Source organism: Leifsonia sp. NPDC056824 (assembly GCF_042789575.1).
In the GTDB taxonomy this organism is placed as follows: Bacteria; Actinomycetota; Actinomycetes; order Actinomycetales; family Microbacteriaceae; genus Leifsonia.
Map to the genome: position 1 here is coordinate 522,014 of NZ_JBHUAV010000001.1, position 55,844 is coordinate 577,857.

Here is a 55,844-nt window from a genome sequence, read left to right on the forward strand (position 1 = left end):
GAGCGTGGTCGACACCCGGTTGTCGGGTGCGGGCCGCTGGCACGAGACGGCACCCTGGGCGCTCGTGGCGTCGGTGAACGCCGAGTCGGGTGCGCGCAGCGCCATCGGCTGCACGGACGCGGAGTGCGCGACCGGCGGCGGAGTCGGAGCGCTGAACCCGGTGGCGCCGAGTGCGGCGATACCGAGTGCGGCGGCAAGGATTGCGGATCTATTCTTCATCGAACTTCACAACCTCCTCATGAGAGTCGCGCAGAAGGCGCTGGCGCTTGTGACGCGGCGTTGCTCGTGCGCGCAATTGGCAAGAAAGTATCACCGCTGAGAATGGCCTGTCTACGCCCGACCGAGGGCCTGCCGCCGCGTCCGCGAACCTTCTTCCCCCCACCCGTCCTGCGCCACCGCTTCAGCGTCGCGTAGAACGCCTCCTCGAGATCAGGTCGCCTGTTCTGGGAAAGCGAAAACCCCCGCATCCTTGTAAACAGGGGATCGCGGGGGCTTCACACTGGCGGTACCGGTGGGATTTGAACCCACGGTGGGCTTTCACCCACACAACTTTTCGAGAGTTGCACCTTCGGCCGCTCGGACACGGTACCGCCGACGAGTTTACTGGATGCGCGCGGTCACCGCGAATCGGGCGGCGCCGGGCGCGTCCGAAGCTCAGGGAAGTGCAAGAGGACGGCAGTACGCTGCCGGGATGGGCATTGTGAAGCCGGTCATCTGGCTGGGTGGCGCCCTGGTCGTCGCCGCCGGCGCGGTGGCCGGGCGGATGTGGGTCGCGCAGCAGCAGGCATCGCTCGCCGCAGGCAAGGAGCGCATCAACCAGACGCTGCCCGTGCACTCCGCCTGGTGGCGCGACCACGCCAAAACCGAGGGCGAGATCCTCTACGTGGCCATCGGGGACAGCGCCGCCCAGGGCATCGGCGCCTCCGCGCCGCGCAACAGCTATGTCGGCGTGATCGCCAACCACATCCGTGCGGCGACCGGGCGCAGCGTCCAGGTCGTCAACCTGTCCGTGTCCGGGGCGACCGTCGCGCTGGCCGCCGCCGACCAGCTGCCCCGGCTCGCCGACCACGCCCCCGACCTCGTCACCGTGTCGATCGGCGCGAACGACATCGCCGACTTCGACGCCGCGCGGTTCCGGGAGGGCATCGGCCGGGTGTTCGACGCGCTGCCGGCGGACGCGATCGTGGCCGACCTCCCGTACTTCTATCTGCCGCACAACGAGCGCAAGGTCGCTGTCGGGAATGACATCCTCCGCGAAGCGGCCGCCGAGCGCGGGCTCACGGTCGTCCCGCTGCACGAGGCCATGCGACGGGAGGGGTGGAGCGGGGCGCTGCACCACTTCGCCGACGACTGGTTCCACCCGAACGACCACGGCTACCGGGTCTGGGCGTCCGCCTTCCTGCCCGCGGTCATCGAGCAGGCGAAAGCCAAGTTTCCGCGGCGCGCCGCGCTCTAACCGGCGTCGTGCAGCGGCCGCGGATGCGGCGTCAGAAACGACAGCACTCGCTCCCAGGCCGGCGCGATGACGAGGTGGCCGGCGCCAGGCACCATCTCCATCCGGGCGTCCGGGATGGCCTTCCGGTACCAGGCGGCGTGCGCGTGGCCCGCGATCGGGTCGGCGTCGCCGCCGATGATGAGCGTCTTCGCCCGCACCGCTCCGGGGTCGAAGCCCCACGGGCGCGCGGTGTAGCTCAGGATGTCGGCCGCCAGACCGCCGGGACCCTGACGGTAGGCGTCCTTCAGCATCCGGCCGAGCCGGTCCTCCAGGCCGCGGAGTCCGAGCACCCCGGCGTCCACCGGTCCGACGCCGAGCGCGTCGAGGGGGACGCCGCTCTCCAGGTCGGCGGCCCGCATCGCGTCGGCCTGGCCCTGCAGCATGCCTGCCAGCCGGCTCCTCGCCTCGTCGGGTGAAAGGCGCCCCAACTCGTCGGACTGCTTCTGCAGCTCGGGCGGGATCCACGGCACGTCCTCGTTCGGGGCGGGCGTCGCGACCACGGCGACCCGGTCGACGAGCTCGGGATGGCGTGCGGCGAAGGCGAGCGCCACCCGGCCGCCGGCGGACCAGCCCGCGATGCCGATCGTCGGCGGGCGGTTGACGCCGATCGGCGACTCCAGCCGCTTCATCTCCCGGATGTACTCGGCGATGTCGTCGGCGGCGCCCACGATGCTCGGCCAGGAGCCGGCCGGCCACGGGTCGCTGGAGCCATAGCCCGGGCGGTCGAGCGACACGATGTGGACGCCGCGGTTCGCCGACGCGTCCGGGTCGGGGTCGAAGACCGACGAGCCGGGGGCGGGATGGCAGAACACGATCACACGCGCGGCGACCGGGTCGCCCAGCGTGGTGACGCCGACACGTCGGCCCGAGCGGAGAGTGAACGTCAGGTTGGCCATGCGGCCCATTGTGGCCCGCGGGCCCGGCCGCGAGAACCCTCGCGTCGCTACGGGAGGAGATTCAGTTCGACACGCCGCGTGCCGGCGGTCAGCGGAGGAGTCGCGGCCCGTGTCGAGGCGGATCTCCTCCGTTAGCCGCGAGCCAGGGGCGGCCGCGGGCAGAACTCCTCCGTTGGCCGCGGGCGGGGCAGGCCAGGCAACGGGTCAGAAGGCGGCGTCGAGTTCTCGCTCGCGGGGGGTGGCGGAGGCGGTGAAGGCGACGCGCAGCGCCTCGCGGACGGTCGCGGCGCGCTCGTCGATGCGCGTCGAGAATCCGAGGCGCGTCGCCTCGGTCGCCCGCTGCTTGCCGCTGGTCACCGGGCGGATCTCGCCGGCCAGGCTGATCTCGCCGAACGCGACGAGCGTGTGCGGGATGGCCCGGTCCGTCGCCGCCGACGCCACCGCCAGTGCGATGGCCAGGTCGGCGCCCGGCTCGGCCAGCCGCACCCCGCCGACGGTGGACACGTACACATCCTTGTCGCCCAGCCGGATGCCGGCCCGCCGCTCCAGGACCGCAAGCAGCATCGCGACGCGCGAGGAGTCCACCCCGTTGGTCACGCGCCGCGGATTGGGCGCGGTGGTCGCCACGACGAGCGCCTGCACCTCCACCGGCAGCGGCCGCCGGCCCTCCATCGCCACGGTGACGCAGGTGCCGGACACCGGCGTCGACGTGCGACTGAGGAACAGGCCGCTCGGGTCGGGCACCTCCGCGATGCCGTCGCCGGCCATCTCGAAGCAGCCGACCTCGTCCGTCGGCCCGAACCGGTTCTTGAGCGCGCGGACGAACCGCAGCGCAGTCTGGCGGTCGCCCTCGAAGTGGCACACGACATCCACCAGGTGCTCGAGCAGCCGCGGACCGGCGATCGAGCCGTCCTTGGTGACGTGACCCACGATCAGGATGGGGAGCTCGCGCTCCTTGGCCACGCGGATGAGTGTGCTGGCGACCTCGCGCACCTGACTCGGGCCTCCCGCGATGCCCTCGATGGACCCGCTCGACACGGTCTGCACGGAGTCCACGATCACGAGCGACGGACGCACGGCATCGATCTGGCCGATGATCGTCGCGAGGTCGGTCTCGGAGGCGAGGAAGAGCTGGTCGTGCATGGCGCCGGTGCGCTCGGCGCGCATCCGCACCTGACTCACGGACTCCTCTGCGCTCACGTAGAGCACCGGCCGGCCCTCGCTCGCGGCGCGGGAGGCCACCTCCAGCAACAGCGTCGACTTGCCGACCCCTGGCTCACCGCTCAGCAGGATGGCGGCGCCCGGCACGATGCCGCCGCCGAGCACCCGGTCGAACTCGCCGATGCCGCTCGGCCGGCGCTCCGCGGGCTCCGTGCCGACCGATGTGATCGCGCGCGCCGCCCGGTCCGCACCGACGACGACCGGCTTCAGCGCCCGCAGCACGCCCGTGGGTGCCGACGCCTCTGCGACGGTGCCCCACTCCTGACACTCGCCGCAGCGGCCGACCCACTTCACCGTCGTCCAGCCGCACTCGGTGCAGCGATACGTCACAGCGGTCTTTGCCACGGAACCTCCTCAGTCGCGCTCCACACTACGGTCGGCCACCGTCATCCGCGGGAGGATCGCGGAACTCGTGGATGAGTCCCACCAGAGCCGCTTCTGTGGAGGACGAACACGCACTCAGTTCAGCGCGAACTGCTTCGTCGTCGCCGAGGTGATCCCCGCGACCGACACCTGCAGGTGATACGACGCGCCGGCCGCCGGCACCTGCGCGCGCTGCGCCTGGCACGTCGACGGGTCGGACCGGGTGCGGTCCCAGGTGATCGGCGTTTGCGACGAGATCGTCTTGCCCGGCTGCAGCAGCACCTGGGCGTCGACCTTCGAGCTCTGGCAGTCCGTCGACTTCCAGTAGACCTCCGAGCCGCTGGTGATCGTGAACACCTGCTGCGCGGTCCCGGCGTCGAGGACGCACGCGTTCGCTCCCGTGTTGGTGAGGGCGACGGAGAGCTGCGGGAGCTGGCCCGCGGTGTACCTGTCGGCGTCGGTCACGGCCTCCACCTTGACGTCGGCCGGCTTGCAGGCCTGGCCGCTCGCGCTGGCGCTGGAGGTCGGGATGCTCGTCGCGGCCGCGGTCGGCGCGGGAGTGATCGTCGTGACCGGCGCTGTGGCGGGCTCACCGCTCGACGAGCCGGGCCGGACCACGATCAGGACGATGACCACCACGACCGCGACGAGGCCGAGGAGGACGATGAGCCGACGGCGCCAGTACACGCTGCTCGGCTTCGGGCCGACTGGGCTCTTGAACGTCGACATGCCCGCAGAGTAGCGCCGACCCGCGACACGCCGGTGCAGGCGCGCTCAGAGACGCTTCAACATGCGCGTGTTTCCCAGGGTGTTGGGCTTCACGCGGGCGAGGTCGAGGAACTCGGCGACGCCCTCGTCGTGCGAGCGGACGAGCTCGGCGTACAGCGTGGCGTCGACGGACTCCGACCCCATGTCCACGAAGCCGTTGCGCTCGAAGAAGCCGACCTCGAAGGTGAGGCAGAACAGCCGGCTGAGTCCGAGCTCCGCGGCGTCGGCCTCCAAGCGGCCGAGCAACGCGCGGCCGACACCGCGGCCGAGCCACGAATCGGCGACCGCCAGCGTGCGCACCTCGGCGAGGTCGCTCCACATCACATGCAGCGCGCCGCAGCCGATCAGCTCGCCGTCCGGGGTCTCGGCGACGCGGAACTCCTGCACCGACTCGTAGAAGGTCACCGCCTCCTTGCCGAGCAGGATGCGTCGCTGCACGAGCGGCTCCACGAGCTCCCGGATGCCGGGCACGTCGCTGGTCCGCGCCCTCCGAACCACATACGCGCCGTCAGAACTCACGCCTCCCACCCTACCGATCCATCGCTTCCGGAGTTCTGCACGCGACACGCCGGCCGGAGGCGTACACAACTCCGGAACGGATGGCGAAAGGGCCGGTCCCGCGAGTGCGGAGGCCGGCCCTGGGTCGCGTGGCGTCAGTCGTTCGCGGCGAGGTCCGGGGTGACCGAGCCGGTGCCGATAGCGGCGGCGGTGTTGGCGCCGGCGCTGACGGACTCCAGTCGGGCGGTCGTGGTGAACACGAACTCGCCGTCAGCGAAGTCGACGTGGACGTGGTCGCCCGCGTTCAGCTCACCGTGCAGGATCTTCTCGCTGAGACGGTCCTCGATCTCGTGCTGGACCGCGCGGCGCAACGGCCGGGCTCCCAGCGTCGGGTCGAAGCCGACCTCGATCAGCCGCTCCTTGGCGGGGAGCGCCAGCTCGATCGTCATGTCGCGGTCGAGCAGCCGGTCGGAGAGGCGCTTGATGAACAGGTCCACGATCTGCAGCAGCTCCGGCTTGGACAGCTGCGGGAACACGATGATCTCGTCGACGCGGTTGAGGAACTCCGGCTTGAAGTTCTTCTTCAGCTCCTCGTAGACCTTGCCGCGCATCCGGTCGTAACCGGTGGTCGGGTCGCCCTCGATCTGGAAGCCGACGGGGCCGCCGGAGATGTCCTTCGTGCCGAGGTTCGTGGTCATGATGATCACGGTGTTCTTGAAGTCGACCACGCGACCCTGGCCATCCGTCAGACGTCCCTCCTCCAGGATCTGGAGCAGCGAGTTGAAGATGTCCGGGTGCGCCTTCTCGATCTCGTCGAACAGCACGACGCTGAACGGCTTGCGACGGACCTTCTCGGTGAGCTGGCCGCCCTCCTCGAAGCCGACGAACCCGGGAGGGGCGCCGAACAGCCGGGAAACCGTGTGCTTCTCGCCGTACTCCGACATGTCGAGCGAGATCATGGCCGACTCGTCGTCGAACAGGAACTCGGCGAGCGCCTTGGCCAGCTCCGTCTTACCGACACCGGTGGGGCCGGCGAAGATGAACGAGCCGGAGGGGCGCTTCGGGTCCTTGAGGCCGGCGCGGGTGCGGCGGATGGTCTTGGAGAGCGCCGAGATGGCCTCCTCCTGACCGATGACCCGCTGGTGCAGTGCCTTCTCCATGAACACCAGGCGAGCGGACTCCTCCTCGGTGAGCTTGAAGACCGGGATGCCGGTGGCCTGAGCCAGTACCTCGGCGATCAGGCCCTCGTCGACCTCGGCCGTCGTCTTGACGTCGCCCGAGCGCCATTGCTTCTCGAGGCGCAGCCGCTCGCCGAGGAGGTTCTTCTCCTCGTCGCGCAGGGATGCGGCCCTCTCGAAGTCCTGGTCCTCGATCGCGGCCTCCTTCTGGGAGCGGACGGCGGCGATCTTGTCGTCGAACTCGCGCAGCTCCGGCGGCGCCGACAGGATCGACAGGCGCAGACGGGCGCCGGCCTCGTCGATCAGGTCGATGGCCTTGTCCGGCAGGAAGCGGTCCTGGATGTAGCGGTCGGCGAGGTTCGCCGCTGCGACGATCGCACCGTCGGTGATGGACACCTTGTGGTGCGCCTCGTAGCGGTCGCGCAGCCCCTTGAGAATGTTGATCGTGTGGGGCAGCGACGGCTCCGCAACCTGGATGGGCTGGAAGCGGCGCTCCAGCGCGGCATCCTTCTCGAAGTGCTTGCGGTACTCGTCGAGCGTGGTCGCGCCGATGGTCTGCAGCTCGCCGCGGGCCAGCAGCGGCTTGAGGATGCTGGCGGCGTCGATCGCGCCCTCCGCGGCACCGGCGCCGACGAGCGTGTGGATCTCGTCGATGAAGGTGATGATGTCGCCGCGGGTGCGGATCTCCTTGGTGACCTTCTTCAGGCGCTCCTCGAAGTCGCCGCGGTAGCGGGAGCCGGCGATGAGCGAGCCGAGGTCGAGCGTGTAGAGCTGCTTGTCCTTCAGCGTCTCGGGCACGTCGCCGCGGACGATCGCCTGGGCGAGGCCCTCCACGACGGCGGTCTTGCCGACGCCGGGCTCGCCGATCAGCACGGGGTTGTTCTTGGAGCGGCGCGACAGGATCTGCATGACGCGCTCGATCTCTTTCTCGCGCCCGATCACGGGGTCGAGTTTGTTGTCGCGCGCGGCCTGCGTGAGGTTGCGGCCGAACTGGTCGAGGATCTGGCTACCTGCCTGCGCCGTCGCCTGATCGTTGCCGCCGACCTGCACCTGCTCCTTGCCCTGATAGCCGGAGAGGAGCTGGATGACCTGCTGGCGCACGCGGTTGAGGTCGGCGCCCAGCTTCACGAGCACCTGGGCGGCGACGCCCTCGCCCTCGCGGATGAGGCCGAGCAGGATGTGCTCGGTGCCGATGTAGTTGTGGCCGAGCTGGAGGGCCTCGCGCAGGCTCAGCTCCAGGACCTTCTTGGCACGCGGGGTGAACGGGATGTGGCCCGTCGGCTGCTGCTGACCCTGGCCGATGATGTCCTGGACCTGCTCGCGGACGGCGTCCAGCGAGATACCGAGCGATTCCAGAGCCTTGGCGGCGACACCCTCACCCTCGTGGATCAGGCCGAGCAGGATGTGCTCCGTCCCGATGTAGTTGTGGTTGAGCATCTTGGCCTCTTCCTGGGCCAAGACGACGACGCGGCGGGCGCGGTCGGTGAATCTCTCGAACATTTCTACTCCTTGGCGACACCGTTGCAGGGTCGGCGCCGATACATCGAGGGTAGCCGCGGCATCCTGTGCTGCGGAGGCATGTTCGCTGGAGGCGTGACGCCGTGTCAGCCGCGGATGGCGGCGATCGTGAGGGTGGTGTCGGGGAGCTTGACGGTGACGTCCGAACTGGTCGTCACGCCGCTCGGGGTGTCGAACACGGTGGTGTGCGGGACGATGTCGTGGGTGCAGACGCCGCCGCTCGCGGGGGCGAGCGTGGCCTCCAGCTGGTTGGACGCCACCACCTTGACCGACTGCACGGTCGGCGGGCAGGTGGAGCTGCCGTTGAGCACGATCCCGAACTGCTTGCCGTTCTCCAGCCAGGTCGCCCAGGCGGCGCCGCCCGCGCTGCTCGCCGGAGGCTGGACGCCCTGCGGCTCGCCCGCGTAGTCCTTCGCGGGTTTCACCTGCGTGCTCGTACATCCCGCCAGCAGCAGGGCCGCGGCGACGAGCACGGCGGAGGCGGCGATGGACATCCGGGGGCGCGCTGCACGATTCACGCGCTCATTCTATGGGGGCGCGATCACGCCTAGGATGCCGCCATGAGCAACCTCGAGCGCGACCCGGTGGAGGTCCTCGCGGGCGACGACGTGATCGTCGCCGACGCGGGCGTGGAGATCCTGGAGCCGCGCGAGGTCCCGCTCGGCGGCCCGCGTGCGATGACCGTGCGGCGCACCCTCCCGCAGCGGAAACGCTCCCTGATCGGCGGCTGGTGTTTCGTCGACCACTACGGCCCGGATGACGTCTCGCTGACCGGCGGGATGCAGGTCCCGCCGCATCCGCACACCGGGCTGCAGACGGTGAGCTGGCTGTTCGAGGGCGAGATCGACCACCGCGACAGCGTCGGCAGCCACGCCCTTGTGCGGCCGGGCGAGCTCAACCTGATGACGGCGGGGCGCGGGATCAGCCACTCGGAGGTGTCGACGCCGGGGACGCAGCGGCTGCACGGCGTCCAGCTCTGGGTCGCGCTGCCGAGCGCGTCGCGGGAGGTCGACCCCTTCTTCGAGCATCACGTCCCGTCGCCGGCGGCGCTCGGCGACGCGACCGTGCGGACGTTCGTCGGCGCGCTTGCCGGGAGCGGGACGGCGGCGACCGTGTTCTCGCCGCTTGTCGGCGCCGAGCTCACGGTGCCGGCGGGGACGCGCGTGACGGTTCCGCTCGACCCCGCGTTCGAGCACGGCGTGCTGGTCGACGCCGGTGAGGTGACGGTCGCCGGGACGGCCGTGCCGCTCGCGCATCTGGCGTACCTCTGCCCAGGGCGGGACTCCGTGGAGGTGGAGGCCGCCGGGCCCGCGCGCCTCCTGCTGCTCGGCGGCGAGCCGCTCGGCGAGCAGATCGTCATGTGGTGGAACTTCATCGGTCGCAGCCACGAGGACATCGTCGCGGCGCGGGCCGAGTGGCAGCGCGACGTGATCGACGGGGAAGACCCGGAGGGGCGGTTCGGGACGGTGGGCGGGTTCGAGGGCGGCGCGCTGCCGGCGCCGGCCATGCCCACGGTGCGGCTGAAGCCGCGCGGCTAACGGAGGAGATCCGCCCCGCCGCGCCGCCCATAGGCAGCCACCGGAGGAGTCCGGTCCCCGCCGGCCCCGGATGTCCTCCGTTAGCGACGGCGGGAGGCGGGGGCTAGCGGAGGAGAACGGCGTCGGATTTCGGCGGGTGTCCTCCGTTGGCCGTCATTCGGGAGGTCGGGCGGCCGGATCTCCTCCGTTAGCGACGGGCTACTGGAGGGCGGAGGTGAGTCGGGCGAGGTTGTCGAGGACGGTGGAGCGGAGGGGCTGCTTCATCCACTCGTCCAGGGTCAGCTCGCGGCTGTCGCGGCGGTAGCCGTCCTCCACTTCGCGCATCTGCTCCACGAACGAGCGTCCGCGGACCATCAGCGAGACCTCCATGTTCAGCAGGAAGGAGCGCATGTCCATGTTGCTCGACCCGATCACGGCGACGTCGTCGTCGATCGTGAAGTGCTTGGCGTGGAGGATGTACGGCGCCTTGTACATCCAGATCCGCACCCCGGCGCGCAGCAGCGCCTCGTAGTACGAGCGCTGCGCGTGGTAGACCAGCGCCTGGTCGCCGATCTCGGAGACGAACAGGTCGACGGCGATCCCCCGCTGGGTGGCGGTCGTGATGGCCGTGAGCATGGCCTCGTCCGGCACGAAGTACGGGGAGGTGATGACGATGCGCTCCTGCGCGTAGTACAGCAGGGCGAGGAAGAGCCGGAGGTTGTTCTCGCCCGCGAACCCGGGGCCGGACGGCACCACCTGGGCGTCGAGCTCCTCGGGGTCGTTCGCGTTGCGGGCGTCCTCGTCGGTGATCGGCTCCGTCTCGCGGCGGAGCAGCTCGTCGGTCTCGCTGTACCAGTCGGTGATGAAGATCGCGTTCAGACCGGCGACGATCGGGCCCTCCAGCCGGACGATGAGCTCTTTCCACTTGAGCCCGCGCTTGATGTTCGACTTCTTGTTGTAGCTGCGGTCGATGACGTTCTGCGACCCCATGAACGCCACCCGGCCGTCCACGATGAGCAGCTTGCGGTGGTTGCGGAGGTCCGGTCGCTGGTACTTGCCCTTGAACGGCTGCACCGGCAGCATCAGGTGCCACTTCGCGCCCATCGCGGTCAGGCGCTTGATCGTGGCCTTGTAGTCGGGCGTGCGCACCGACGCGATGTGGTCGAGCAGCACGCGCACGATCACGCCGCGCTCGACCGCGGCCTCCATCGCCTCGAAGAGCGGGGTGGTGGTCTTGTCGAGCGTGAGGATGTAGAACTCGACGTGCACGTACCGCTTCGCGTTGGCGATCGCGGCGGTCATCGCGGCCAGCGAGTCGTCGTAGTGCCCGTTGAGGCTGGCCTTGTTGCCACCGACCAGCGGCATCGCGCCCAGGTTGCGGTTGAGCTCGACGACCGACTCCAGCCAGGACGGCCACGGGTGGTCACGGCGCACCCGCTCCATACCTTCGGTGCTGTCGAGGATGAAGGTGTTGATCTCCTCCTGCTTCTCGCGGCGCTTCTTCGGGAGCTTGTAGCTGCCGATCAGCAGGAAGAACAGCACGCCGATGTACGGGATGAGGAAGATGGCCAGCAGCCACGCGGTGGCGGAGGTGGGCTTGCGGTTGCGCGGGACGACGATGATCGCGATGACACGGATGACGAAGTCGAGGAGCAGCGCGAGGACGACGATCGTCGTGGTCAGCAAACCCGCGTCCATTCGGCCCCCTCCGGCGTCAGGCGTCGAGGACCGGGATGAGTGCCCTCAGTGCCTACCGTAGTGGGCGTGGAGCCCCGCGAGCGAGACAGCGCGGCTCAGCTCTTCGGGGCGAGGCCGCGGCGGGCGCGCTCCTCGTTCTCCATGCGGGAGTACACCTTGCGCTCGGTACGGTCGGCACGCACGATGGCGCGCATGATCACCCAGAACAGCAGGCCGACGAGCACGGTCGGGGCCAGCGACCAGACGATTCCACCGATGATGTCTCCCATAGCGGGATAATGGTACCTCCCGCACATGTGAAACCCGACTCCCCCGGAGCAGCACCACGCCTCCCTTCCTCGTCTTCCTCACCACCTGGTCCTTCGACCCGGCGGCCGCGGTCATGCTCGTCGCAGCAGCGGCTCTCTACCTCGGCGGCGTGCTGTCGCTGCGGCGCCGCGGCCACCATTGGCCGGCGCGGCTGACGTGGATGTACCTGCTGCTCGGGCTCGGCTCCTACGCGGTCATCTCGTTCGGCTTCCTCGGTGCCGAGAGCCAGGTGCTGCGCTGGGCGTTCACGACGCGGATCGCGCTGCTGCTGTTCGTCGTCCCGGCGCTCGTCAGCCTCGGGAGGCCGATCGCGCTCGCCCGCGTGGCGCTGGGCAGCACGGGTCAGGGGCGCACCGACCGGTTCCTGCAGTCGCGACCGGTGCGGCTGTTCGGCAACGCCATCTTCGCGACGGTGTTCGCGTGTGCGGCGTTCATGATCTTCCTGACGCCGGTCGCCGCCGTCCTCCGCGACAACCCGTGGTCGGAGTGGACCATCTCCGTGCTGGTGCCGCTCGCGGGCCTGCTGATGGTGCTGCCGATCGCGGCGCACTCGGTGATGCACACCAGCTTCTTCATCACGGTCGAATTCTTGCTGGCCTTCGTCGCCCTGCTGCTCGACGCCATCCCCGGGCTGCTGCTGCGGCTCAACGACGCCGTGCTCGACCACGCGCCGGCGATCGTCGGCCCGTTGCCGCTGTGGTTCCCGAGCGCCTTGCACGACCAGCACCTGTCCGGCGACTTCCTGTGGTTCATCGCCGAGATCGCCGACGTCCCGATCCTGGTCATCCTCTTCATCCGCTGGATGCGCCTAGACCGCCGCGAGGGCAAAAAGCTCGACGAGCTGTCCGACGAAGAAATGGACGCCCTCACCCAAGCCCACCTCCACCAGCGCCGCTAGGCCCCCGCTCCATCAATTCCGGAGTTATGTACGCTTCGGCTCGGCGTGTTGCGTACACAACTCCGGAAGAGATGGCTTGGGGGCGCCTACTTGACGAGGGGGAAGAGGATGGTTTCGCGGATGCCGAGGCCGGTGAGGGCCATGAGGAGGCGGTCGATGCCCATGCCCATGCCGCCGGTGGGGGGCATGCCGAACTCGAGGGCGCGCAGGAACTCCTCGTCGAGGCGCATCGCCTCGTCGTCGCCGGCGGCCGCGAGGCGCGCCTGCTCCACGAAGCGCTCGCGCTGCACGACGGGGTCGATCAGCTCGGAGTAGCCCGTCGCCAGCTCGAAGCCGCGCGTGTAGAGGTCCCACTTCTCCACCACGCCTTCGCGCGAGCGGTGTGCGCGCACGAGCGGGCTGGTGTCGACCGGGAAGTCCATGACGAAGGTCGGCCGCACGAGCCCCGACTTGACGTGGTGCTCCCACAGCTCCTCGACGTACTTGCCGGGCAGCGGGTGCGGCACCTCGATGTCGGCCTCCGCCGCCAACTCGCGCAGCCGCGACATCGGGGTCGCCGGGGTGATCTCCTCGCCGATGGCCTCCGAGAGGCTGTCGTACATCCGGATGCGGTCCCATTGGCCGCCGAGGTCGTACGCGGTGCCGTCGGCCCAGGTGACCACATGCGAGCCGGAGACGGCGAGCGCCGCGTCCTGGATGAGCTGCTGGGTCAGGTCGGCGATCGAGTTGTAGTCGCCGTACGCCTGGTACGCCTCCAGCATCGCGAACTCGGGCGAGTGCGTGGAGTCCGCGCCCTCGTTGCGGAAGTTGCGGTTGATCTCGAACACCCGGTCGATGCCGCCGACGACCGCACGCTTCAGGTACAGCTCTGGCGCGATGCGCAGGAAGAGCTCGGTGTCGAACGCGTTGGAGTGCGTGACGAACGGGCGGGCGGAGGCGCCGCCGTGCATCACCTGGAGCATCGGCGTCTCGACCTCCACGAAGCCCTGGCCGGCGAAGGTGCCCCGGAGGCTGGCGACGGCGGCGGCGCGGTCGAGGACGTTGCGGCGGGCCTGTTCGCGGGCGATCAGGTCGAGGTAGCGGCTGCGGACCCGCGTCTCCTCGTTGAGCTCGTTGTGGAGGTTCGGCAGCGGCAGGATCGCCTTGGACGCGATCTCCCAGCCGCGGACCATGATCGACAGCTCGCCGCGGCGGCTGGAGATGACCTCGCCGGAGACGAAGACGTGGTCGCCGAGGTCGACCAGCTCCTTCCAGCGGGCCAGCGACTCCTCGCCCACCTCGGCCAGGGAGACCATGGCCTGGAGGCGCGAGCCGTCGCCGGACTGGAGCACGGCGAAGCAGAGCTTGCCGGTGTTGCGCTGGTGGACGACGCGGCCGGCGAGGCCGACGGTCTCGCCGGAGGTCTGGTCGGCCTCCAGGTGGCCCCAGGCGGCGCGCACCTCGGGGATGGTGGTCGTCACCGGGACCTGCACCGGGTAGGCGCCGCCGCCCGCGTCGCCGGCCTCGGCGATGAGGCGCTCGCGCTTGGCCAGGCGGACGGCCTTCTGCTCGCTGATCTCGTCGGCGGTGAGGTCGCCGTCGGCGTTGAGGTCGGTGGCGGGCGCTTCGGTCATCGTGTCTTTCCGTTCCGGCGGTTCATTCGGGCGTGCGGCGTGGGGAGGCTCAGCCGAGCGTGATGCGGGCGTTGTCGATCAGGCGGGTGGAGCCGACGCGGGCGGCGATCAGCAGGAGCGCGGGACCGTGGAGGTCCGCACCCGCTTCGAGGAACGTGTCCTGATCGACGATCGCGAGATAGTCCAGTTTAACGACCGGCTCGGCCTCCACGCGCGCGGTCGCGGCTTCGAGGGCGGCGGCCACTCCCCCGGACGCCGCGGACGCGCCGGCGGCGAGCGCCTGCGACAGCGTGATGGCGGCCCTCCGCTGGTCGTCGTCCAGGTACCGGTTGCGACTGGAGAGGGCGAGGCCGTCCTCTTCGCGCACGGTGTCGACCACGGCGATGGTGGCAGGGAGGTCGAGGTCGTCGACCATGCGGCCGACGAGGTGCACCTGCTGGGCGTCCTTCTGGCCGAACACGGCGACGTCGGGCTGGACGATGTTGAGCAGCTTGGCGACGACGGTCAGCATCCCGTCGAAGTGGCCTGGGCGCGAGGCTCCTTCGAACAGGCGGCCGACCTCGCCGGCGGTGACCCGCGTGGAGGACGGTCCGTCCGGGTACATCTCGGCGGCGGTCGGCGCGAAGACCAGGTCGGCGAGGCCGTCGAGCGAGGCGACGTCGGCGTCGAGGGTGCGCGGGTAGCGGTCCAGGTCCTCGTTGGGGCCGAACTGCAGCGGGTTGACGAAGATCGACACGACCACGAGACCGCCGAGGTCGCGGGCCCGGCTCACCAGACTCAGGTGGCCGCGGTGGAGGGCGCCCATCGTCGGGACCAGCACGACCCGGCCCGTGGGGGCGTCGGCGGGCCCGTCGAGCGCGGCCTCCCGCCTGGCGTGCGCCACCCGCTCGCGCAGCTCGGCGATGGTGGTGACGACGTCGGGCATGACGGTCCTCTCGGGATGGTGGCGGTGAGGTCGTTGGGGCCGGACCCGCGCGGGCGAGGCGGCCGCATCCAGGCTACTCGCCGCGGAGGTACCAGCCGCGACCGTCGTCGCCGGGGTCGCCCTCGCGCGGCGCGTCCTCCGCGCCCAGCGCCTCCAGCACGTCGCCCACGTCGAGCGCGGTCGGCGCTCCGGCGCGGGTCAGGGCGTTGTCGACGGCCGAGCGCAGCAGCGAGCTGAGGAACGATCCGGGGTTCTCCACACCGATCCCCGCGAGGATGCCGGTGGACTGCTCCACGATCGAGCGCGAGAACGCGGTCGCCGTCGCGATGGCCTCCGCATACGCGGGGCGGTCGGCCTCCGCGATCACGACCGGCTCGCCGCCCATCTCGACCACCAGGGCCTGCGCGATCGGGAGCACCGGGGTGGGCGCGGTGACGGCGAACCAGCTCTCCGCCAGCCGGGTGAGGTCGAGGCTGGTGCCCGTGAACTCGAACGCCGGGTGCACCGCGAGCGGGATGGCGCCGGCCTCCGCGGCCGGGCGCAGCACCTCGACGCCGTACGCCGGTGCGGTGTGCAGCACAAGCTGGCCCGGCTGCCAGGTGCCGGTCGCGGCGAGGCCGGAGACGAGGCCGGGCAGCTCGCGGTCGGGGACGGCGAGGATGACGAGCTCGCTGCGCTCGACGAGGGTCGGGACGTCCAGGATCGGCGCCTGGGGCAGCATCGCGTGAGCGCGCTCGCGGCTCTCGGCGGACACTGCGGAGATGCCGACTATGGCGTGTCCCGCGCCGGCGAGCGCGGCGCCGAGCACGGGTCCGACGCGTCCGGCGCCGACGATGCCGAGGCCGAGACGGCCGGAGCGGCGGGTGCTGCGGGTGCTGTCGTTCATGCGTCCTCCTCGTCGGATTCGTGCCGAATGTCGCTTTTCGTGGCGTTGGAGTCGACATTCGGCACGAATCCGGGGGTGTCCCTCCAGCGGTGGGTGCGGTCGGCGGCGGCGGCCGCCACGGCGCGCACCGCCACGCTCTCGAAGAGCTGCTCGCCGGCCGCCGCGTCCATCGCGCCGAGCCGGGGATGCACGGGCCCGGACACCGTGTGGAAGCGCGCCTCCGCCAGTCCGAGCAGCCGATCCAGCGGGCCCTGCTGCAGTTCCAGGCTCTGCAGCCGGGCCAGCGGCACCACCGCGAGACTCCGCCAGACGAAGCCGCGGCGCAGCAGCACGGCCCCGTCCACCATCCGGAAGCCGGTGCGCTGCCACGAGAACGGCCGCAGCCAGATCGCGCGGCGCGGGCTGCCGGTGAACGCGTCGCGGCCGCGGGAGGTCATGCCCTCCAGGATCGCGGCGCTGTGCTCGTCCGTGAACGCCGGGAGCACCAGCGACAGCACCTTCGCCACATCGGCCTGGTCGCCGACCGGCAGCATGGTCGTGTTCGGCTGGCCCGCCGCGCCCTTCTCGCGCGTGTGGCCGGCCGTGTCGATGCGGATCTGCCACCAGCCGAACGGCCGCCAGAGCAGCGGCTGCAGCACCTCGACGGCGTGGATGCGGCCGGGCGGCAGGGTCTCGTTGGTCGTCGTGAGCAGGCCGAAGCCCATCCGGACGCCGTCGGGCGTGCCCGCGATCGAGTATCGGAGCGACTTCGTGAACCGGTTGATGTAGAAGCTCGCCGAGCCGAGCAGGCCGGGGAGGACGATGATCAGCAGCCAGGGCGCGCCGCCGGCGGAGCCGATCACCAGGAGCACGATCACGGCGACCACGAACACCGAGAAGCCGCTCAGCACGAGCGAGCCGGCGAGGCGGACGGGCGGGATCTTCACGACCGACTCCGGCGGCGCCGCGTTCGGGTCGAGCTCCGGCGCGAGGAAGTCGTCGATGCGCCGGCTGACGAAGTCGCCGACCTGCGCGGCGCGGGAGGCCGCGACGGCGACCCCGGGAGCAGGCGCCGCGGCCTCCGCCTCCCGGACACCCGACGCGAGCCGCAGCACGTCCGACCGCAGCCCGTCGGCCAGCACCGAGCCGAGGTACGCCAGGGTCACGTTCGCGTCGTGCCCTGCCACCGAGATCTCGAGCTTCGCCGCCCCGAAGATGCGCGCAAGCAGCGGCCGCTGCACGTTGATTCCCTGGATGCGGTCGAGCCTGGCCTTGCGCTGGGTGCGGAACAGGATGCCGCTGCGCACCTCCACCGCGTCGCCGGTGATCCGGAAGCTGTGCATCCGCCACGACACGTAGAACGCGGCGAGGCAGCCGAACAGCACGACCGCGACGCCGAGCAGCGCCCAGCCCTCCCAGCCGTGGTTGACGATCGCGTCGATCGGGTCGCCGCCGACGTCGGGCGCTCCGACGAAGAAGCTCACCAGCCGTTCGCGGAGGTTGGACAGCACGAAACCCAGGACCGCGATGAACACGATGCCGCCGCGCAGCAGCGGCGTCGCGGGGTGGAGGCGGTGCCACTCGCCGTCGGTGAAGCGCTCGGCGGCGCGCTCGGCGGCGTTCAGCGGGCCGCCCGGCAGCGGTGCGCCCGGCAGCGGTGCGCCCGGCAGCGGTGCGCCCGGCAGCGATGCGCCCGGCGCCTCGCCCTGCGGCACGCCCCCGTCCCGCGGCACGCCCCCGGGCTCCGGAATGGTCACAGCCCCGCCCGGCGGCTCTCCGCCAGCTCCACCAGCCGGTCCCGCAGGTCCGCTGCCTGCGGCTCAGGGAGTCCCGGGACGACCACGTTCGTCGACGCCGCAGCGGTCACGAACTTCAGGTCGGCCAGCCCGAGCATCCGCCCGACCGGCCCGCGCGTGATGTCGATGAGCTGCATGCGCCCGTACGGCACCGACACGAAGCGCTGGAACATGATCCCGCGCCGGAAGAGCAGGTCGTCGGCGCGCAGGATGTACCCGATCGACCGGGTGCGCCGGTTCGCGATGAACAGCCCGATGAGCGTCGCGACCCCGACGACCACCAGCAGCGTCCACGCCCAGGACCACCCGGCGACCAGCCACAGGAACACCGTCCCCGCGCTGAGGACGAGCCCGCTGAGGAGAGTGCTGACGACCACCACGACGACGTACTTCGGCGAGACGCGGTTCCACTCCCCGACGGTGAGGTCAATGCGAGCGGGCACGAGCGGTCTCCGGGTCGTCGTCCTTGTCGTCGGGCGGGAGGGTGCAGAAGAACTCGGCGACCAGGCCCGCGACGAGCAGGATGACAGCCGCCGCCGTGCCGAGCGAGGTCAGCAGCACCGCGTTCGAGGCGGGCAGCACGTCCCTGGTGAGGATGTAGATCAGGATGCCGGCGCCCGCGCCGGTCAGCAGCGCGCCGGTCAGGCTGCACGCCTTGGCGAGGACGACGATCCGTGTGGCCTGGAACGGGTCGATGCGGCGCGAGCTGCGGCCGCGCACGGCCCGGCGGATCGGGATGGCGAACGCCACGACGATGATCGCGACCGCGACCAGCGTGATCGGCAGCGTCAGCGGAGGGATGAACACGGCGAGGCCGGCGCCGGCCGCCGCGAACTCCCCGAGGAAGCCGACGACCAGTCCGAGCACCCCGAGGCCGATCAGGGAGGTGGGACGCGTGCGATTCATGCGTCGCCCGCTTCGTACAGGGTCACCGGATCGGTCGCCTGGGCCGCCAGCGCGGCGACCGGCCCGTAGCCCGGCAGCACGGCGTCCGGGTCCACATCGAGCCACGGCACCAGGACGAAGGCGCGCTCGTGCGCGCGGGGGTGCGGGAGGACGATGCGCGGGTCGTCGTCGGCGACGATCCCCTGATAGTCCACGATGTCGATGTCGACGGTGCGGTCGCCCCAGCGCTCCTCGCGCACGCGGCCGAGGGCGTCCTCCACACCGTTGACCGCGGCAAGCAACGCCAGCGGGTCGAGGATCGTGTTGATCCGCGCGACGGCGTTCAGGTAGGCGGGCGCCTCCTCGTCGATGCCCTCCGGCTTGAGCGCCGGCGTCTCGTAGAGCCGGGACACCGCCTCGACGCGGAGGCCGGGGTCGTCCCCGAGCAGCCGGAGCGCCTCGCGGATGGTGGCGACGCGGTCGCCGAGGTTGCTGCCGAAGGCGAGAACGGCCGGGACGCCGACGCGCAAGCGCTCCGGTCGCCCGATGCGGTTCGGCGGCGTCATGGCCGGCCCCGCAGGATGCGGACGGCGACATCCCCGAACGGCACCTCGATCGGGGCGTCCGGCTTGTGCACGGTGACCTCCACCGAGTGCACCGGCTCGTGCGCGAGCACCACCCCGGCCACGCGCTCCGCCACCGTCTCGATGAGGTCGACCGGGTCGCGGCGGACGGCGTCGGCGATCTCGTTCGCCAGCTCGCCGTAGTGGACGGTGCGGGCGAGGTCGTCGGAGGCCGCAGACGGCGACAGGTCGAGGTGCGCCGTCACGTCCACGACGAAGTCCTGGCCGTTCGCGCGCTCGAAGTCGAACACCCCGTGGTGTGCCCGCACGCGCAGCCCGGTCAGCACGATCGCGTCCGTCGGCGTGCGCGAGACGGACACGGCAGCGGAATCAGTCATCGCGTCCAGCTTGCCACGCCTGCACCACATCCAGGGCCATCCGGGTAGACGCCACGTCGTGCACGCGCACGGCCCAGACGCCGGCCTGCGCGGCCAACGCGGAGATGACGGCGGTCGGTGCGTCGCGGTCCTCGACGGTGGCGCCCTCGCCGAGCAGCGTTCCGAGGAAACGCTTGCGCGACGCCCCGATGAGCACCGGGTAGCCGAGGGTCTCGAACTCGTGGAGGCCGGCGAGCACCTGCCAGTTGTGCTGCGCGTTCTTCGAGAAGCCGAGGCCGGGATCGAGCACGAGCTTGGCCGGGTCGATTCCGTGGTCGAGGAGGCTGGTGACGCGGGCGGACAGCTCGGAGCGCACCTCCGCCACGGTGTGGCTGTAGACGGCGCGCGAGTCGGCCGCGTCGAGCCGGCCGCGCCAGTGCATGACGACGTACTGGAGTCCGGTGTCGAGCACGGCGTCCGGCATCCCGGCGTCGGCCAACCCGCCGGAGACGTCGTTGATGATCGCGGCGCCCGCGTCGGCGGCGGCACGCGCGGTGGAGGCGTTGAGGGTGTCGACGCTCACGGTGACACCGTGCTCGGCGAGCGTGCGGATGACGGGGACGACGCGGGCCCGTTCCTCGTCCGGGTCGACGCGCAGCGCGCCGGGCCGGGTGGACTCTCCGCCGACGTCGATCAGGTCGGCGCCCTGCGCGACGAGCTCGAGCGCGTGCGCGACCGCCGCCTCCGGCTCCAGCCACAGGCCGCCGTCGCTGAACGAGTCGGGCGTCACGTTCAGCACGCCCATGACCAACGTCACGCCAACGCCTCCAGGGCACGCGATTCGGCACGAATGTCGCGTTTCGGCCGGCGAGAGTCGACATTCGGCACGAATGAGCGCGTCATGCTGCGCCTCCGCCGATGAGCGTGATGAGCTCGGCGCGGGAAGCGGGCTCGGCGAAGGCGCCGCGCGCGGCGATCGTGACGGTGGTGGCGCGGGTCTGCCGCGCGCCGCGGGTGGTCACGCACTCGTGCGCGGCGTCCAGCACCACGAGCACCCCACGGGCCGCAGCGCCCTCCTCGATCGTGTCCGCGATCTGCTCGGTGAGTCGCTCCTGGAGCTGCGGGCGCGACGAGAGCGTCTCGATCACGCGCGGGATGCGGCCGAGGCCGATCACCGCGTCGCCGGGCAGGTAGGCGACATGCGCGACCCCGAGGAACGGCAGCAGGTGGTGCTCGCACACCGAGCGGAAGGCGATGTCCCGCAGGATCACGGTCTCGGCGTGGGCGTCCTCCAGCGGCACCGGCTCACCGAGCTGCTGACGCGCGTCGACGCCCACGCCGGAGAAGAACTCGGCGTAGGCGTCGGCGACGCGAGACGGGGTGTCGGCCAGGCCCGGACGCGACGGATCCTCGCCGATGGCGGCGAGGATCTCGGCGACGGCCGCCTCGATGCGTGCGCGATCGAATCCGGTCATGCGGTGCGCGGCCTAGGCCGTCGCCGGCCGCGGCTTGATGGCGGGAGCCCGCTTCGGCTTCGACGACGGCGGCTCCGAGTCGACCCCGCCGTCCACGGCCCCGGCGTCGATGGGCGCCTTGGGGAACGGGATGGGCGGCTGGTCGGAGATCGGCCGCTTGTCGCTGGACAGCCACTGCGGGCGCTCCGGCAGCTTCTTCACGTCGGTGAAGATCTCCGCGATCTGGTTGTGGTCGAGCGTCTCGTGCTCCAGCAGTGCGGCCGCGAGGCGGTCGAGCACGGCGCGGTTGTCGTTGATGACCTCCCACGCCTCGTCGTGCGCCTTCTCGATGAGGGCGCGCACCTCGGTGTCGACGCGCTCGGCGATCCGCTCGGAGTAGTCGCGCTGGTGGCCCATGTCGCGGCCGAGGAACATCTCGCCGTTCGCCTGGCCGAGCTTGACCGAACCGATGTCGGCGCTCATGCCGTACTCGGTGACCATCTTGCGGGCGATGGAGGTCGCCTTCTCGATGTCGTTGGAGGCGCCGGTGGTCGGGTCGTGGAAGACGATCTCCTCCGCGACACGGCCGCCCATCGCGTAGGCGAGCTGGTCGAGCAGCTCGTTGCGGGTGATCGAGTACTTGTCCTCCAGCGGCATCACCATCGTGTAGCCGAGGGCGCGGCCGCGCGGGAGGATCGTGATCTTGGTCACCGGGTCGGTGTGGCGCATCGCCGCGGCGGCGAGGGCGTGGCCGCCCTCGTGGTACGCGGTGATCAGCTTCTCCTGGTCCTTCATGACCCTGGTGCGCTTCTGCGGACCGGCGATGACGCGGTCGACGGCCTCGTCCAGCGCGCGGTTGTCGATGAGCTGCGCGTTGGAGCGGGCGGTCAACAGAGCAGCCTCGTTGAGCACGTTGGCCAGGTCGGCGCCGGTGAAGCCGGGAGTCTTGCGGGCGAGCACCTCGAGGTCCACGGAGGCCGCCAGCGGCTTGCCGCGGCCGTGCACCTCCAGGATCTTCTTGCGACCGAGCATGTCCGGAGCGTCCACGCCGATCTGACGGTCGAAGCGGCCCGGGCGCAGCAGCGCGGGGTCGAGGATGTCGGGACGGTTGGTCGCCGCGATCAGGATGACGTTCGTCTTCGGGTCGAAGCCGTCCATCTCCACCAGGAGCTGGTTCAGCGTCTGCTCGCGCTCGTCGTGACCGCCGCCGAGGCCGGCGCCGCGGTGACGGCCGACCGCGTCGATCTCGTCGATGAAGATGATGGCCGGGGAGTTCTCCTTGGCCTGCTGGAAGAGGTCACGGACGCGGCTCGCGCCGACGCCGACGAACATCTCCACGAAGTCCGAGCCGGAGATGGAGTAGAAGGGGACGCCCGCCTCACCCGCGACGGCGCGGGCCAGCAGGGTCTTACCCGTTCCGGGAGGGCCGTACAGCAGCACGCCCTTGGGGATGCGGGCGCCGACCGCCTGGAACTTCGCGGGCTCCTTGAGGAAGTCCTTGATCTCCTCCAGCTCCTCGATGGCTTCGTCGGACCCGGCGACGTCGTCGAAGGTGACCTTCGGCGTCTCCTTGGTGACGAGCTTCGCCCGGGACTTGCCGAACTGCATGACCTTGTTGCCGCCGCCCTGCATGCCCGAGATCATGATCCAGAAGAGCACGCCGATGAGCAGCGCGGGGATGAGGAAGCCGAGGATGTTCACGAACCAGTTGGGCTGCGGGACGGAGTCGTCGTAGCCCTTGGGGAGGTTGGCATCGTCGATCGCCTTGACGATGTCGGCGCCGCGCGGGGTGACGTAGTAGAACTGCACCTGGTTGCCGTTGGCGCCGTCCGCCTGCTTGAGCATGAGGTCGACGCGGTTCTCGCCGTCGACGATCTTCGCGCTCGACACCTTGTCCTGCTGCAGGAGGTCGAGCCCCTGCTGCGTGGTGACGGGCTTGAAGCCCGACATGGTGATCAGGCTGGAGCCGATCCACACCGCGATGATCGCGAGCACGACATACAGGATCGGGCCGCGGAAGATCTTCTTGAGGTTCATGGTGCGACCACAGTACCGCCTGGGCGCTGTGGGTCGGCTGCGTGTTCGCTCTGGGCGCGCTTACTGCTGAAGGGCGGTCTCTGCCAGTCGCTGAGCCGGATCAGGAGGTCGGCAGGATGGCCGGCCAGTACTCCGCGATCACACCGTCCTCCACCCGCACGAAGTCGTGCCCGGCGAACGACATCGTCTCGTCGCCCATGAAACAGGTGACGACCCACCGCGCCGCCACGAACCCGTCTCCGACGAGCGGCCCCGCCTTCACGTCGAACTCGACCCGATCGAACTGGTCGACGGTCTCGGCGATGGCCCTGGCGAACCCGCGCGGCCCGACGACGTCCCCCTCCGGCCAGTGCCCGACGGCGTCGCCCGCGATGATGGGCTCGAGCGCCGCGTGCCGGTCGCTCCACGCGGCAAGCCAGCGTCGGTACAGCTCGAGAGGTTCGTAGGGCATGGGGTCATCGGACCACGCTGTGCGGGTGGGCGCAAGTCGACAGGGCCGAATCGGTCGAATCGGTCGAATGGGTCTTTTCAGGGACTAATAGGTCTTTTGGGTTACCATGGTCGCTATGACCGCACTCATGCCCATCTCCGATGCGAAGCAGCACCTCGGCGCCCTCGTGGACCGCGCGCACCTCCAGCATGAGCTCGTCTCCCTGAGCAGGCGGGGCCGGCGGGTCGCCGTGCTCGTCGACGCCGACGACTTCGACCGCATGGTCGAGCGGCTGGAGGAGCTGGACGACGCGCAGGCGGCGATCGCCGCCCGACGCGAGCTCGAGGAGACGGCGGCCGAACCGATCCCGTGGGACGACGTGAAGGCAGAGCTCGGCCTGGCATGACCTACCGGATCGACGTCGCGCCGGCGGCGGCCAGAGAACTGCGCAAGCTGGACCCACCGGCCCGTCGCCGCATCCAGGCGGTCGTCGAGCTCCTCGCCGAGGTGCCGCGACCTCCCGCCGCGAAGCCGCTCGTCGACAGCGGTGGCGCTTGGCGGGTCCGAGTGGGCGACTACCGGATCGTCTACGACATCGAGGACGACCGGCTGGTCATCCTCGTGCTGCGGGTCGCCCACCGGCGCGAGGTCTACCGCGGCTGAGGGTCGTCCTCGCGCGCCCACGCGATCGCGATCAACCGGCGGAGGACAGCGAGGTCGATGTCGTCCAGCTTGCGCACATACACGCAGCCGGCGCCCTCGGTGAACGTGCCGAGCGATGGCAGCAGGGCTGCGCCCTCCGGCAGGTCCTTGATGCCGTAGAGCGAGAGCTGCGCCTTGCGCGGGGAGAACCCGGTCTTGGGCCACTCGCCCTGGCGGCGCGGGTCGGACGGCGAGACGTAGTGGTAGCTGCCGTAGCCCACGATCGACGGACCCCACAGGACGGGCTCGGCGCCCGTCACCTGGTGGAAGATGTCCGCCAGCACCAGGCCGTCGGCCCTGCGCCGCGCGGGCGTCGCGGCCTCGAGGAACGCGCGGACGTCCGCGTCCGTCGGCTGTGTCTTGACCTCCGCCATCGCTGTATCCCCCCGACGCGGCCTAGCTGTAGACGGCCGGCGCCAGGATGCCGACGCCGCGGAGGTTGCGGTAACGCTCGGCGTAGTCGAGGCCATAGCCGACGACGAACTGGTTCGGGATGTCGAAGCCCACGTACTTCACGTCGATCTCGACGCGGGCGGCCTCCGGCTTGCGGAGCAGCGTGAAGATCTCGATCGACTCCGGGCCGCGGCTGTGCAGGTTCGCGAGCAGCCACGAGAGCGTGAGCCCGGAGTCGATGATGTCCTCGACGATCAGCACGGTCTTGCCGCTGAGGTCGGTGTCCAGGTCTTTGAGGATGCGCACGACGCCGCTCGACGCGGTGCCGCTGCCGTAGGAGCTGACCGCCATCCAGTCCATCGTGACCGGGATGCGCAGCTCGCGGGACAGGTCGGCCATCACCATGACGGCGCCCTTGAGGACGCCGACGAGCAGCACGTCCTTGTCCGCGTAGTCGGCCTCCACGACCCTGCTCAGCTCGGCGATGCGGGAGCGGATCTGCTCCTCGGTGATCAGAATCTCGGTCAGGTCGGCGTGAACGTCCGTGAGTTCCATGAGGGAGGCGCTGTCCTTAGCTGTCGGGGTGAAACGTGAGCAGGCCGTTCTGCCTGACAACTCTAACGCCTGGCAGGCTGAGCGGTCCCTGGCCGTGCCAGCCCGTGATGAGCTCCGCGACGGCGAGCGTGTGCGCCCTGCTCAGCGACACTCCGAACTCGGCGGAGACGACCAGCCGGATGATCCGCTGGCGGAGCGCGGCGGGGTCGGCGGCGAGGCCGCGGACGTCGAGCGCGACGGCGCCGTCGTCGGTCTGGCTGACCAGCTCCTGCGCCCACTCCAGGGCGAGGCCGTCGAGGGCGTCGTCGTCCTCGCGGAGCTGTTCGGCGGTGCGCGCGAGCGCCTCGGCGACGCCGGGGCCGAGCTCGTCCTCCAGCGCCGGAAGCAGCCGGGTGCGGACCCGGACGCGCGCGTAGGCGGGGTCGTCGTTGTGCGGGTCGTCCCACGGGGTCAGCCCGCTGTCGGCGCAGAAGGCGCGCGTCGTCCGGCGGCGCAGGCCGAGGAACGGGCGCAGCAGCGTCCCGGTGTCCGGGCGCATCCCCTGGAGGCTGGACGGGCCGGAGCCGCGCGCCAAGCCGAGCAGCACGGTCTCCGCCTGGTCGTCGAGCGTGTGGGCGAGCAGAACGCGGGCGGCGCCGGTGGCTGCGCGGGCGCGGTCGAAGGCGTCGTGCCGTGCGGCGCGCGCGTCGCCCTCGGGGCCGGAGGCTCCGCTCGCGACGGTCACGCGCTCCACGAGCACCGGGTCGAGCCCGAGGTCGCGGGCCTGCGCGGCGGCGCCCTCGGCGACCTCCGCGGAGCCGGGCTGGAGGCCGTGGTCGACCACGATCGCGCCGGCCAGATACCCGCGGCGCGGGGCCTCGAACGCGGTCGCCGCGGCGAGGGCGAGGGAGTCCGCTCCCCCGCTCAGGCCGACCAGCACGAGCGCTCCGGGAGCGAGTGGCGCAGGCCGGATCGGGCCGTGGTCGTCGTGCGGGTCGACGGCGGGCAGGTCGGCCGCGGCGGCCAAGGCCTCCCGTACCGCGCGGCGGGCGTCGGCGATCGGCGGCGTCAGGCGCGGCCGGCGCGGAGCCCCGCCCGGCGCTCCACCTGGCACTTCACCCGAGGACCCGTTGAGGCGCATCCAGTAACGTTAGTGCAGATTTCCAACAGCTAAGGAGCATCGGCATGGCCGCATACGACGTCGTCATCGAGATCCCGAAGGGGAGCCACAACAAGTACGAGGTGGACCACGAGACCGGTCGCGTCTACCTGGACCGCGTGCTGTTCACCAGCTTCGTGTACCCCACCGACTACGGCTTCTTCGAGAACACCCTCGGCCTCGACGGCGACCCGGTCGACGCGCTGGTGCTGCTCGAGCACCCGGTCTTCCCCGGCGTCGGCGTCAAGGTGCGCCCGGTCGGCGTGCTGAACATGTCCGACGAGGCCGGCAGCGACGCCAAGGTGATCGCCGTGCCGTTCAAGGACCCGCGCTGGCTGCACATCCAGGACGTCAACGACATCCCGGAGCAGACCCGCAAGGAGATCGAGCACTTCTTCGCCCGCTACAAGGACCTCGAGCCGGGCAAGTTCGTCAACATCGAGGGCTGGGGCGACGCCGCGGAGGCCGAGGCCATCGTCGAGGCCGGCTTCGTCAAGCTCGCCGCCGAGGGCCACTGACCCTGGCACCCGAACACAAAACCGCCGAGTGGGCAGCTCATCTGCCCGCTCGGCGGTTTTTGCGTATTTCGCGGCTGTGGTCAAGCGCTGGGCCGGGCCACCTGTCCCCACGGGGAGCCCCAGACGGACTGGATCTTCACGACGTCGCCCTCGGTGGGGGCGGCGATCATCATGCCGCCGCCGAGGTAGATGCCGACGTGATAGAAGTTGCCGGGCGAGTCGCCCCAGAAGATCAGGTCACCGGGCTGGCGCTGGCTGTACGGCACGATCTGGCCGCGGTTGGCCGCCGTGAAGAACTGGTCGTTGACCGAGTGCGAGCCGATGTAGACGCCCGCGTAGGCGTACGACTTCATCGTCAGTCCGGAGCAGTCGTAACCCGTCGGACCCTCGCCGCCGAAGATGTACGGCTTGCCGAGCTGAGCCTTCGCGTACGAGATGGCGGTGTCGACGACGTTCCCGTTCGGCGGGGCGACCGGGCCGCCCCCACCGCCTCCGCCGCCGCCGGACGACCCGCCGCCCTGTTGCTGTTGCTGCTGCTGTTGCTGCTGTTGCTGCTGGCGGATCTGCGCCTGTCGCTGCGCCTCCGCCGCCGCTGCGGCAGCAGCCGCGGCCGCCGCCTGCTCCTGCCGGATCTTCTCGCCCTGCAGGTACGCCGCCTCCACCTGCGTCGAGGTGTTCTTGAGGGTCGCGAGCTGGGCGACCAGCTCCGTGGACTTGTTCTGCTGCTCGACGAGCGCCGCCTGGGCCGCGGACTGCGCGTTCTGCGCGGCGGTCAGCGCCTGGTCGGCGGCGGCGGAGAGCTTCTCGCGCTCGGTCTTGGCCGTCTTGGCCTGCGCGTTCAGCGACTCCGCGGTGTTCTTGTCCTTGGTCGCCTGGTCGTAGACGGCCTTCGACTGCTCGGTGAGCTTGCTCATCGTGCCGAGCTGGAAGAGCAGCTTGTCGGCGTTGGAGCCGCTGCCGCCGCCCTTCAGCAGCAGCTCGGTGCTGACATCGGTGCCGCCGCCGGACTTGGCCAGGTGGGAGGCGAGGAGCCCGGCACGCATCTGCGAGGTCTTGGCCTTCGCCGCCGCGTCCGCCGACTGCTTCTCCAGGTCGGCCTGCTTCGCGGTCGCCTTCGCGAGCGCGTCCTTGGCCTGGAAGTAGGCCTCCGCCGCCTTCTCCGAGGCGATGCGGGCAGCGTCGACGCTGCTCTGGAGGCCCGTGATCAGGGTCGTGATGTTCGTGATCATCGCCTGCTGGTTGGCGACGTTGGCCTTCGCCTGCTGCACGTCGTTCCACGACGGGTAGTCGACGGCCTGCGCCGGGGCGACGATACCGATGGAGGCCGTGACGGCGCCCATCACGCCTGCGCCGATCGCGAGGCCGGTGCGGGTACGGGAGTTCTTCGAAGTGTCGCTAGCCAAGGGGTGCCTGCCTTGCTCTCATGAACGGGATTCCGTCGATCTTCTGGCCGTTCACCAGCACTTCGTAGTGCAGGTGGCAGCCGGTGGATGCGCCGGTGCTGCCGACGTGTGCGATCGGCTGGCCGGCCCCGACGCTCTGGCCGATGCCGACGAGGATGCCGCCGTTGCGGATGTGCGCGTAGCCGGTCTCGATGCCGCCGCCGTTGTCGAGGAGGACGTAGTTGCCGTGGGTGCCGTCGGGCCCCGCGTAGATGACGGTGCCGCTGTACGCCGCGTAGATGGGCGCGTTGCACGAGGCGCCGATGTCGATGCCCATGTGATACGTGCTGCCGATTCCGCCGGGCGACGGGCGCGGGCCGAAGCCGTCCGTGATCGGGCCGGCGGCCGGGACCGCCCAGCCCTGCGGTCCGACGTAGCCGCCGGGGAGGCCTCCCGAGCCGCGCGCCGCTGCTGCCGCGGCCGCTGCGGCGACACCGGCCTCGTAGCCGGAGACCGTCTTGGCCGTGGTGTCGCGGAGCGCGGCGAGCTGCGCCTGCATGACGACGATCTGCTTCTTCTGCTCGGCGAGCTTGGTCTGCGCGGCCTTCGCGGCGGCGACAGCGGCCTGGAGCGCGGCGGTCGCCGAGACGCGCAGCTTCTCGCGCTCGGCCTTCGCGACCTCCGCTTGCGCCGACAGCGCCTTGGCGGTGTTCTGGGCGACGCGGGCGTCGGTGTAGACCTTGTCGGACTGCTCGGTGAGCTTGGACATGCTCCCGAGGCTGGTCAGCAGCGTCTCAGGGTTCGTGCCGCTGGCGCCGTTGCCGCTCAGGAAGATGTTGGCCGTCAGGTTGCGTCCACCGGTGCGGTAGAGCTGCGCGGCCAGCTTGCCGGCCTGGGCGCCGGCGGCGTCGGCCTTCTGCTGGCTGGCGGCGGCCTGCGACTCCAGGTCCCTGGCCTTCATGTCGGCCGTGTCGAACGCCGCGACGGCCGCCTGCAGCTCCTCGCCGCGCTTGACCGCGGCCGCCTGGGTGTCGGAGACCTCCTGGTCGAGCTGCGCGATCAGGTTCGTGATGCGCGTCACCTGGGCCGAGGCCGCGGCCTCGTTGGCCTTGGCGTTCTGCACGTCCTGCCAGCTCGGGTACTGGTCGGCGTACGCCGGTGCGGCGATGGAGCCGACGACCGCGGTGAGCGCGATGGCGCCGACGGCGAGGAGGCGCAGCAGCGACCGGCGCGGCCTGCGCCGGTGCGTGTCGTCTCTCGTCGCGTATCTCATCGTCACCTTCAACCCGTCGGATGGAACATCGGCTGTCACACGATCAACACGGGTCTCGTCATCACCAGCAGCAACATTAGCAACATCACCATACGCCGCCCGGGTCGGGGGAGGGCGGGCGGTGCTCGATCGGGACCTCGTGCGCCTCGCACGGACGACAGGGGGCCGTCGATCGCCATCTTCGCTGGCGTCCGGCTTCTCACCGGGCATTTCACCGGGGCGTGGCGAGAACCGGCACGATCGACCCGCCCGGGCTGCAGGCCCGATTGGCATTCTGTCGGGGACTTCCGTATGCTTATGCGTCGGTGGTCATCGAAAAGCGAAAGCGATTCGGGACGATCCGGCCCCATCGTTTAGTGGCCTAGGACGCCGCCCTTTCACGGCGGTAGCACGGGTTCGAATCCCGTTGGGGTCACGATGGCATCCTTTATAATCGAATAGCAACACCATTAGGCCCTGTAGCGCAGTTGGTTAGCGTGCCGCCCTGTCACGGCGGAGGTCGCGGGTTCAAGTCCCGTCAGGGTCGCCACGGCGACAAGCCCTTCCGATTGGAAGGGCTTCCGTCTAGGTGGGCACGAGTTCGTGCCTCCCGGCTCTGTAGCTCAGTTGGTAGAGCGTTCGACTGAAAATCGAAAGGTCACCGGATCGATGCCGGTCGGAGCCACAGTGAAAACCCCCGGTCCGATAAGGATTCCGGGGGTTTTTCGTTGCCCTGGTGCGGCCACCGCCGATTTCAGGCCCCGAACCCGCGTTCCCGGTAGAGTTCGATGCTCTCCCGCAGCGCCTTGAGCACGTACGGCGGGAACTCCATGCCGCTCTGCTCTGCCCAGAGCAGCTGCGCTTCAATCCTGCCGACCTCGCGTGCGTACTTCTCGAGATCGTCGGCGAAGCCGAGCACGGTCGCCACACCGCCCATCTGTGCGCGATAGCGGTCCTGGTGGTTCGTGCCGACGAGGTGGTACGTCTTCTCCCTCAGAACCCGCGCCAGGTAGAGCTGCCATGGCTTGAGCGCGCCGCTCTGGATCAGTTCCGTCGCGCTCATCCGGTAGAACGCGAAGTGTCCCGGCTCCTGCCGCCGGATCGGGCTGATGATGGTTTCAGCGATCGCGGACTCGCCGAGCTGCAGCATCCCGTCGTGGAGGACGTTGTAGGCCAGCACCGCCTGCCGCTCGGTGCTCGCTCCGGTGAGGTAGTAGAGCAGCCGCGCGATGTCCTGGATCGTGGAGAAGTGCGCGAGGGCGCCCATGACCTTGATACCGAACGAGACCTCGAGTTCCGGCTGAGCAGCAGGCCGGCCGAGATCCTGCTGCAGGCGGTCGAGGATCAGTCCGTGCTGGATCTCCTGCGGCTGCCACACGTCGGCGTAGAACATGCGGTCGACTTCGTGCACGTCAGGCAGAAGCACGAGCAGCTCGAGCACGTTCCTGTCGACTTCGAGCTCCACCCGCGCGAGGTAGTCGATGACGTGGCCGTAGCGATCGGCGACAGCCCCCGGAGAGCGGACGTCACGGTCGACCGAGTCGAGAGCGATCGGCGGATGCTGCTCCCCGAGCCGCTGGACGTGCTCGAGAATCCTCTGCGGAGAGATGCGGTCTGCCATCACGTCCATCATGGACCGACATCGTCGCCGTGTCAGGAGGGGGCGCGCTGCCGGAGGGCCGACAACTGAGCGCGGCAGCCCGTCGCTGACGTGGCTGCCGCGCTCTGTTTATTCGGGCGATTGTGCGGTTCGGGTCCGCCCCTCGCTCGCTTCCTTCATCTGCGGTGTCAGGACCCGACCGACCTCCGCTTGTTGAAGACGTCGAACGCGACCGCCGCCAGCAGGACGAGGCCCTTGATCAGCTGCTGATAGTCGCTGTCGACGCCGAGGATGGACATGCCGTTGTTGAGCACACCGATGATGAGGCCACCGATGATCGCGCCGGGGACCGTTCCGATGCCTCCGGTGACGGCCGCGCCGCCGATGAAGACCGCGGAGATGGCGTCCAGTTCGAATCCGTTGCCTGCGCTCGGGCTGGCGAGGTTGAGGCCGGCGGTGAAGACGAGACCCGCGATGGCCGAGATCACGCCCATGTTGATGAACAGCAGGAACGTCACGCGCTTGGTCTTGACTCCGGAGAGCGCCGCGGCGGCCAGGTTGCCGCCGATGGCGTAGATGTGCCGCCCGAACACCGAGCGGTTCATCACCGCGGTGTACCCGACGACGAGCACGCCGAGGATGATGAGCACGATCGGCGTCCCGTTGTAGCTGGCGAGAAGCAGCGTCACCGTGAGCACCAGCGCGACGAGGAAGAGCAGCTTGAGGATGAACCACCACAGCGGCTCGTCCTCGAGGTCGTACTTGCGGCGCACCAGCCGCTGGCGAACGGACGTCGCGACGATGGCGATCGACGCGAGGAGCCCGAGGATGAGGGTGAGCGGCTCGTAGCCGGAGGTCCCGAACGCCGGGAGGAATCCGGAGCCGATCGAGCGGAACTCCTTCGGGAAGAACGAGATCTGCTGGTTGCCCAGCGCGATCTGGGCGGCGCCGCGGAAGACGAGCATGCCCGCGAGGGTGACGATGAAGGCGGGTATGCCGAAGTAGGCGACCCAGTATCCCTGCCACGCACCGACCAGCGCGCCCAGGACGAGGCAGAACACCACGGCGAGCGGCCACGGCAGGTGCCATTGCGAGATCATCACCCCGGCCATCGCACCGATGAACGCGACGACGCTGCCGACCGAGAGGTCGATGTGGCCGGCGATGATGATCATCACCATGCCGACGGCCAGGATCAGGATGTAGCTGTTCTGGACGATGAGGTTGGTGACGTTGATCGGCGCGAGGGTGATCCCCGCCGTCGTGATCTGGAAGAACAGCACGATCACGATCAGCGCGATGAAGAGGCCGATCTGTCGGAGCTGGCCCGTCAGGTAGCTGACGGCGTTCGTGAGCGGTTTCATTCTGTGGTCTTCTCGCGTTCCTGGGTCATGAATTGCATGAGGTATTCGGCGGTTGCCTTCTCGCGCGGGACGTCGGCGGTGATCCGTCCTTCGCTCAGGGTGTAGATGCGGTCGCAGATGCCGAGCAGCTCGGGCAGCTCGGAGGAGATGACGATGATCCCCTTCCCGGCGTCGGCGAGGCGGTCGATGATCGTGTAGATCTCGTACTTCGCTCCGACGTCGATGCCGCGGGTGGGCTCGTCCAAGATCAGCACATCCGGGTCGGCGTACATCCACTTCGAGAGCACGACCTTCTGCTGGTTGCCTCCGGAGAGCTTGCCGGTGAGCGTCGAGACGTTGGGCGTCTTGATGTTCATCGACTTCCGGTAGCCCTCCGCGACGATCCGCTCCTTGTGCTCGTTGACGAACTTGAGCCAGTCCACGAGCTTGTCGAGCGCTGCGATCGAGATGTTCCGCTGGATGTCGTCGATCAGGTTGAGCCCGAAGTGCTTGCGGTCCTCGGTCGAGTAGGCGATTCCGTGCTCGATGGCCTTGGAGACCGTGCTGGTGGAGATCGGCTCGCCGCGCTTGTAGACCTGGCCGCTGATGTCGACGCCGTAGCTGCGGCCGAAGACGCTCATCGCCAGTTCGGTCCGGCCGGCGCCCATCAGACCGGCGATGCCGACGATCTCGCCTGCGCGCACGGTGAGGTTGGCGCCGTCGACCACCTTGCGACTGCGGTCGAGCGGGTGGTGCACGGTCCAGTCCTCGATGCGCAGCAGCTCCTCGCCGATGTGCGGCACATGGTCGGGGAACCTGCTGGCGACGTCGCGCCCGACCATCCCCTTGATGATCCGGTCCTCGCTGGCGCCGTCCCCGCGCATCTCGAGGGTCTCGATGGTGCGCCCGTCGCGGATGATCGTGACGCGGTCGGCGATCGCTTTGATCTCGTTGAGCTTGTGGCTGATGATGATCGAGGTGATGCCGTGGCTCTGGAGCTGGCGGATCAGGTCGAGCAGGTGCGCAGAGTCGTCGTCGTTGAGGGCGGCGGTCGGCTCATCGAGGATGAGGATCTTCACCTCCTTGGAGAGCGCCTTCGCGATCTCCACGAGCTGCTGCTTGCCGACACCGATGTCTTTGATCTTGGTGATCGGGTTGTCGTGCAGCCCCACCCGGGCGAGCAGCTTGCCGGCTTCGAGGTTGGTTTCGTTCCAGTCGATCCAGCCGCCGTGCTGACGCTCGTTGCCGAGGTAGATGTTCTCGGCGATGGACAGGTACGGCGAGAGCGCCAGCTCCTGGTGGATGATGACGATGCCGGCGGCCTCGGAGTCGTTGATCGACTTGAACTCGACCGGGTCGCCGTTCAGGACGATCTCCCCGTCGAAGGTGCCGTGCGGGTAGACCCCGGAGAGGACCTTCATCAGGGTGGATTTGCCGGCGCCGTTCTCGCCGCAGATGGCGTGGACCGACCCCTCCTCGATCGAGATCGAGACATCCTGAAGCGCCTTGACCCCAGGGAACGTCTTCGAGATGTTGCGCATCTCGAGAATCGTGTTGGACATTGTCTCCCTTGCTTCGTCGCGGGCGGGGCGGGCACCTCGAAACGGGCACCCGCCCCACCTCGGCGACCGGATCGGACTACTGGAGGTCGGAGGCCTTGTAGTAGCCGCTGTCCACGAGCACCTTCTGGTAGTTGTCCTTGGTCACGACCACGGGCTGGAAGAGGTAGCTCGGCACGACCTTGGTCTTGTTGTCGTAGCTCTTCGTGTCGTTGACCTCCGGCGTCTTGCCGGTGAGGATGTCGTTCGCCATCTTGGCCGCCTCGTTCGCGAGCTGACGGGTGTCCTTGTAGACCGTCGAGTACTGGGTGCCGGCGATGATCTGCTTGACGCTCGCGACCTCGGCGTCCTGACCGGTGATGATCGGCAGCTTCTTGCCGCTGGAGCCGTAGCCCGCGCCCTCGAGTGCACTGAGGATGCCGTCGGACAGACCGTCGTAGGGCGAGAGGACGCCCTGCACCGCAGCGCCGCCCGAGTACGACTTCGCGATCAGGTCCTGCATGCGGGCCTTCGCGGTCGCCGGGTCCCACCGCAGGATGGCGACCTGGTTGAAGTTGGTCTGCCCGCTCTTCACGACGAGGGTGCCGTCGGAGATGTAGGGCTTGAGGGTGTCCATCGCGCCGTTGAAGAAGAACGTGGCGTTGTTGTCGTCCGGGCTGCCCGCGAACAGCTCGACGTTGAACGGGCCCTTGGCCCCGGTCTTCTTGCCGTCCGCGTCCAGGACGCCGAGGCCGGTCAGCAGCGAGTTCGCCTGGTAGACGCCGACCTTGTAGTTGTCGAACGAGACGTAGTAGTCGACGTTCTTGTCACCGGTCAGGAGGCGGTCGTAGGAGATGACCTTGATGCCGGCCTTGGCAGCGGCGTCGAGCTGGTCGGTGAGCGAGCCGCCATCGATCGACGCGACGATCAGGACCTTGGCGCCCTTGGTGATCATCGTGTTGATCTGCTGCACCTGGGTCGGGATGTCGTTGTTGGCGTACTCGAGGTCGACCTTGTAGCCGTTCTTCTCGAGGTCGGACTTGACGGCGTTGCCGTCCGCGATCCACCGCTCGGACACCTTGGTCGGCATGGCGACGCCGACGAGCGCGCCCTTGTTGTCGGTGGTGCCTGCGGCGGATCCGGTGCCCGGGCGACCGCCCGAGCAGGCTGCGAGCGTGATGGCGACACCGAGGACGATCGCCCCGAGCGCGATTCTCTTCAACTTCACTGTGATTCCCTTCGAGGGTGAGGCGGTCTGCACGCGGAGTGCGTGCGGGTACCAGGGAGCTGGGAGCGGTCTTCACGGTCGAGCGATCGAGGGAGCGCGGGCGGTGGTGCCGAGGTGCTGCTTCGCATCTCGCTGTCCTCCTTCTGCGACGTCCTCGTCGTCCGCTAGGCTGCATTCCGATATATGTGACCGGTCCCAGAACGGGTATGACGTTATGCCTCAACCAGCCTTCTCGTCAAGCAACGCGCCGAAAGTTGTTGCGCGCGTGCACGGGAAGCCGGCGATCCGAGGTCGGGGCCCGCGTCCGCATCCACCCGCCGACGACCCGGCCCTAGTATCAGCAGACCGGCACGATTCACCTCTGCGTCGTGCCCGGAGTCGTAGTGCCAGGACACCGGAGCGAGCATGACGGACAAGGTCGACAGCGAGACGGGCAGGCCCCTCTCCATCCGCGATGTCGCACGCATCGCCGGGGTCTCCCGCCAGACGGTGTCGCGCGTGCTGAACGGCGAACGCTATATCAAGCCGTCGACCGAGGAGCATGTCCGCAAGGTCATCGAAGAACTCGCCTGGCGGCCGAACAGCGCCGCCCGCGCGCTCGCCACCTCCCGCTTCAAGGCCATCGGCCTCCTGGTCTCCGCCCGTTCGCACTACGGCCCGTTCAGTGCGGCGGCCGCGGTGGATGAGGCGGCCCGCGCACGCGGTTACGCGATCGTCTCAGCGACACTGGCACACGAGGACGAGGCGAGCCTGACGGAGGCGCTCGATGCCTTCCTCGCGCAAGGCGTCGACGGGGTCGTCGTGATCGCGCCCCAGCAGCGCGCGCACGAAGCTCTTCGCAAGGTATCCATCCGGGTGCCGTTCATCAGCTTGCAGTGGCCCGACACCCCCGGTGACAGAGCCGTCGCATTCGATCAACGCGAGGGCGCGCGCCTTGCGACCCGCCACCTGATCGAGCTGGGCCACACGCGCATCGTGCACGTCGCCGGGCCGCAGGACTGGAACGAGGCGGAGGAGCGCATGCGCGGCTATCTCGACGAGATGTCGGCGAGGGATCTTCCGACCACTCCCCCCGTCCTGGGCGATTGGACGGCGGACACGGGTTACGACCTCGGCATGAAGCTGCTCCGCTCACGAGAGTTCACTGCGGTCTTCGCGTCCAACGACCAGATGGCGCTGGGCCTCATGCATGCCGCAGCGGAGCTGGCCTTGTCCGTGCCCGACGACCTGAGCATCGTCGGGTTCGACGACATCCCCGAGGCGAAGCATTTCGCCCCGCCCCTCACCACCGTGCGTCAGGACTTCGCGCAGCTCGGCGCGCGAGCGATAGAACGTCTGATCGCGGCCATCGAAGGAAGCACGCTGATCCCGGTCGACGACTTCGGCGCTCCCGAGCTGATCGTCCGCAAGAGTACGGTTGCGCCCGCGTGACGCGTTGTGCGGGGCGCCGTCAGCGGTCGTCAGCGCGACGTGTCCGCCACCGGCGCGCTCCGAGAAGCAGCAGCCCAGCGGCGCTCAGCACGAGCGCGACGATCAGCGGACCCAGGACGTCGCTGCCGGTGGCGGCGATCGCCGACGGACTCGAACCCGGCGGAGCCGGGGACGGCGGCGGACCCGCGACGATGTCGACCTGTGCAGCGGCCGTGTTGTTCGCCGTCACGGTGTCGGGCTCGCTGGGCGTCGCGCTGAACGTGAACGGGAGGACATCGCCCGGGGACCCGGTCGCGGTCCCGGTGATCTGATAGACCACCTGCTCGCCCGGTGCCAGCGTGCCGACGGCGAACGTCAGGCCGCCCATGCCGTCGGGCGGTTTCGGGCGACCGGCCGGCCACGAGACGGCGACGCCGGAGACGCCGGTGAACGCGGGAGGCGACGTCAGTGTCGCCACTACTCCGGTCGCCTGGCTCGGACCGTTGTTGCGAACGGTGGCCGTGAGCTGGACCTGACCGCCGGACAGGGTGGTCTGCGTCGACGGTGAGAGCGTGACGGCGATGTCGACGGAGGCGGTCACGCTGCCGCAGGCGGTCGCCTGGTTGTCCGTCACGTCCGGGTCGAGCGAGCCGGAGCCCACGAGGGCCGTGTTGCAGAGGTCGGCGCCTGCGGTGTCCGGGTTCACCCCGAAGGTGACCAGGACGGAGGCGGACGCGCCGACCGCGAGCGTCCCGAGCGGGCACTGGACGATGGTCGCCGTGTCTCCCGCACGGAGGTCGTTCGTGGTCGGCATCGGACAGGCAGCCCCGCCCTCGACCGTCGCCGACACATAGGTCATCCCGGTCGGGACGTTGTCGGACGCGACGACGTTGTCGGCGATGGACGGGCCGGCGTTGTGCACCGTCAGCCTCCAGGTCGCGGGCTGTCCGGCGACCAGTGGGTTCGGTTCGACCAGCGTCTTGGTGATGCTGGTGTCGGAGACGCGCTGGACGAGCACGGTCTGCGAGGTCGTATTGTCGGCGAGCGTCGTCTCCGGGGTGTCGTTGCGTACGACCGCGGTGGTCGTGTACGCCCCGGCGGGGGTGTCGCCGGGGATGTGCATGACGACGACGTCCGTGGCCGACGATCCCGGAGGCGAGACGGCGAACTGCGGGAGCACCATGCAGGTGAGCACGTACTGGAAGTTCTGCCACGGCACGCTCGCAGGATCGGCGGGCGGGGTCTGGTTCCAGGTGCAGCTGCTGGCGGGGACGTCGAAGCTCACCGGAACGAAGCCGGGCGGGAAGGTCGTCTCGCCGTTGACGTTGACCGCGGTCGACGGGCCGTTGTTGACGAGGTATCCGGTGTAGGTGACCTCCTGCCCGGCGGCCGGGGTGTCGGTGCTGACCGAGGAGGAGATGGCCACGTTGGTGAGTCGCTGCACCGCGACCGTCGCCGTGGCCGTGTTGTTCGTGAGGTCGACGTCGTTGGCCAGCGAACCGACGACCGCGGTGTTGGTGGCGTCTCCGGCGGCGAGGCCGGGGTCGGTGTCGGTGACGATGTGGATGGACACGGTCTGCCCGGCGCCGACCACCCCGACCCGGCAGGCGATCACGTTCGCGGCGGCCGGAAGCCTCGGCTGTGCGAGGTTCTCGTTGAAGTCCGCGCCGACGAGCGGCGGCGCGCAGTCCGACTGCGCGGCGTCCAGCGTGAAGCCGTCGGGGAGCTGATCGGTCACGACGGCGTGGGCGACTCCCGAGGGACCGGCGTTGACGACTGTCAGGGTGTACCCGATCGAGCCCCCGGCATTCACTGTGGCCGAGTCGGGCGTCTTGAAGAGCTTCAGATCGGCGACGTTGACGATGTCGACGTGCGCGGTGCCGCTGACGGAGGCCTGGCCGCCGGTCAGCGGTGTCGAGGTGGTCGCGATCGCGGTGTTCGGCACCTGCTCGGCGAACTGGTCGCCGCCGTTGATCGTCGCGGCGTCGTCAGCCAGTACTCCGTTGATCGTGACGATGACCGCGGGAGGGGGTGTGGTCCCCTGCCATCCGGGAACCGTGCCGAGCTCGCACTCCACGTCGCTCACCACTCCCACGCCGATCTGGATCTCCGGCGTGATCGTGCACAAGCCGCTCCCTGTGGAGGAGACGGTCGTCGCCGTGAAGCCGGGCGGGAGCACATCGGTGAGGAGCGTGTTCTCGGCGTCGGAGAACCCGGTCGACGGCACGCTCACTGCGATCTGGTAGCTGAAGGTGCTGCCGGCCACGAAGGAGGGGTGCGGCAGGGTGGGATCGGCTGGGCTCGGCGATTCGTCCGGGTTCGGGATCGTGCCGATCGGCGTCTTCGTGACGGCCAGCGCCGTCACCGCCGGCCCGACCACGATCGGCCGGGTGAGCTGGTTGTTGGCGAGGGTGGTCTCCGGGGTCGTCGTGGCGACCTGGACCGTGTCCGGATGCGAGCCGGGCGCGGCGCTCGCCGAGACCTGGATGTCGTAGTCGATGGTCACGCTCTGGCCGGGTAGCAGGCTTGAGCCGAACGCGCCGTTCTCGATGGTGCAGGAGGCCTCCCTGCCGGTGTTGACGCAGTTCGACGGCTGGGTCCCGGCGTTCGTGACGAAGGCGTCGACGGTGCGGGTGGCGAGGTAGGTGACGTCCGTCGCCATCGACGGGCCGTTGTTCGTCAGCACGACGTGGACGTGTCGCAGGGTGCCGGGCCCGGTCGCCGCGGGGTCGACCGGATCGACCGTGAAGTCGGTCACGGCGACGTCGGCGAGTGGCTCGACGATGCTGGTGGCGGTCGAGGTGTTGTTGGAGGGGTTGTTGTCGGGGTTGTTGACGGGGTCGCCGCTCTGCACCGTGGCCGTGTTCGTCAGGCTCGAACCAGCGGGGATGCCCGGATCGAGCGAGACCAGGACCTGGACGGTGACCGACTGTCCCGCGTCGAGGTCGGGCGAGATCCCGCCGGCGCCGGTGAGCTGGCAGCGCAGAGCCTGGGCCGCCGTAGTGCAGCCGACGCCCTGGCCCTGGCCGACGGTGACGCTGGCGCTCACGAAGGTCGCGCCGGCCGGGAGGGTGTCGAGGATCACCGGAGCGATCGCGGCCAGGTTCTCGGCGACGTTCGTCGGGTCGTTGTTGTTGGTGATGACGAACGTGTACGGCACAGGGGGGATGGGTGCGCCGGCCGGGACGCCGGTCCCCGCGCCAGGGGTCACGGTGGCCGGGGCGCTCTTCGCGAGGGAGAGGTCGACGAACGGGAGTCCGCTGAGCGTCCAGCTCGCCGTGTTGTTGTCGGGATCGGTGTCGCCCGCCGCGCTGATGGTCACCGTCTCCACGACGTCCGGACCTCCGGCGAGCACCTGCTGCGCCGTCATGTTCACCGTGATCACCGCCGTGCCGCCGGGCAGGATCGGGCCGGGGACGACGCAGGTGAACCCGGTCGCCGTCGTGGTAGCGGTGCATCCCGTGACCGAGTCGAGCGCGAGCTGAGGCGGCAGGCTGTCGTCCACCGCGACATCGGTCGCGGCCGACGGCCCTGCGTTGCTGATCGTGATGGTGTAGACGACGGGCCGGGGCGCCTGGCCCGGCAGCGTCGTGCGGTTCGCGGTCTTCGCGACCGACAGGTCGTAGGAGGCGGTGACCGTCGTGGAGGCGGTCGCGCTGTTGTTGGACATGTCGGGGTCCGGCGTCGAGCTGGTGACCGTGGCGGTGTTGGCCAGCGTGCCGGTGCTCAGCGCGGACACGGTGCCGGTCAGCGTGATCGTCCCTCCGGCCCCGGCCTGAAGCGAGCCGTCGGCGGCCACACCGGCGGAGAGGAGCGCGCCGAGGTCGCAGCTCAGGCTCGACGCGGTCACGGTGCAGGTGCCGCGGGTCGTGGAGGCCGAGGTCAGGGTGACGCCTGCGGGCGCGGTGTCCGTGACCGTGACCGCCTCCGCGTCGGACGGACCCCAGTTGGCGGCGCCCAGCGTCCAGGTGATGGTCTGGCCCGCGTCGACCTGCGCCGGCGCCGTCTTCGCCATCCGGACGTCTGCCGTCGGCGCGCTCGTGGTGACCGTCGCGTGGACCGTGTTGTTCGAGGGCACCGGGTCGGGCGTGCTCGAGGCGACGGTGGCGGTGTTCCCGACGACGGTCCCCTGGGCGAGCCCGGTGGCCAGCACGGTGTCCAGCGGGATCGTGACCGTGGAACCGGCAGCCAGCGTGGGGACCGTGCAGCGTGCGGAGCCGCTGGGCTGCACCACGCAGCTCGTCGCGCCCTCCGTGCCCGTGATCGTCGCCTGCGCCGGGTCGTCGAGGACATCGTCGACGGTGACGTTCTGCGCGTCGGACGGCCCCTGGTTCGTGACCGACAGGGTCCAGACCACGCGGGTGCCCGGCACGGCGGGCGACGGGCTGGGCGACTTCGTGATGGCGAGGTCCGCCTGGCGGGCGAGCGAGACGGTGTCGCCCGACACGTTGTTGCCGGGGACCGGGTCGAAGGAGGTCGTGCTCACCGAGGCGACGTTGCTGAGACTCGTCGCCGTCGACGCCGCATCCACCGTGCCGGTCAGCGTGATCGCGAGGACCGCGCCGTTCGGGAGGTCGCCGAGGGAGCATGTGACCGTTCCGCCCGCTGTCGTGCAGGTTCCCTGCGGGGTGGTGGCAGTGACCCCGTTCCAGCCGATGGGAATCGGATCCGTCACGGCCACCGCGGCCGCACTGTTGGGGCCGTTGTTGCGGACGGTCAGCGTCGCCGTCACGGTCGAGCCGGCGAGGGCGGGATCCGGCGACAGCGACTTCGTGATCCCGACGTCGGCCTGCTGGAGCACCGCGATGCTGGCGACGTTGGACGTGTAGGTCGCTGCCGTACCTGTGGTCTCGGTGCGGTAGTCGAGGGTGGCGAGGTTCGTCACCGTCGTGCCTCCCGCCGCGCCGTCTAGGGTGACCTGGAAGGTGTACGACTGGCGCGAGGTGCCGTCGTCGGTGCACCCCGTCCCTGAGCACGCCATCCTCCCGCCCGTGGTCGCGTTCGCACCGGCGCCGAGGCGCACTGTGACCGTGCGGCCGGTTATCTCGCCGCGGTCGTCGCCCGGGGAGTCCGTGAGCGGTGTCGTCGCGCCCGTGACCGGGTTCACCAGGGCGAGCGACCCCGGCACGTAGGTGGTGTTCGCCGGGAGGGTGTCGTGCGAGACCGCTCCGAGCGCGGCATCCTGGCCGGTGTTGGCGTAGTTGACGGTGTACTGGAGCGTGTCGCCCGGGCGCGCCGGATTGTTGCCGTTGACATCCACGACGGATTTGGCCGACGCGGTGAAGTCGGGCGCGTACAGGTTGATGGCGAGCCCGACGACGCCCGGATAGTAGACGTCGCCGTTGGACGAGAAGGTGAAGGTCGCACTCGTGGCGCTGTTCGGGATCGCGCCGGACGCCCCGAGGTTCTTGATGTCGTACCCGAGCATGTTCCGATTCGCGGGAGTCCGGGTCGTGACCGACGTTCCGTTGAGGTCGTTGGTGGAGTTGAAGAAGTTGGAGCCGGGCGAGAGCGGCGTCGCGAGCTGTGTGCTGTTGAGCAGCGTGTAGTCGCCGGTCAGCGACAGGTCGCCCTCGTACGCCACCATCGTGAGCTGGGCGTCCACGGTGCCCGACTTCGGCGCGAGGAATCCGGACACCGTCACCGACTGCGGAGTGCCCTGCCCGACCACGTTGAACCCGTCGAACACCGTCAGATTCCGCAAGGGCAGGCCCGGCGCGGAGTAGACGACCGTCAACGCCCACCCGGCGTACCGGTCCACACCCGTCGCGGCTGTGACGTTCGCTCCCCAGTACACGCCGTTGCCCGTCGACTGCACGATCGACGTCACGTCCGCGAAGCGTTGGTACGCGTTGTAACTCGAGCTGTTCGGGCCGAACTGGTCACGCGCCGCAGTGGAGGCCGTGACTGTCCGGTACGCCGCGTCGCCGGGAGCGCGGAACGACATCGTGCCGATGTTCGCCGCATTTCCCGCGCTCCCGTTCGTACCGGCGTCGAGTCGCGCACCCCAGTAGAGCCCCGCCCACAGCACGCTCGCGCCTGCCGGCAGGGCGAGCTGCGAGGACGACGAGTTGAACGTGCCGGCGACGTTGTCCGCGTCGAGGTTGACCATGTTGAAGTTGTTGTTGTCCTGCGCGGCCCCGTTCTGCGCGCTGGTGCACGCACTCGACGCCGGACAGGTCAGCAGGCCGTTGCCGATCGAGATCATGGCCCCGTTGGCGTTGACCGAGAACTTCGACGTGAACGGAACGGTGGCGGCGGCCTGCGCCGGCCCGTCGGGCAGCACTGCGATCACAGCGAGGGCGGAGGTGGCGAGCACGACGGCGCACAGCGAAGCGAGCCACCGCCGTCGGGATTCGTGTGCCATGACGCCCCCTCGTCGGGGGCATGCTAAGCCTGTGGACCTGCCGGTGGGAACCGGGGACGCGATATCGGAGAATCGACCTCTCGTGCCTCGCTGCTCCCCCGAACGGCTCTCACGCTACGCGGGCCATCTCCGCCAGCGGGACGTCGCTGTCCCGCAGCTCATCGACGCGAACCTGCACACGCGACGCGACGAGCGCCTTGATCTCATCGTTGACATCCCACACGTTCACATTCATCCCCGCGACGACGCGCGCCTCTCGGATCCAGAAGGCGATGAACTCCCCCGTGGACGGATCTCCTCGATAGACGAGTTCAGCGTCGCGGGTGAGCGGTGCGAAACCGGCGTACTCCATGCCGAGGTCGAACTGGTCGGTGTAGAAGTAGGGGATGGCGTCGTGGACGGCGCGTCTCCCGAGCATCGCCTTCGCCGCGGCCGTGCCACCGTCGATGGCGTTGGCCCAGTGCTCGCTGCGCAGCCGGCGGTCGATGAGGGGATGCATGGCGTTTGCGATATCGCCGGCGGCGAAGACCGCGGGAGCGCTGCTGCGGAGGTCGGCGTCGACGAGCACTCCGTTCTCGACGGCCAGGCCGGCAGCCTGCGCCAACTCCACCGCCGGGACGGCTCCGACGCCGACCAGGACCAGATCGGCAGGGAAGCTCGTGCCGTCTTTCAACCGGACACCCGTGGCGCGTCCGGCCTCGCCGACGATGGCCTCGACGTCCACGGACGTGCGGATGTCGACCCCGTGCTGTGCGTGCAGGCCGGCGAAGAACCGCCCGAGTTCGTCGCCGAGTGCGACCGCCAGCGGGATGGGGTCACGTTCGAGGATCGTCACATCGTTCCCGAGGGTGCGGGCGGTCGCCGCGACCTCCATCCCTATCCACCCCGAGCCGATGAGCACCAACCGCTTGCCACCATCGCGGAGGGTCTCGCGCAGACGGTCGCTGTCGTCCACCGTTCGAAGCGACAGCACGCCCTCCAGGTCGATCCCGGGGATCGGAAGACGGCGCGGGACGGAGCCGGTTGCGAGCAACGCGCGATCGAAACTGTACCGCTGGCCTGCGACGGTGGTGACCGCTCCCGCGGGGTCGATCTCTCCGATGCGCGTTCCGAGGTTCAGCTCCACGTCATGGTCGCGGTACCACTCCGGTTCGATCACGTCGATGCTCGTGCGCTCGTCTGCGCCCGCCAGGTATCCCTTGGAGAGCGGCGGGCGGATGTACGGGAGATGCCGTTCGGCGCCGAACAGCCGGAGGCGACCGTCGTAACCCTCCTCGCGCAAGGTCTTGGCCGCGGTCGCACCGGCCAGCGCAGCTCCGACGATCACGATGTCCTCGATAGCGCTCATCGTTCTGCCGCCCTTTCCGCGAACAGCGCCCGAGTTAAGGCGCCCGACCACCGATATACGTCGAGCGTATGAATGCTCACCTTCTTTTGTCAAGAAATACTTTTTTAGAGCGAAGTAGGGTCAGCTTCCCAACCGACGCGCCCCCCGACGATTCGGCTGCTCGATCGGGGCCGCGTCGACGAAGGTCCGCGCCAGCGTCCGCCCGTCGACGGTCAGCCACAGGTGCAGCCTGGCCGGGCCGTCAGGCGCCGGCACGGTCAGCTCGGCGGCGTCGCTGAGGCGGTACGGTGCCGCGACGACGGGAGCGGACACGGCAGCTCCCGCCGCGCCCGACAGCGCCGACCCCGCGGCGCCCCAGCCCGCGTGCACCACGCCCTCGACGCCGGCCGCACCGAGGTGCGAGACGTGCACGGACACCGCCAGCGGCTCCACGGGCACCGGGATGTCGGCGCCCGCGTGGGCCGGCACGATATCGACGACCAGCACCGTCGGGCCGAAGGAGTCCGCCGGGTTCAGCCCGCCGAGGTCTTTGCGGCGGCGGTCGGCGTCGAGCAGGCCGGCCATCTCGTGCTCGACATCGGTGAGCTCGGTGTAGACGTAACCGGCGAAGCGGTCGTGGCGGCGGATCTCCTGGGTCTGCCAGCGGACGTGCCAGGCGCGCTCCAGGCTCGTGAAGCCCGCGCCGAACTCGCTGTTGAGGATGGGGACCCCGGTGCGGGGGAACTCCGGCGAGCCGTAGAAGGACTTGTCGACGATGAAGTCGGGGCCGAGCTTGACCTCGAATGTCTCGCGCTCCCCCGCCGCCAGCTCGGCCAGGTTGCGCGCCCAGTTCGCGGGGTTCTCGTCGTAGTAGTGCCAGTCCACCAGGTCGGTGCGGACGTGCGCCCAGCCGGAGTTCTCCACGATCGGGCGCGTGTCGTCCAGCGCTCTCATGGTTTCGTAGGCGTGCGCGGCCGCGGCCGCGCGCTCGGGGCTGCCGGGGATGTCCCAATCCAGCCCCCACTCCTCGTTGTAGAGACCCCAGACGACGATCGACGGGTGGTTGCCGTCGCGGGAGACCAGCTCGGGGAGTTGCGCCTCGAAGGCTTCGGCGGCCTCCGTGCTGAACCGGCTGGGGCACGGCGGCTCGGCCCACACCAGCATGCCGGTGCGGTCGGCGTAGTCGAGCCAGAGGGGCTCCTCGAACTTGAGGTGCTTGCGCACGAGATTGAAGCCCAGTTCGCGGGCGAGTTCGATGTCGCGGACGAGCGCGTCGGCGTCCGGCGCGGTGAAGCCGGTGCGCGGCCAGTAGCCCTGGTCGAGGACCCCGCGCAGGTAGAAGCGCTCGCCGTTGAGGTACAGCTCCTCGCCGCGGGTCTCCATGCGGCGCAGACCGCCGGTGACGGTCAGCCGGTCGGCGGCCTCGCCCTCCCCCAGGGTGAGCTCGATCGCGTACAGGTGCGGGTCGTCCGGGCTCCAGAGTCGCGGCGACGTGAGCTCGATGCGGCCACCGAAGCGGCCGCCGGTGATGGGGAGCTCGATACGGCTCCCCGCGACCTCGGCCACCAGAAAGAGGCCGTCCGCCGGGTCGCCGGCGATGACCCCCTCCAGGTCGAAGCCGGTGAGCGAGTCGCCGCGCACCGAGATGTCCGCGACGTAGCTGCCGCCACGCGCCTCCAGCCAGACGCTCTGCCAGATGCCGGAGGTGGGCGTGAAGGCGACGCCGTCGTAGTCGTCGCGCGGGATGGAGCGCTGCTTGCCGTGCGGGAGGGCGCGCTTGTCGGCGGGGGCGTCGACCTCCACTCGCAGTTCGGCGGAACCGCCCGCCGCCAGCAACCCGGTGACGTCGAACTCGAACGAGCTGTGCCCGCCGGAATGCCGGCCGACCTCCACGCCATCGATCGACACCACCGCGTGGTGGTGCACCGCGCCGAAGCACAGCACGATCCGGCGTCCCGCCCATTCGGCCGGGGCGACGATCGTTCGCCGGTACACGGCGTGCTCGAGCCAGGTGCGCTGCACTCCGGAGGCCTCGGTCTCCCAGGCGAACGGCACCACGATCTCGTCGGGTGTGCGCTCGTCGCCCTCGAAGCCCCAGCGCCCGTTCAGGCTCAGCCAGGCGGCCGACCGGTCCCGGTCGGGACGCGGGTACTCGGGCCTCGGAACGTCGAGGCCGGCGGCGGTGAGGTCGACAGCGGGTTCTGCGATGGTCATGGAGTCAGCCCTTTACGCTTCCGGCGAGGATGCCGTTGATGAAGTGCTTCTGCAGCACGATGAACAGGATGAGGAGGGGGATGAGGGCGACGGTCGCCGCGGCGAGCAGCTCGCCGGTGACAGTCGCGTAGTCGGCGCCAATCTTGTTGCCCGAGATGTTCTGGGCCAGCGTCGACAGGACCACCTGGAGGGTGGCCATCCGGCTCGAGCTCGCAATGACGACCGGCCAGACGAAGTCGTTGTAGATGTTCATGATCGTCAGCACCGCGAGGCCGGCCAAGCCCGGGCGGATCACGGGCACGATCACGCGCCAGAAGATCCCGAACTCGCTGCAGCCGTCGACCCTGGCGGCGTCGAGCAGCTCGTCGGGCACGGCGGCGATGACCTGCCGCATCCAGAAGATCGCGAACGCGTCGACGGAGCCGGGGAGGATGAGCGCCTGGTAGGTGTTCACCCAGCCGAGCTCCTTCATCTCCAGCAGCAGCGGGATGATGAGGACGATCGTCGGCAGCATCAGAGTCAGCAGCACCGCGCCGAAGATCAGGTTCTTGCCGCGGAAGTCGTACTTCGCGAACGCGTACGCGGCGAGCGGCGCGAAGAAGAGCGTGATCGCGCCCTTCACGAGCAGCACGATCCCGGTGTTGAGGAAGCCGGACCCGATCGGGACGTCCTGGAACATGCCGCGGAAGTTGTCGAGGGTGAAACCGGAGAAGCCGAGCGGATCGCGGATGATCTCCGCCGCCGGCTTGAACGAGGACAGGATCGCCCACGCGACCGGCGCGAGGAACGCCACCGTCAGCACGAGCAGGAAGACGTGCGAGCCGAGGTGGAGGCGGCGCGCGCTACGGGTGTCGAGGTCGGCCATCGGTCAGTCCTTGGCTCGGAGGAGGCGGACGAACACGAGCGAGAGCGCCATGACGACGATCACGAGGAGGAACGAGTTGGCCGCTCCCGTGCCCAGGTCCGCCCGGGTGATGTGGTTGTAGAGGTAGAGCCCTGCCGTGGTGGTCGACCCGTAGGGGCCTCCCTGGGTCACCACGTACGGCTCGGCGAACATCTGGAACACCGCGAGGGTCTGCAGCACCACGCAGAACATCAGCGAGCGGCGCAGCAGCGGCACCGTGATGCTCCAGAGCTGCCGGATCCTGCCGGCGCCGTCGAGGGATCCGGCCTCGTAGAGGCTGCCGTCGATCGACTGGAGGCCGGACAACAGGATGATGACGACGAACCCGGTGGTCTTCCAGAGGAAGAGGAGGGCGAGGGTCGGCTTCGCCCAGGCGCTCGTCACCAGCCAGCCGATGTGCGGCAACCCGACTGCGCCGAGCACGGCGTTCACCGCACCGTAGTTCTGGTCGAACAGCACGATCCAGATCTGCGCCACGGCGACGAGCGGCGTCACGAACGGGACGATGAACGCCACCCGGTAGAACCCGCGCAGCCGCAGCTTCGAGGTGTTCAGCAGCACGGCGATGACCACGGAGACGACGAGCTGGACCGGGACGATCAGCAGCCAGAGGATCCCGGAGTTCGCCAGCGACGACCAGAAGTCGGGGCTGCCGAGGAGGTAGGCGTAGTTGCCGAGACCGACCCACTCCGCCGCGCCCGCTCCGTGCCAGTCCGTGAAGCTCAGGCGCAGGGTGAAGACGAGCGGGTAGATGCTGAACGCGAGGAAGATCGCGACGAACGGGAGCACGAACAGGTAGGGGGCGAGCCGGCGCCGCCAGGGCAGCCCGCGCCCACGGCGCGTTCTGCCCAGGCCGGTCGCCTGCGGTGCTGTCAGTGTTGTCGTCACGTCATGTCCTCGTGGTGCGCGTTCGGCGGAGGGGTCGGTCCGGCCGCTACTTGCGGTCGATCAGGTTGGTCTGGATGTCCGTCGACGACTGGTCGAGCACCTGCTTGGGCGTCATCGTCCCGTCGAGCATCTTCTGGAGGTCGTTTCCGAGATAGTCCACGGCCCCGGTCCACCAGGACGGGATGGGCGCGCCGCCCGGGATCTGCTTGCCCGCCGTGATCGCCGTGCTCCACAGGTCCTGATCACCCATCGCCGAGATCGGCTGGAACAGCGGCTTCGCCGGGTTCGCGGCGGGCTGGTAGGCGGGGACGGAGGTGTTGAGGCCGCCCGGGTAGACGCTGTTCGAACCGTAGACGGCGGTGTAGCCGGCCTTGTCGAACATCAGGAACTTGTAGAACAGCCAGGCGAGCTGCGAGTTCTTGCCGTCCTTGGGCAGCACGAACGACGAGCCGCCCATCGCACCGCTGCGGGCGCCGCCGCTCGACCAGGCGGGCAGCGACATGGCGCGCCAGTCGCCGACCGTGGTCTTCAGCTGCTGCTGCGGCGCGAAGTCGAACCACTGCGCCCACGGGTAGAAGACCTCGCTGCTGGAGTCGAGGGCTCCGATGTCGCTGGGGCTGAGGTACTCGGCGCGTGTGCCGAGGCCCTGCTTCTGCACCGAGTCGAGCCAGGTCAGGATCTTCGTGTACTGCGGGGAGTCCAGGCGGAGCTTGCCGTCGGCGCCGGCGAGGCTGGTGCCGAGCTGGCTCGCGTACATCTCCAACTGGAGCTGGCCGAGGAAGGTGGTCTGCTCCAGGTGGATCGGCTTGGCCCCCGGCTTGTAGGCCTGGTACTTCTTGGCGGCGGCGATCAGGTCGTCGTAGGTGCGGATGCCGCTCGGATCGATGCCGGCCGCGCTCAGGGCCTTGGCGTTGTAGAACAGGAGGCCGGGGTCGAGGTCGAACGGGACGCCGTAGATGCCGCCCTTGACCGTGTTGACGTCGACCTTCTGCTTGGCGATGTCCTTCGTGTAGGGCGCGAGCACATCCTTCAGGTTCCAGAGGTAGTCGACGTAGCCGCCGACCTTGGCGTCGTCGAGGAACACCCCGTCCGGCACGTCGGTGCCGGTGATGAGCGTGTTCTGGAGCTTGCTGTCGATGTCGACGGCCTCATGCTTGACGGTGATGCCCGGGTAGACCTTGTTGAAGTCCTTGATCGCGGCGTCGAACACCTTGAACAGGTCGCCGGAGCGGTCCCAGATGGTGATGGTGCCCTTCGGCGAGCTCGCGGTGGGGGCCTTCAGGACCGAGGTGTCGGACGTGGAGGTGGAGGCGCTGCCGGAGCCGATCTCCGGGCCGCAGCCGCTCAGGCCGACGGCGACGAGCGCCGCGGTGGCCACGGCCGCGACGCGGACTGCAGCGCCGCGGGCGTTGCGGGGGGTGAGCTTCATGACACTCCTTTGTGCAGGATCGACGATACGTCGGCCGGGGGGTCCGCTCGGCGCGGTGGGTTTGCCAACGTATGCAAACCATAACCCACATTTGCAATCGTTGCAAACGATAGGATGTGGAAACTGCGAGAGGAGAGCCATGCCCGCGACGTTGCGCGATGTCGCCGATCGAGCGCAGGTGTCCGTGCGGACCGTGTCCAACGTGGTCAGCGGCTACGAGCATGTGAGCGAGAAGATGCGCACCCGGGTGATGCGCGCCATCGACGAGCTCGGCTACGTCCCGAACCCCGTCGCCCGCACCCTGCGCACGGGGAAGACCGGCCTGCTCTCCCTGGTCGTGCCGGAGATCGACGTCCCGTTCTTCAGCGAGCTGGCGCGCGCGGTGATCGACGAGGCCGACGCGCTCGGATTCCAGGTGATGATCGATCAGACCGGGCACGACCACGAGCGCGAGCGCCAGCTGCTGCGCGGCGGGGGCCGGCGCAACCTGTTCGACGGGATGCTGTTCGCGCCTCTTGCGACACGGGAGGAGCTCGACGACGTCGAGGCCTCGGAGGAGCTGCCCATCATCCTGCTCGGCGAGCACGTCTTCGACGGACGGTTCGATCATGTGGCGATCGACAATGTCCAGGCCGCCCACGACGCCACGACGCACCTCCTGGAGAGCGGGCGCACCCGCATCGCCGCGATCGGCGCCCAGCCCAAAGAGGAGTACGCCACCCCACTCCAGCGCACCAAGGGGTTCCAGCTCGCACTCGAAGAGCACGGACGCCAGCCGGTCGAGGCCCTCCAGATGACGGCGCCGCACTACGGCCGCGCCGACGGCTATGCCGCCGCGGCCGCGCTCATCGCGCAGGGCCGTCGCCCCGACGCGATCTTCTGCTACTCCGACCTCCTCGCGATGGGCGCCGTCCGTGCCGTGTTCGACGCCGGACTACGCGTGCCGGAGGACATCGCAGTGATCGGAATCGATGACATCGAGGAGGGCCGGTACTCGCGCCCCTCCCTCAGCACCGTCTCTCTCGACATCCCCTTCATCGCCCGCACTGCGGTCAAACGGCTCGCCGGCCGGATCGACGATCCGACACTGGACGCGCAGGAGTTCATCGCCCCCCATCAGCTGATCCCGCGCGAGAGCACTGCGGGAGAAGAGGCGGTCAGCCGGTGAGGTCGCGCAGAAAGGCCGCGTAGCCGCCGGGTGCGCGGCCGGTGAGACGAGTGTCGCGCCGTTCCCCTCACTTGACGGCGGGGCGCCGGTTCTCCGCGCTGACCATCCAGGCCAGCTGCTCCAGGCGGTCGATGATCTGATGCAGCAGGTCTGCGGAGGTCGGGTCCTCCGCGTCGACCTCGTCGTGCACGGAGCGCATCGTGCGCACGACGGTCTCGAGCCGGTCCGTGATCAGATCCACTGCGTCGGAGGTGTCGATCTCGCCGTTCGGGAACTGCGCCAGCGCTGTCGTCTCCGACACCGTCCGCGACCGGCCGTCCGTGGTCGCGTGAAATGCGCGCAGCCGCTCGCCCACCGCGTCGCTGAACTCGCGCGCGGCGTCCACGATCTCGTCCAGCTGCAGGTGCAGGTCGCGGAAGTTGCGGCCGACGATGTTCCAGTGCGCCTGTTTGCCCTGCAGGGACAGCTCGATCAGGTCGACCTGGACCCGCTGGAGGTCACCTGCCAGCGCTGCCGAGGCGACGAAGCCGTTCTCGGCGTTCTCGCGCCGGGTCTCGTGCTCGCCGGGGGCCGCACCTTTCGCGCGCGTCGTTCGGGGCGCGGCCGCCGCCGTGGTCGGGTTCTTGGATGTCGTAGCCACAGTGGGCCCTCCTTCGGTCCGTGTTCAGCGCGAACCTAGGCTCGGCTCCCCCTCCCGACCAGCGGGTTGACCTGCCGACGAATCGTGATGCCGAGGAACGATGAAGACATGCTCAGGTACCTGGGAAGCACGCCGTCGCGGTGGGAGCGTCTGTGGCATGAACGCAGAGAAGCAGGCGTCGCGGCACACCTCCGGGATCCGCACCGCCATCATGATCGTCGCCGGCGTCGTCGCAGCGGCTGTGATGGGGCTGTTCGGCCAATGGGCGTACGCCGCAGCGGTGGGCTGGGCGGTCGCGTGCGCCGTATATCTCGTCTGGGTCTGGATCACCATCTCCCGCATGGGCGGTTCCGAGACCGGGCGGCATGCAGCGGCGGAGGACCCGGCCCGAACCACCAGCGACACCCTTTTGCTCATCGCCTCGATCGCCAGCCTCGCGGCCCTGGTGCTGCTGCTGGGCCAGACTAAGAACGCCTCGCCGCCGGGGAAGGATCTGATCGCCGCGCTCGGCGTGGCCTCCGTGGGGCTGTCGTGGTTCTTCGTCCACACCCTGTACACGCTGAGGTACGCGGTCCTCTACTACAACGAGCCTGCCGGAAGCCGGAAGCGCGGGATCGACTTCAACGAGGACACCCCGCCTCGCTACCTCGACTTCGCCTACCTGTCGTTCACCGTCGGGATGACCTTCCAGGTCTCCGACACCGACATCTCCAGCCAGCGGATCCGCGCCGCCATCCTGCGGCACATGCTGCTGTCGTACCTGTTCGGCGCCGTCATCATCGCGGCGACGGTCAACCTCGTCGCCAGCCTCGCCTCCTGAGTCGGGCACAGAGGTGTTCGTGACTCGCGCTCAGCGGTGACGGAGCTCCCGTCGGATGTGCAGGTGCGCTCCAGGCGCGGAGGCCAGGTCTTCAAGCCCCAACTCGATCAGGGCGAGGCGCGCACGGAGAACGACCGAGCGTGGGAGCCCCGCGAGCTGCGCAAGCCGCGTGTGACTCAGCGTCGAGACTCCAGTGCCCGAAGCGTGCGACGCCTCGAACTGGGCGACCGTGAGCACGACCCCACGGTCGAGGGCCTTCGCGGCCAGGAGCGGGCTCGCGTCAGGGTGGGAGAGCGCACGATCGACCGCGGCGATCCACTCGTCACGCCCCTCGAATCGGATGTCCTCCATCGCCTACCGCTTGACGAAGCCGACCACACGAGCGAATCCGCGACGCGGGCGCTGCTCGGGGGTCAGCCGCTCCGAGTCACCCGCGTCGCTCTCGGCCGGCGCTTTCGGCATACCCACGAACCCGACGGACTGGCACCGCGTGCAACTCCACAGGTGGCTGTGGACCGCGAGGCCGACGCCGTAGTACGGATTGCCGGCCACACGCGCGCGCGAGCCGCAGTTCGGACAGGTGCGCCTCCGCGACGGGGATATCGCGTCGGTCATCGAACGCCGGCCGCGTGGATCGTGGATGGGTGCATACGTTTCCGCCTCGGGAGGTCGTTCAGCAGGATGCGGCGGCCCTCCCCACCCGAAGGGGAGGGCCACCGTTCGCCGCCGACGGGGGCGCGGCTCGGCGACCCATCCACGCTATGCACGTCGGCAGGCCGCGGCTATCCGTCGAGCGCGGCGCCCTGTCCGAAGTGCGCGACCCCCGCGCGTTTCGTTAGTGCACATACAATCTCCGCATGCGCCCCCAACACGACGAGATGTTCAGGAGCCGCCGCATCGCTTCGGGACGCGACGTCGAGCTGGCCCGTCGCGCGCTCTCCGACGTCTTCCTGCCGGTGGACTTCCCCCATGCGCGATCGACGACCGCCGTCGACCTGACCCTCAACGCCCTGAGCGTCGGTCGGATCGTGTGCGGCTTCCTTCGGTTCGGGGACGCTGTGCGCCTCGACACCGCCGAGGCGGAGAACTACCACCTGAACATCCCGACCAGCGGCGCCGCGACGATGCGCGCGGCGCTCGGCGCGCCCGTGTACGGGACCCCCCGGACGGCCGGGGTCTTCATGCCGGGGAGACCGGTCGGGTTCGACTTCAGCGAGCGCTACTCCCAAATCGCGCTGATGATCCCCTGCGACGGGCTGCAGCTCGAACTGGAGGACCTGCTCGGCGAACGCCTCGCTCGCCCGCTCGAGTTCGACGCCGAGCTGAGCCTGACCGGAGCGGGCGGACAGTCGATCCTGCACGCGCTGCGGATGATCGACGCTGCCTCGACGCATCCGGACGGTCCACTCGGTCACCCGCTGGCCGCGCAGCGACTGGAGCAGATGCTGATCCAGGGCCTGCTGTTCGCGCAGCCGCACAACCACTCGGCACGGCTCTCCGAGCCTGCACCCGCGGCGGGGAAGCGTCCGGTGTCGAACGCGGCGGAACTCTTGCGCAGCGACCCCGCACACCTGTGGACGGTCGCCGAGCTGGCCGCGGCCGTCTCGATGAGCGTCCGCAGCCTCCAGGAAGGCTTCCGCCGGTCGCTGGATACGACACCGATGGCGTATCTGCGCAGGCTCAGGCTGGAGAGAGCGCATCGCGAACTGTCCGCCGCGGAGCCCGGCACGGTCAGCGTGACCGAGGTCGCCACCCGTTGGGGATTCGTCCATCTCGGCCGCTTCGCGGCGGCGTACACCAGCGCGTACGGCGAGCGGCCGTCGGCGACGCTCCGGCGGTAACCGCCAAGGAGAACCCACGCCGCGTCCGCCCGAAAGGTGCGGCGTGGGCCCCGCCGATCGCGATCGCCGCCCCGCCTCAGTCGCGGGTCCGTGTCGCGCCGGCTCCCTCGAACCCTGTCAGGAGGGACCGAGGAGCCTCCTCGTCGTCTTCGTCGGCCACGATGGGCGGTGCAGATCACCTTCGTAGGGGCCGTACGGTCTGCCGTCCACAGAGAACCGCTCGGCTGAAGCAAGCACCATGTCGATCACCCCGTACCCGCGCGCGCCTGAAGGCGATGCGAGCAGACGCAGGGTCGGGTCCCAACGCTCTTCGGTCGTGTCTACGACAGCCACATGGTAATCCGGCCGCGCCCGCAGCGGACACGGTTGGACGCGAAATCCGCGCGGACGGGATCACCGTCGCGTGGTCCGGCTCTCGTGATCCAGGTGGACAACTGCGTCTACTTGCGACTCCGCAACTGTAGAGAGAAGCTGTCCGAGTACTGGCCCCGCGTCGTAACCCGAGACGATGACGGGGCCAGATTCAGGTCTGCGCACGGCCCTCTTCCCGCAGCCGGCGCAGGTTCGCGATCGCCGGCTCGAGGCCGGCGCGATAGCGTGCCAGGTTGGCGGCGAGGTCAGGGTGGGACAGCTGCTCCCTGAGTCCGCGCGAGATGTTGGTCCGTGCCGCGTCCATCCACTGCGCGATGTCGCGTTCTCGGGCCCAGAGGGCGTCGGCCTGCCACGCGATGAGGGTGCCGCGGATCCAGTCGGCTGGGGTGTTCGGTTGACGGTTGGGCGGACACAGACGGTTCTTGATCGCGGGGTCGGAACGCGTCGCCTCGACGTAGCCGATCAGAGACGAGTTGAACGGCGTGAGGCCGATCCGCATCGACTGCAGCCGGATCCGGTTCGGGCTGAAGATCGGGACCTCGGGCGCCGCATCGCACTCCGTCGTCCACCTCGAAAGCGGGAGGGCTCGTTGCGGGAACACGCGGCTCGAGGTAGGCCGCGTCGACGACTGCTCGGCGGGCAGTGACCTCGCAGCGATCGCCGGTCAGGCGGCTGACGAACTCCCCCTGCCCGACGTAGTCGCACTGCGGGAAGAAGCGGACCCGACCGGAGGCGAGGAGCCGCTCGTCCATCACCCGCTCGTAGTACGCGCAGATCTCCCGCCCCGACGCGCGCTCGTACATCCCGGCGTTGAGGCCGGTCGTGTCGATCGCGTCGGTGCCGAGCGGCAGCGAGTCGACGCCGTAGTACGCGGAGGGCTGGTGCAGACGGATGAACGGGTAGCTGTCGTTCCAGTGGCCGCCGGGGGCGAAGCGCCGATCGACCATGATCACGTCGGCGTCGGACGCCGTGATCAGCGAGTCGACGAACGCCATCCCCGACGCACCGGCGCCGACGACCAGATAGTCGGTCTCCAGAATCCTGCTCGCCATCGCTGCCGTCCTCTGCCCGATCCGGGAGCCGACAGCCGATCGAACGCCTGCTCGGTTACGTCAAGAATGCGCCGTGCGAGGAGGGGACCACCAGCCCGCCGTCGAACACGAATTCCACGCGCTCAGCGCGCCGGCGGGGCGCGGCCGCCTCCTCTCTCGGTCATTCAGGTGTTGCACAGCAGAAATCCAGGCGTTTTGCAAGGGGTCTTCATGCCACTCCGAATCAGACGATGCTTCGAGTCAGGAAGAGGCGCGCGACCGTGCGCCGCCAGGGAGGGAACCACAATGCGCACATCACCGAACCGCCTCGTCGCCACCATTTTCGGCGCCGTCTACCTGCTCGTCGGCCTGCTCGGCTTCGCCTTCACCGGCGGCGTCGGCTTCGTAGCCACCAAGGGTGGCCTGATCCTCGGCATCTTCGAGGTCAACCCGCTGCACAACATCGCCCACCTGCTCATC

Annotated in this window: 50 protein-coding genes and 4 tRNA genes (2 of these 54 running past the window's edge); 14 read left to right on the forward strand and 40 right to left on the reverse strand. The window is 69.6% G+C overall.

Annotated features, from left to right (window positions below; genetic code table 11):
- Positions 1–219: the 5' portion of a hypothetical protein gene (locus ACFRFH_RS02680; RefSeq protein ID WP_382461468.1), read on the reverse strand. The gene continues 1,326 nt to the left of window position 1, outside the view; the window shows 219 of its 1,545 coding nt (coding positions 1–219); it begins with the start codon at positions 217–219; the stop codon falls past the left edge of the window.
- A 281-nt stretch (positions 220–500) separates the two neighbouring features.
- Positions 501–590 (reverse strand) — tRNA-Ser (locus tag ACFRFH_RS02685).
- A gap of 101 nt (positions 591–691) precedes the next feature.
- On the opposite strand from ACFRFH_RS02685, the gene ACFRFH_RS02690 reads away from it, so the two are divergent.
- On the forward strand, positions 692–1,456 hold the full coding sequence (locus ACFRFH_RS02690; protein ID WP_382461469.1) for an SGNH/GDSL hydrolase family protein: 765 nt from the start codon (positions 692–694) through the stop codon (positions 1,454–1,456).
- On the opposite strand, the gene ACFRFH_RS02695 is transcribed toward ACFRFH_RS02690, so the two are convergent.
- The 6 genes from ACFRFH_RS02695 to ACFRFH_RS02720 form a co-directional block, all read right to left on the reverse strand.
- Positions 1,453–2,391 (reverse strand): alpha/beta hydrolase, encoded by a 939-nt coding sequence (locus ACFRFH_RS02695; RefSeq protein WP_382461470.1) that lies wholly within the window; start codon positions 2,389–2,391, stop codon positions 1,453–1,455. The two genes, ACFRFH_RS02690 and ACFRFH_RS02695, sit on opposite strands and share 4 nt — an antisense overlap.
- A gap of 204 nt (positions 2,392–2,595) precedes the next feature.
- On the reverse strand, positions 2,596–3,957 hold the full coding sequence (gene radA, locus ACFRFH_RS02700; protein WP_382461471.1) for a DNA repair protein RadA: 1,362 nt from the start codon (positions 3,955–3,957) through the stop codon (positions 2,596–2,598).
- 114 nt (positions 3,958–4,071) lie between these two features.
- Entirely contained in the window at positions 4,072–4,704 is a 633-nt protein-coding gene (locus ACFRFH_RS02705; protein ID WP_382461472.1) for a hypothetical protein, read from the reverse strand.
- A gap of 45 nt (positions 4,705–4,749) precedes the next feature.
- The gene (locus tag ACFRFH_RS02710; RefSeq protein WP_382461473.1) at positions 4,750–5,262 is read right to left on the reverse strand and encodes an amino-acid N-acetyltransferase; all 513 of its coding nucleotides are present in this window, start codon (positions 5,260–5,262) and stop codon (positions 4,750–4,752) included.
- A 134-nt stretch (positions 5,263–5,396) separates the two neighbouring features.
- Positions 5,397–7,919: an ATP-dependent Clp protease ATP-binding subunit gene (locus ACFRFH_RS02715; protein ID WP_382461474.1), complete on the reverse strand. Its 2,523-nt coding sequence runs from the start codon at positions 7,917–7,919 to the stop codon at positions 5,397–5,399.
- 104 nt (positions 7,920–8,023) lie between these two features.
- Positions 8,024–8,455, reverse strand: coding sequence for a hypothetical protein (locus ACFRFH_RS02720; protein WP_382461475.1), 432 nt, complete (start codon positions 8,453–8,455; stop codon positions 8,024–8,026).
- A 42-nt stretch (positions 8,456–8,497) separates the two neighbouring features.
- Here ACFRFH_RS02720 and ACFRFH_RS02725 point away from each other — a divergent pair, with 42 nt between their 5' ends.
- Positions 8,498–9,475, forward strand: coding sequence for a pirin family protein (locus ACFRFH_RS02725; RefSeq protein ID WP_382461476.1), 978 nt, complete (start codon positions 8,498–8,500; stop codon positions 9,473–9,475).
- A gap of 198 nt (positions 9,476–9,673) precedes the next feature.
- Here ACFRFH_RS02725 and cls read toward each other — a convergent pair whose 3' ends face one another.
- Together cls and ACFRFH_RS02735 are read right to left on the reverse strand one after the other, a co-directional pair.
- A complete protein-coding gene (cls, locus tag ACFRFH_RS02730) occupies positions 9,674–11,152 on the reverse strand; it encodes a cardiolipin synthase (protein ID WP_382461477.1) in 1,479 nt (492 codons plus the stop codon).
- 95 nt (positions 11,153–11,247) lie between these two features.
- Positions 11,248–11,421, reverse strand: a complete 174-nt coding sequence (locus tag ACFRFH_RS02735; RefSeq protein WP_370054798.1) for a hypothetical protein — start codon at positions 11,419–11,421, stop codon at positions 11,248–11,250.
- Between the two features lie 113 nt (positions 11,422–11,534).
- On the opposite strand from ACFRFH_RS02735, the gene ACFRFH_RS02740 reads away from it, so the two are divergent.
- Entirely contained in the window at positions 11,535–12,359 is an 825-nt protein-coding gene (locus ACFRFH_RS02740) for a cytochrome c oxidase assembly protein (protein ID WP_382461478.1), read from the forward strand.
- A gap of 86 nt (positions 12,360–12,445) precedes the next feature.
- Here ACFRFH_RS02740 and lysS read toward each other — a convergent pair whose 3' ends face one another.
- The 12 genes from lysS to ACFRFH_RS02800 all read right to left on the reverse strand — a co-directional run bounded on the left by lysS (position 12,446) and on the right by ACFRFH_RS02800 (position 23,325).
- The gene (lysS, locus tag ACFRFH_RS02745) at positions 12,446–13,972 is read right to left on the reverse strand and encodes a lysine--tRNA ligase (RefSeq protein ID WP_382461479.1); all 1,527 of its coding nucleotides are present in this window, start codon (positions 13,970–13,972) and stop codon (positions 12,446–12,448) included.
- Between the two features lie 49 nt (positions 13,973–14,021).
- Positions 14,022–14,897: a pantoate--beta-alanine ligase gene (panC, locus tag ACFRFH_RS02750; RefSeq protein WP_382461480.1), complete on the reverse strand. Its 876-nt coding sequence runs from the start codon at positions 14,895–14,897 to the stop codon at positions 14,022–14,024.
- A gap of 73 nt (positions 14,898–14,970) precedes the next feature.
- Positions 14,971–15,783, reverse strand: coding sequence for a Rossmann-like and DUF2520 domain-containing protein (locus ACFRFH_RS02755; RefSeq protein ID WP_382461481.1), 813 nt, complete (start codon positions 15,781–15,783; stop codon positions 14,971–14,973).
- Positions 15,780–17,495 carry a PH domain-containing protein gene (locus ACFRFH_RS02760; protein ID WP_382461482.1) on the reverse strand — a complete coding sequence of 572 codons (1,716 nt, stop codon included), beginning with the start codon at positions 17,493–17,495 and terminating at the stop codon, positions 15,780–15,782. The genes ACFRFH_RS02755 and ACFRFH_RS02760 overlap by 4 nt, the downstream gene beginning before the upstream one ends.
- Before the next feature lie 20 nt (positions 17,496–17,515).
- Positions 17,516–18,001, reverse strand: coding sequence for a PH domain-containing protein (locus ACFRFH_RS02765; protein ID WP_382461483.1), 486 nt, complete (start codon positions 17,999–18,001; stop codon positions 17,516–17,518).
- On the reverse strand, positions 17,985–18,464 hold the full coding sequence (locus ACFRFH_RS02770) for a DUF3180 domain-containing protein (RefSeq protein ID WP_382461484.1): 480 nt from the start codon (positions 18,462–18,464) through the stop codon (positions 17,985–17,987). Before ACFRFH_RS02770 ends, ACFRFH_RS02765 begins: the two co-directional genes overlap by 17 nt.
- On the reverse strand, positions 18,461–19,009 hold the full coding sequence (gene folK, locus ACFRFH_RS02775; RefSeq protein WP_382461485.1) for a 2-amino-4-hydroxy-6-hydroxymethyldihydropteridine diphosphokinase: 549 nt from the start codon (positions 19,007–19,009) through the stop codon (positions 18,461–18,463). The genes ACFRFH_RS02770 and folK overlap by 4 nt, the downstream gene beginning before the upstream one ends.
- Positions 19,006–19,404, reverse strand: a complete 399-nt coding sequence (gene folB, locus ACFRFH_RS02780) for a dihydroneopterin aldolase (RefSeq protein ID WP_382461486.1) — start codon at positions 19,402–19,404, stop codon at positions 19,006–19,008. Before folB ends, folK begins: the two co-directional genes overlap by 4 nt.
- Positions 19,397–20,200, reverse strand: a complete 804-nt coding sequence (gene folP, locus ACFRFH_RS02785; protein ID WP_382461487.1) for a dihydropteroate synthase — start codon at positions 20,198–20,200, stop codon at positions 19,397–19,399. Before folP ends, folB begins: the two co-directional genes overlap by 8 nt.
- An 82-nt stretch (positions 20,201–20,282) precedes the next feature.
- Positions 20,283–20,858 carry a GTP cyclohydrolase I FolE gene (gene folE, locus ACFRFH_RS02790; protein ID WP_382461488.1) on the reverse strand — a complete coding sequence of 192 codons (576 nt, stop codon included), beginning with the start codon at positions 20,856–20,858 and terminating at the stop codon, positions 20,283–20,285.
- 12 nt (positions 20,859–20,870) lie between these two features.
- Positions 20,871–22,874: an ATP-dependent zinc metalloprotease FtsH gene (ftsH, locus tag ACFRFH_RS02795; protein ID WP_382461489.1), complete on the reverse strand. Its 2,004-nt coding sequence runs from the start codon at positions 22,872–22,874 to the stop codon at positions 20,871–20,873.
- Positions 22,875–22,974: 100 nt separating this feature from the next.
- On the reverse strand, positions 22,975–23,325 hold the full coding sequence (locus ACFRFH_RS02800; protein ID WP_382461490.1) for a nuclear transport factor 2 family protein: 351 nt from the start codon (positions 23,323–23,325) through the stop codon (positions 22,975–22,977).
- A gap of 115 nt (positions 23,326–23,440) precedes the next feature.
- On the opposite strand from ACFRFH_RS02800, the gene ACFRFH_RS02805 reads away from it, so the two are divergent.
- The gene (locus ACFRFH_RS02805; RefSeq protein ID WP_382461491.1) at positions 23,441–23,710 is read left to right on the forward strand and encodes a type II toxin-antitoxin system Phd/YefM family antitoxin; all 270 of its coding nucleotides are present in this window, start codon (positions 23,441–23,443) and stop codon (positions 23,708–23,710) included.
- Positions 23,707–23,967 (forward strand): type II toxin-antitoxin system RelE/ParE family toxin, encoded by a 261-nt coding sequence (locus ACFRFH_RS02810; protein ID WP_370054818.1) that lies wholly within the window; start codon positions 23,707–23,709, stop codon positions 23,965–23,967. The genes ACFRFH_RS02805 and ACFRFH_RS02810 overlap by 4 nt, the downstream gene beginning before the upstream one ends.
- Here the strand turns inward: ACFRFH_RS02810 and ACFRFH_RS02815 are convergent.
- Genes ACFRFH_RS02815 through tilS form a run of 3 tightly spaced genes read right to left on the reverse strand, consistent with a single transcriptional unit; the run spans position 23,955 to position 26,074 of the window.
- Complete coding sequence (locus tag ACFRFH_RS02815; protein ID WP_382461492.1) at positions 23,955–24,380, reverse strand: DUF1801 domain-containing protein; 426 nt, start codon at positions 24,378–24,380, stop codon at positions 23,955–23,957. The two genes, ACFRFH_RS02810 and ACFRFH_RS02815, sit on opposite strands and share 13 nt — an antisense overlap.
- A gap of 22 nt (positions 24,381–24,402) precedes the next feature.
- Complete coding sequence (gene hpt / locus ACFRFH_RS02820) at positions 24,403–24,954, reverse strand: hypoxanthine phosphoribosyltransferase (RefSeq protein ID WP_382461493.1); 552 nt, start codon at positions 24,952–24,954, stop codon at positions 24,403–24,405.
- 16 nt (positions 24,955–24,970) lie between these two features.
- Complete coding sequence (gene tilS, locus ACFRFH_RS02825; RefSeq protein WP_382461494.1) at positions 24,971–26,074, reverse strand: tRNA lysidine(34) synthetase TilS; 1,104 nt, start codon at positions 26,072–26,074, stop codon at positions 24,971–24,973.
- Positions 26,075–26,118: 44 nt separating this feature from the next.
- Here tilS and ACFRFH_RS02830 point away from each other — a divergent pair, with 44 nt between their 5' ends.
- A complete protein-coding gene (locus ACFRFH_RS02830; RefSeq protein WP_382461495.1) occupies positions 26,119–26,610 on the forward strand; it encodes an inorganic diphosphatase in 492 nt (163 codons plus the stop codon).
- Between the two features lie 80 nt (positions 26,611–26,690).
- Here the strand turns inward: ACFRFH_RS02830 and ACFRFH_RS02835 are convergent, their stop codons facing one another.
- Together ACFRFH_RS02835 and ACFRFH_RS02840 are read right to left on the reverse strand one after the other, a co-directional pair.
- Positions 26,691–28,013 (reverse strand): NlpC/P60 family protein, encoded by a 1,323-nt coding sequence (locus ACFRFH_RS02835; protein ID WP_382461496.1) that lies wholly within the window; start codon positions 28,011–28,013, stop codon positions 26,691–26,693.
- Positions 28,006–29,265 (reverse strand): M23 family metallopeptidase, encoded by a 1,260-nt coding sequence (locus ACFRFH_RS02840; protein WP_382461497.1) that lies wholly within the window; start codon positions 29,263–29,265, stop codon positions 28,006–28,008. Before ACFRFH_RS02840 ends, ACFRFH_RS02835 begins: the two co-directional genes overlap by 8 nt.
- 342 nt (positions 29,266–29,607) lie before the next feature.
- Here ACFRFH_RS02840 and ACFRFH_RS02845 point away from each other — a divergent pair.
- From ACFRFH_RS02845 to ACFRFH_RS02855, 3 genes are all read left to right on the forward strand, one after another.
- Positions 29,608–29,680 (forward strand) — tRNA-Glu (locus ACFRFH_RS02845).
- 37 nt (positions 29,681–29,717) lie between these two features.
- Positions 29,718–29,794 (forward strand) — tRNA-Asp (locus ACFRFH_RS02850).
- A 62-nt stretch (positions 29,795–29,856) separates the two neighbouring features.
- Positions 29,857–29,929 (forward strand) — tRNA-Phe (locus ACFRFH_RS02855).
- Between the two features lie 69 nt (positions 29,930–29,998).
- Here ACFRFH_RS02855 and ACFRFH_RS02860 read toward each other — a convergent pair.
- The 4 genes from ACFRFH_RS02860 to chvE form a co-directional block, all read right to left on the reverse strand.
- Positions 29,999–30,865: a GTP-binding protein LepA gene (locus ACFRFH_RS02860; RefSeq protein WP_382461498.1), complete on the reverse strand. Its 867-nt coding sequence runs from the start codon at positions 30,863–30,865 to the stop codon at positions 29,999–30,001.
- A 167-nt stretch (positions 30,866–31,032) separates the two neighbouring features.
- A complete protein-coding gene (mmsB, locus tag ACFRFH_RS02865; RefSeq protein ID WP_382461499.1) occupies positions 31,033–32,208 on the reverse strand; it encodes a multiple monosaccharide ABC transporter permease in 1,176 nt (391 codons plus the stop codon).
- On the reverse strand, positions 32,205–33,749 hold the full coding sequence (mmsA, locus tag ACFRFH_RS02870; protein WP_382461500.1) for a multiple monosaccharide ABC transporter ATP-binding protein: 1,545 nt from the start codon (positions 33,747–33,749) through the stop codon (positions 32,205–32,207). Before mmsA ends, mmsB begins: the two co-directional genes overlap by 4 nt.
- 76 nt (positions 33,750–33,825) lie before the next feature.
- Positions 33,826–34,953: a multiple monosaccharide ABC transporter substrate-binding protein gene (chvE, locus tag ACFRFH_RS02875; RefSeq protein WP_382461501.1), complete on the reverse strand. Its 1,128-nt coding sequence runs from the start codon at positions 34,951–34,953 to the stop codon at positions 33,826–33,828.
- A gap of 405 nt (positions 34,954–35,358) precedes the next feature.
- Between chvE and ACFRFH_RS02880 the strand changes: the two genes are divergently transcribed.
- The gene (locus tag ACFRFH_RS02880; RefSeq protein WP_382461502.1) at positions 35,359–36,384 is read left to right on the forward strand and encodes a LacI family DNA-binding transcriptional regulator; all 1,026 of its coding nucleotides are present in this window, start codon (positions 35,359–35,361) and stop codon (positions 36,382–36,384) included.
- A 19-nt stretch (positions 36,385–36,403) separates the two neighbouring features.
- Here ACFRFH_RS02880 and ACFRFH_RS02885 read toward each other — a convergent pair whose 3' ends face one another.
- From ACFRFH_RS02885 to ACFRFH_RS02910, 6 genes are all read right to left on the reverse strand, one after another.
- The gene (locus ACFRFH_RS02885; protein WP_382461503.1) at positions 36,404–42,730 is read right to left on the reverse strand and encodes a hypothetical protein; all 6,327 of its coding nucleotides are present in this window, start codon (positions 42,728–42,730) and stop codon (positions 36,404–36,406) included.
- A gap of 109 nt (positions 42,731–42,839) precedes the next feature.
- Entirely contained in the window at positions 42,840–44,078 is a 1,239-nt protein-coding gene (locus tag ACFRFH_RS02890) for an NAD(P)/FAD-dependent oxidoreductase (protein WP_382461504.1), read from the reverse strand.
- 120 nt (positions 44,079–44,198) lie between these two features.
- Positions 44,199–46,271: a glycoside hydrolase family 2 protein gene (locus ACFRFH_RS02895; protein WP_382461505.1), complete on the reverse strand. Its 2,073-nt coding sequence runs from the start codon at positions 46,269–46,271 to the stop codon at positions 44,199–44,201.
- Positions 46,272–46,275: 4 nt separating this feature from the next.
- Entirely contained in the window at positions 46,276–47,136 is an 861-nt protein-coding gene (locus ACFRFH_RS02900; protein ID WP_382461506.1) for a carbohydrate ABC transporter permease, read from the reverse strand.
- 3 nt (positions 47,137–47,139) lie between these two features.
- A complete protein-coding gene (locus tag ACFRFH_RS02905) occupies positions 47,140–48,063 on the reverse strand; it encodes a carbohydrate ABC transporter permease (RefSeq protein WP_382461507.1) in 924 nt (307 codons plus the stop codon).
- Between the two features lie 46 nt (positions 48,064–48,109).
- Complete coding sequence (locus ACFRFH_RS02910) at positions 48,110–49,492, reverse strand: ABC transporter substrate-binding protein (RefSeq protein ID WP_382461508.1); 1,383 nt, start codon at positions 49,490–49,492, stop codon at positions 48,110–48,112.
- 139 nt (positions 49,493–49,631) lie between these two features.
- Here ACFRFH_RS02910 and ACFRFH_RS02915 point away from each other — a divergent pair, with 139 nt between their 5' ends.
- On the forward strand, positions 49,632–50,660 hold the full coding sequence (locus ACFRFH_RS02915; protein ID WP_382461509.1) for a LacI family DNA-binding transcriptional regulator: 1,029 nt from the start codon (positions 49,632–49,634) through the stop codon (positions 50,658–50,660).
- A gap of 67 nt (positions 50,661–50,727) precedes the next feature.
- Here the strand turns inward: ACFRFH_RS02915 and ACFRFH_RS02920 are convergent, their stop codons facing one another.
- A complete protein-coding gene (locus ACFRFH_RS02920) occupies positions 50,728–51,300 on the reverse strand; it encodes a Dps family protein (protein WP_382461510.1) in 573 nt (190 codons plus the stop codon).
- 157 nt (positions 51,301–51,457) lie between these two features.
- Between ACFRFH_RS02920 and ACFRFH_RS02925 the strand changes: the two genes are divergently transcribed.
- Positions 51,458–52,120: a DUF1345 domain-containing protein gene (locus ACFRFH_RS02925; protein WP_382461511.1), complete on the forward strand. Its 663-nt coding sequence runs from the start codon at positions 51,458–51,460 to the stop codon at positions 52,118–52,120.
- A gap of 30 nt (positions 52,121–52,150) precedes the next feature.
- Here the strand turns inward: ACFRFH_RS02925 and ACFRFH_RS02930 are convergent, their stop codons facing one another.
- Positions 52,151–52,471: a hypothetical protein gene (locus ACFRFH_RS02930; protein ID WP_382461512.1), complete on the reverse strand. Its 321-nt coding sequence runs from the start codon at positions 52,469–52,471 to the stop codon at positions 52,151–52,153.
- A gap of 506 nt (positions 52,472–52,977) precedes the next feature.
- Here ACFRFH_RS02930 and ACFRFH_RS02935 point away from each other — a divergent pair.
- Positions 52,978–53,961 (forward strand): AraC family transcriptional regulator, encoded by a 984-nt coding sequence (locus ACFRFH_RS02935; RefSeq protein WP_382461513.1) that lies wholly within the window; start codon positions 52,978–52,980, stop codon positions 53,959–53,961.
- Between the two features lie 523 nt (positions 53,962–54,484).
- Here the strand turns inward: ACFRFH_RS02935 and ACFRFH_RS02940 are convergent.
- The gene (locus ACFRFH_RS02940) at positions 54,485–54,832 is read right to left on the reverse strand and encodes a hypothetical protein (RefSeq protein WP_382461514.1); all 348 of its coding nucleotides are present in this window, start codon (positions 54,830–54,832) and stop codon (positions 54,485–54,487) included.
- 838 nt (positions 54,833–55,670) lie between these two features.
- Between ACFRFH_RS02940 and ACFRFH_RS02945 the strand changes: the two genes are divergently transcribed.
- A protein-coding gene (locus ACFRFH_RS02945) for a DUF4383 domain-containing protein (protein WP_382461515.1) crosses the window boundary here: on the forward strand, positions 55,671–55,844 show its 5' end (the start). 240 nt of this gene lie beyond the right edge of the window; 174 of the gene's 414 nt are visible here — the first part of the coding sequence; it begins with the start codon at positions 55,671–55,673; its stop codon lies beyond the right edge, outside the window.

Coding starts and splice junctions, on each gene's coding strand:
- ACFRFH_RS02740 (WP_382461478.1), top strand. CDS start 11,535: ATGCTCGTCGCAGCAGCGGCTCTCTACCTCGGCGGCGTGCTGTCGCTG.
- ACFRFH_RS02735 (WP_370054798.1), bottom strand. CDS start 11,421: ATGGGAGACATCATCGGTGGAATCGTCTGGTCGCTGGCCCCGACCGTG.
- ACFRFH_RS02860 (WP_382461498.1), bottom strand. CDS start 30,865: ATGGCAGACCGCATCTCTCCGCAGAGGATTCTCGAGCACGTCCAGCGG.
- ACFRFH_RS02690 (WP_382461469.1), top strand. CDS start 692: ATGGGCATTGTGAAGCCGGTCATCTGGCTGGGTGGCGCCCTGGTCGTC.
- tilS (WP_382461494.1), bottom strand. CDS start 26,074: ATGCGCCTCAACGGGTCCTCGGGTGAAGTGCCAGGTGGAGCGCCGGGC.
- lysS (WP_382461479.1), bottom strand. CDS start 13,972: ATGACCGAAGCGCCCGCCACCGACCTCAACGCCGACGGCGACCTCACC.
- hpt (WP_382461493.1), bottom strand. CDS start 24,954: ATGGAACTCACGGACGTTCACGCCGACCTGACCGAGATTCTGATCACC.
- ACFRFH_RS02840 (WP_382461497.1), bottom strand. CDS start 29,265: ATGAGATACGCGACGAGAGACGACACGCACCGGCGCAGGCCGCGCCGG.
- ACFRFH_RS02805 (WP_382461491.1), top strand. CDS start 23,441: ATGACCGCACTCATGCCCATCTCCGATGCGAAGCAGCACCTCGGCGCC.
- ACFRFH_RS02705 (WP_382461472.1), bottom strand. CDS start 4,704: ATGTCGACGTTCAAGAGCCCAGTCGGCCCGAAGCCGAGCAGCGTGTAC.
- ACFRFH_RS02770 (WP_382461484.1), bottom strand. CDS start 18,464: ATGAATCGCACGCGTCCCACCTCCCTGATCGGCCTCGGGGTGCTCGGA.
- ACFRFH_RS02925 (WP_382461511.1), top strand. CDS start 51,458: ATGAACGCAGAGAAGCAGGCGTCGCGGCACACCTCCGGGATCCGCACC.
- ACFRFH_RS02885 (WP_382461503.1), bottom strand. CDS start 42,730: ATGGCACACGAATCCCGACGGCGGTGGCTCGCTTCGCTGTGCGCCGTC.
- ACFRFH_RS02890 (WP_382461504.1), bottom strand. CDS start 44,078: ATGAGCGCTATCGAGGACATCGTGATCGTCGGAGCTGCGCTGGCCGGT.
- ACFRFH_RS02895 (WP_382461505.1), bottom strand. CDS start 46,271: ATGACCATCGCAGAACCCGCTGTCGACCTCACCGCCGCCGGCCTCGAC.
- cls (WP_382461477.1), bottom strand. CDS start 11,152: ATGGACGCGGGTTTGCTGACCACGACGATCGTCGTCCTCGCGCTGCTC.
- mmsB (WP_382461499.1), bottom strand. CDS start 32,208: ATGAAACCGCTCACGAACGCCGTCAGCTACCTGACGGGCCAGCTCCGA.
- ACFRFH_RS02930 (WP_382461512.1), bottom strand. CDS start 52,471: ATGGAGGACATCCGATTCGAGGGGCGTGACGAGTGGATCGCCGCGGTC.
- folE (WP_382461488.1), bottom strand. CDS start 20,858: ATGACCGGATTCGATCGCGCACGCATCGAGGCGGCCGTCGCCGAGATC.
- ACFRFH_RS02935 (WP_382461513.1), top strand. CDS start 52,978: ATGCGCCCCCAACACGACGAGATGTTCAGGAGCCGCCGCATCGCTTCG.
- ftsH (WP_382461489.1), bottom strand. CDS start 22,874: ATGAACCTCAAGAAGATCTTCCGCGGCCCGATCCTGTATGTCGTGCTC.
- ACFRFH_RS02940 (WP_382461514.1), bottom strand. CDS start 54,832: ATGCGGATCGGCCTCACGCCGTTCAACTCGTCTCTGATCGGCTACGTC.
- ACFRFH_RS02830 (WP_382461495.1), top strand. CDS start 26,119: ATGGCCGCATACGACGTCGTCATCGAGATCCCGAAGGGGAGCCACAAC.
- mmsA (WP_382461500.1), bottom strand. CDS start 33,749: ATGTCCAACACGATTCTCGAGATGCGCAACATCTCGAAGACGTTCCCT.
- folK (WP_382461485.1), bottom strand. CDS start 19,009: ATGACGCCGCCGAACCGCATCGGGCGACCGGAGCGCTTGCGCGTCGGC.
- ACFRFH_RS02900 (WP_382461506.1), bottom strand. CDS start 47,136: ATGGCCGACCTCGACACCCGTAGCGCGCGCCGCCTCCACCTCGGCTCG.
- ACFRFH_RS02810 (WP_370054818.1), top strand. CDS start 23,707: ATGACCTACCGGATCGACGTCGCGCCGGCGGCGGCCAGAGAACTGCGC.
- ACFRFH_RS02695 (WP_382461470.1), bottom strand. CDS start 2,391: ATGGCCAACCTGACGTTCACTCTCCGCTCGGGCCGACGTGTCGGCGTC.
- folB (WP_382461486.1), bottom strand. CDS start 19,404: ATGACTGATTCCGCTGCCGTGTCCGTCTCGCGCACGCCGACGGACGCG.
- ACFRFH_RS02725 (WP_382461476.1), top strand. CDS start 8,498: ATGAGCAACCTCGAGCGCGACCCGGTGGAGGTCCTCGCGGGCGACGAC.
- ACFRFH_RS02880 (WP_382461502.1), top strand. CDS start 35,359: ATGACGGACAAGGTCGACAGCGAGACGGGCAGGCCCCTCTCCATCCGC.
- ACFRFH_RS02915 (WP_382461509.1), top strand. CDS start 49,632: ATGCCCGCGACGTTGCGCGATGTCGCCGATCGAGCGCAGGTGTCCGTG.
- ACFRFH_RS02755 (WP_382461481.1), bottom strand. CDS start 15,783: ATGAACGACAGCACCCGCAGCACCCGCCGCTCCGGCCGTCTCGGCCTC.
- ACFRFH_RS02910 (WP_382461508.1), bottom strand. CDS start 49,492: ATGAAGCTCACCCCCCGCAACGCCCGCGGCGCTGCAGTCCGCGTCGCG.
- ACFRFH_RS02715 (WP_382461474.1), bottom strand. CDS start 7,919: ATGTTCGAGAGATTCACCGACCGCGCCCGCCGCGTCGTCGTCTTGGCC.
- panC (WP_382461480.1), bottom strand. CDS start 14,897: ATGCCCGACGTCGTCACCACCATCGCCGAGCTGCGCGAGCGGGTGGCG.
- ACFRFH_RS02815 (WP_382461492.1), bottom strand. CDS start 24,380: ATGGCGGAGGTCAAGACACAGCCGACGGACGCGGACGTCCGCGCGTTC.
- ACFRFH_RS02800 (WP_382461490.1), bottom strand. CDS start 23,325: ATGCCCTACGAACCTCTCGAGCTGTACCGACGCTGGCTTGCCGCGTGG.